Genomic DNA, 57671 nt, shown 5'->3' with positions numbered 1-57671 from the left:
ACGCTTTCATGATACGCAGCGTATTACCGGGATCAAGGAATGACTTCATGTATTGACCATAGGTCCACGAGTTAATCATTCGGGTTTCGTCAGGTGCAAAGCGATCGATTGTACTCTGAAAGACTTCCTGATCATCGACCGTGAGAACTACCGAATGAACTCCGTAATGATTACTCACTCCGTCCATATAATCATAAGCTTTGATGCCTACACCGATAACTCCCCATGCCTCTACGCAACGCGTCGAATTCGGAAGAATCGTTACCGGTTTTTGCCCTCCGGATACTACGCCTTTACCTGCTTGTGGAAAGAACATAATCCCATCTGCCTTGGGAGGACGGGTATCTTTCATCTTATTTTTGAAAAACGGCATCGGATCTATATAATCCCCCGTTTCCGTCTCGAACACATCTAAATGTAAATGGGGACCATAAGAATATCCGGTATTTCCACTCAAGGCTATTGGTTGCCCGGCTTTCACCGGATACTCCTCCGGTTCAGGAACAATATCAACTTCCCAGTTCTCCTTTTCATATTGCAGATTTTCCACTCGCTCGGCTATCGGAGATAAGAAACCGTTTAAATGCCTGTTAATCGTACTATACCCGTTGTGATAACATACATCGAGCACATAGCCGGAACCGTTGGTAACACGAATACGCGAAATGTATCCATCGGACAAAGCGCGTACCGGCTTACCGATAGTGCCTCCTGTTTTAAAATCGAGTCCGCCATGAAAGTGATTGGAACGTATTTCACCGAAATTACCACTCAATGTGAGCGGAAAATCGAAAGGCGATACAAATGTCGCTTGCTTTTGTTCTTGGGCATATCCCTGAATGCCGCAAGAGAGCATCAGAGCCAGAATATATCGTTTCATGTGAGTTTAGAATTTTAGCACTACAAAAGTACTGTATTCTCAGTAGATTACGAAATGTCCGAAGAGAATGATGACGCTACAACTTGTTAATAAATCTTTCGCCATCACTACCCTTTTGCAAAAGCAACAGACAGGTATAGTGAATAAATATTCGTCTTTCTGTTCTTAAACATTAGATTATACGTAACAACCTAACCTTTTTCTCGCTAATTTCGAAGATGTTTAACCCTCAATACGTTACATTATGATAATCGGAGTACCTAAAGAAATTAAAAACAATGAGAATCGAGTGGGCATGACTCCTTTTGGAGTTGCCGAACTTGTTAAGCGTGGCCATGAAGTGTATATTCAGCACATGGCAGGAATAAATAGCGGATTCGGAGACGAAGCCTATCAAGCTGCCGGTGCTCGTATTCTACCCGGAATAGAGGATGTATATGCAACCGCTGAAATGATTATTAAGGTAAAAGAACCTATCGCTACGGAGTATCACCTTATCCGAAAAGGACAGCTTGTATTCACCTATTTTCATTTCGCCTCCGATAAAGCCTTAACCAAGCTATGATTGAGAATCAATCCATTTGCCTGGCATATGAAACTGTTGAGAAAGCCGATCACTCTCTCCCACTACTCACGCCAATGAGCGAAGTTGCCGGACGAATGTCGGTACAAGAAGGTGCTCGCTTTCTAGAGAAATCGCAAGGAGGTAAAGGTGTATTGTTAGGAGGTGTTCCGGGAGTCAGGCCGGCCAAAGTATTAATATTAGGTGGCGGTATCGCGGGAGAAAATGCGGCACAGGTCGCAGCAGGCATGGGTGCTGATGTAATTGTAGCCGATATAAACCTTGCCCGTCTTCGTTATTTAAGCGAAACACTACCGAAAAACGTGAAAACGCTATGTGCTTCGGAATTGAGAATAAAGAAAGAACTTTCGGATGTAGACCTGGTGATTGGCTCTGTCTTAATACCTGGAGATAAAGCTCCTCACCTTATTACCAGAGATATGCTTCAAATAATGGAACCGGGAACGGTATTGGTAGATGTTGCCATCGATCAGGGAGGTTGCTTTGAGACGTCTCATCCAACCACGCATAGTGACCCTATTTTCGTTGTAGACGGCATTGTGCATTACGCAGTAGCTAATATCCCCGGTGCCGTTCCATATACTTCGACGTTGGCACTCACAAATGCGACTCTTCCTTATATCATTGCATTAGCTACTAAAGGATGGCAAAAAGCTTGTAAAGCCGATCCGGCCTTAGCGCTTGGCCTAAACATTGTTGAGGGTAAAGTTACTTATCAAGCCGTAGCCGAGGTATTTGATCTGGCATACGAACCGGTAGAACTCTAAAAGAAGAAGACAGATTAACATTTAAGAAACGGCGTACTCTTTTATATACCTTTCCTTTAGCTGTATATAAAAAGAGTGCGCCGTTCACATTTACTTTTATATTATAACCAATCAAATCTTTTGTTTACTGTATGCTGATAGGACTCAATTAATTCTTGCATAATCTCAGCGACAGGCTGTTGACGGGAAATGATGGAGGAAATCTGCCCGATCTCTAATTCGCCTTCATCGAGGTCTCCTTCAAAAATTCCTTTTTTAGCACGTCCCTTGCCCAACAATAGGCGAAGTTCTTCTACCGATGCGCCGCGGTCTTCCGCAACTTCCACTGCATCACGAAACTTATTCTTTACCATTCGGGTTGGAGCCAGCTTCTTCAGAAGTAATTTAGTATCTCCCTCGCCTAAAGACAAGCAATAATTCTTAAACGCATCGCTGGCCGAACTTTCACTACTCAAAGCAAAACGTGTACCGATCTGTACACCTTCAGCTCCTAAAGCCATAGCTGCCAGAATACCTTCACCGGTAGCAATACCCCCTGCTGCAATCAGAGGAAGCTTGGTAGCCTGACGCACAGCTGGAATCAAACAGAAAGTAGAAGTTTCTTCTCTCCCATTATGACCACCGGCTTCAAAACCTTCAGCAACTATGGCATCTACTCCTGCTTCTTCACACTTCACGGCAAAACGAGAGGAGGATACCACATGGGCTACCGTAATTCCACGTTCTTTCAACCAACCGGTCCATGCTTTCGGATTGCCGGCGGAAGTAAAAACAATCTTAACTCCTTCTTCGGCCACAATAGTCATGATTTCATCTATTTGAGGATATAATAAAGGGATATTTACCCCAAACGGGCGAGTGGTAGCAGCTTTACATTTAATGATATGCTCGCGCAAAGTCTCGGGATGCATCGATCCTGCGCCCAACAGGCCTAATCCTCCTGCATTACTCACAGCGGAAGCAAGTCTCCAGCCGCTGCACCATACCATACCACCTTGGATAATAGGATATTGAATACCAAAAAGGGAATTGATTTTATTCATGATTATCGTGTTATAAGATTATAGCTTTATAACGTTCTCAAGGGGTAATCTGTTCAAGAGGTACATTTATCATCACCGAGGTAGAATCGCCATAGGCCCGCAACACCTCTAAGGTACGTTCTCGCTGTCTTCTTCCTGCCTTATCCCAAAAGTTTTTCGTAAAAACAGCCATTAGGTCGAGCCCACCAATGTTCCCTCCGCTAATGGTGACTTTCGTACTTCCCTTGGTGTACAACGGAAGTGCTTTTCCGGTAGTCATTGTACTAACCATACTCCCGTTAGCCCGCTCACCAAACAGCTGAGTACGCGCTCCACCTTGCCAACGCATATCCATGGCCACATCTTGCTCCTTTGAGTCCGAATTTGTATACGAACGCTGACGACGAAGGGCATAAAACGGATCTCCCCGCCATGTGTCCTTATCTACTCTTATCTTTTTCTGATAAACGGGGTCCCAATTATAGGCCGTATTGGCTTTATAAGGCATCAGAGAAAGCACTACTTTCGGCTTAGGCAATGCCTGAGGAAGCGTTTCATCCGGCAACATCCAGTTCTTCTCACCAGATACTCTGGGAGAACCTGCGCCACTGCCAAAATCAATCATCTTCGCTGCCTCCGGATTGAGTTTTACCTCTCTAGTATCTTCGAGCAATCTCTTCACTTTCAGCGAGTCCGAAACTGTATGTTGAGCGTAAGAAACCCCTGTCAACAGTAGCATAACTGCCGATAATAAGTAATACTTCCTCATTTAATTATTTATTTTATCCGAAGCCCCCTCTATTTCGTATTTAAGAAAGCGAAATGCTTACCACCAACGATAACCGGTTCCACAAAGCGGTTCATCGTAACAGGGATCAATAGTCCAATATGTTTTAGGATATTTGCGGCCTTCCCACCAACGCCGATAGCAAGTGGCTGCATCAAGAACTTCTTCGTCCGTCAAAAAGTAGATGGCCTCATAGTTCTCAGCATTAGCTTTCACCATTTTACACCCCTGCGACGGCGGAGTTCCCTGACGGATATATTCTACAATCCAAAGCATACACTCGCCCAAACGAATCTTCCATTATTCGTATTATAAACCGATGGGAATGAAGATGATAGTCAAATCTTCCGCATATTTTAGTAAGCTAGGAATATCCTTGTCCATAAAATGAGGGATTTCCACTAATCCTTTCTCATTCTTCATATTGTAAGTACCCGCTTTCAATTGTTTCACAAAAAGGGTAACATCCGGATCGTTGTAATTTAATTCTTCATTGCTGCATCCTGTAAAGGATAGGGTCAGGCTAATAACCATGCACAGCATAAATAGTGTTTTTTTCATTTTCTTCATACGGTTAATACGTCATGCGAAGTCCGCAAAGTAGATTAAAATTAGTCGGTCGTTCAGTACGTACCGTTGCTAATTGCGAATCGGTCTTGAAATGATGCGAAATTCCGGGTTCCGCAAATACCGCAAGACGATCGTTTATTTTATACCGCACACCTACACCAGCCGTTACAGCTAACTGAATAGGCTCATTCTTAAAGTCATTATCCGGCGCACCGGCAATGCACTTATCAGCTACACCACCTACGGTAGCATACACATCCCACTTCTTTGTTTCGGCCAATGTAACATTCATTTTAACCGGAATGCCCAAATAGTGTAATTTCTGTCCTTCGGAGCGCAGATTAGAATAAACGATTCCGGTCTCCACACCCAAATACTTATTTAGCTTCCGTTCTACAGTCGCACCAACGGAGATAGGCATTTTATAGGTCCCATTATCTGCCGGAAGTGTTGTACCTACCTGAGCTTTCACAGCCCAAAGATGTTTTTTCAGATTACTATTCTTGGTATTTTGAGATATACTCGTCTCCTCTTTCACACCGGAAGCCTCTCCCTCACCTTCTACTTTTGCTTGCCAAACTCCTTCCCGATTATGTCTCGGTTCAGACTCATTCCGAATAGTTGCCGAAAACGAGAAAGACATTGATACTGTCATTGACTCTTCTTCTTCAGCCTCCGTATACTGTTTAAGCATGCCATACGATTTAGGAGTCGGCTTCGATAAAACTGGTTTGAGAGGTTGTGCCAATGGGCGTGCTAATACGCCATCGCCATCTAATGTCCCTCCATTAGCAGCCACTATTTGAGTAAAAGCTTCTTCTATTTCTTGGTTGGGAGAAAAATACCAGAACGTAGCCGACGAAACAGCTAAGACTAACAATACTGAGGCAGCAGCAGCTACTCGGAGAAAAATCATTCGCCGACGATGCTGATAAGCCACAGGTATCTCCTGCGCCAATTCATCCAAAAGCCATCTCTTACAGTCATCTCTGTATTCACAAGATGCGAATGGAACAGTTCGATTATTTCATCTTTTTCTTTCCTCATGATTTCTATACTCTTTAATTTTCCTTGCTAATAAAAACTTAGCGCGGTGTAATTGCGAGGTTGACGAATGCTCTTTAATATGAAGAAGCTTAGCTATCTCTTTATGCGACTTCTCTTCAAACACATAAAGGTTGAATACTGTTCGACAACCATCCGGTAATTCAGCAACAAAAGCTAATAATTGTTCTTCCGCAATTCCAACGCCTCCTCCTGATGCGTTCACATCCGGAATGTCGGGAAGCTGTTCTTCATTCACCACCAATAGACTAAACCGTTTCTTTCGCCTCAAATAATCAAGTGCCTGAGTTATCATGACCCGGGTAACCCAAGTACTAAGAGACGACTCGCCACGGAATGTAAAATTGGTAAAGATCTTGATAAAACCATCATGCAATACATCGTGCGCCGCATCCATATCACCCGTATAACGGTAACATACCGCCAACATCTTCTTGGAGTAGAGAGTGTAAAGTTCCTTCCGGGCTGAATCCATTCCTGCCCGACAGCCCTTTATCAGTTCTATCTCGTTTTCCAAAGCCAATTGTCTTTTTTTATATCGAACGTATGCCTGCGTCGTTTGTACCTTAGACGCAGAAAATTAAAGAATGCTGCAATGAGTATAGTTAAAGAATATAAAAAAAGAAGCCTACTCCAATCCTCATCTAAAAAGAGAGGGTAATGGAGATGGCTTCAATTAATTATCTTTGATTAATACGGTTTCTCTAGCAAGCCTTGAAACTCATATCCAGTCCTTTCACAGAGTGGGTAAGAGCACCTACTGAGATAAAGTCTACCCCGCATTCAGCGTAATCCCGAAGTGTATCAAAAGTTATGCCGCCTGAAGACTCGGTCTCATATTTACCAGCTACCATTTCAACGGCTTTCTTCGTCATATCGGGCGTAAAGTTATCAAACATAATACGATCAACGCCTCCTAAGTCAAGTACCTGCTGTAATTCATTGAAGTTACGCACCTCTATTTCAATCTTCAAATCTTTCCCTTTCTCTTTGCAATACTCCTTAGCGCGGGTAATCGCCTTATCAATTCCTCCGGCAAAATCAACGTGATTATCTTTCAGAAGAATCATATCGAACAAACCGATGCGATGATTCACACCTCCACCGATCTTTACTGCCATTTTTTCAAGAATACGCATACCGGGAGTAGTCTTACGGGTATCAAGCACGTGGGTGTGAGTACCTTCCAGTTGTTTGGCATACTTACGAGTCATGGTTGCAATACCACTCATACGTTGCATGACATTCAGCATCAAGCGCTCTGTTTGCAAAAGAGACTGCACCTTGCCTTCTACTACCATTGCGACGTCGCCCGGCTTCACTTCGGTGCCGTCGGTAATAAAGACTTCTACTTTCATCTCCGGGTCGAAGCGGTTAAATATTTCTTTGGCCACTTCAACGCCTGCAAGTACTCCGGGTTCTTTAATAAGTAATTTCGATTTCCCCATTGCCGCAGCAGGAATACATGAAAGGGTCGTATGATCACCATCACCTATATCCTCGGCAAAAGCGAGATCGATCAATTTATCGATCAATTCTTTTTCTTTATTCATTAGTCTTATCAATCCTTATTTGATGTATTAAATATTGATTATCTACTCTTTTCAAGAAACAATTCACCCGAAAGTTCCCTTTTGTAGTCATCAGCGTACCGATAATAAAACTCGAGTCATCGCGTTTACCCTGATGGTTCACATTAAATCCGCTAACCTTGTTTTCAGCAAAGAATTCCTGCATCATAGCTGTCGCTTTCTGTTTGTCAACGTTCGTCGAGGATCCCAGGAGTATCAAGTTTACCTTGTCTCCCATGTACTTGTTGAGCTCTTGTGAGCTTCCTTTTTTAAAAGCCGGTACTACTCCTGCCGGAATTTCTTGCGCTACCGCCAGAAAAACAGAAAGGAATAATGCAGCCATTCCTAAAAGTACTCGTTTCTTCATAAATTCAAGTTTTTGGGTTGAAATTTAAGCCATAAACTTTCAACGAATGATGGGCAAAGGTAAACATTAATAGCAGAATACCATAAAAAATGCCTATTTTTGTGCGACAATCAGAACAACATCAGCATGAAAACAACCTTGCTCGTAATAGGACGAACAGTAGAACAACATTATATAACAGCTATCAACGATTATGTTCAGCGCACCAAGCGCTACACGACATTCGACATGGAAGTGATTCCCGAACTCAAGAACACCAAGAGTTTGTCGATGGAACAACAAAAAGAAAAAGAAGGCGAGTTGATCCTCAAGGCTTTGCAAGCCGGTGATGTTATTGTATTGCTCGATGAGCATGGAAAAGAGATGCGTTCTATCGAGTTTGCCGATTACATGAAACGGAAAATGAATACGGTAAATAAACGCTTAGTCTTCATTATTGGCGGACCTTATGGCTTCTCTGATAAAGTGTACCAAGCAGCTCACGAAAAGATATCAATGTCCAAAATGACTTTTTCACACCAGATGATCCGACTCATCTTTGTAGAACAGATCTATCGAGCTATGACTATATTAAGCGGTGGACCGTATCACCATGAATGATGAACGGGGTAAACTTCAAGCTCCCGCTGTCTCTCTCCTATATAATTCCTCAAACACAACTTTCAACTGTGGCTCATCGGCAATTAACCGACGGAGTTGCAACAGTTGTTGAGCGTTAGCAGACTGAGGGATCCATAGTTTCAGATAACCTCCTTCAGCATATTTTTCATGGAGATGTTCCCGGAACCGAATATACTGTTGCTCGTAGTTCATCTCCGGATAGTTGGCCAGTCCATATTGAACGGTGCGCCTCAGCGTAAGTTCGGGATCGATGATGCGATCGGCTTCAGCAACGACTCTTCCAAAAAGACTTCGCGGAGAGTGTGCATTAGATGCCCGATGATCTTCTACAGCCTCTTTCATCTGCACGATTTGTTCTTTCGTGAACCATTGCCGTAAAGTTTCATCGGCTTGCAGTATGCTACCCGAAACCAAGTGATGAAACTCTCGCCCCTCACTCAATCCCAAATCATGATAAGCGGCAATGACATAAACCATGGCTGGATTCAGCTTATAAAGTAAAGCCAAATCCAAACTTTCTTCTATCACCCTTTCTACGTGATCGATCTGATGTGCTTTATCAAAATGAGCATATTGAGGAATGATCTGTTGCCGGATATACGCTATTAATTCGACAGGTAACTCTATTCGATCTTTTTTCATTCCCGATTCATCAAACGGTTTTCTGCCATCTGCTCAAACTTTGTACCCGGACGTCCGTAATTAGCATACGGATAAATAGAGATCCCTCCTCGTGGGGTAAAGATCCCGGTTACTTCTATATATTTCGGATTCATCAGTTGAATGAGATCTTTCATGATCACATTGACACAGTCTTCATGAAATGCTCCGTGATTACGGAAGCTAAACAGATATAACTTCAAGCTTTTGCTCTCTACCATTTTGATATCCGGGATATAACTGATACGTATCTCAGCAAAGTCCGGCTGCCCAGTTATCGGACACAAGCTCGTAAACTCCGGACAATTGAAACGCACCCAATAATCATTGTCCGGATGCTTGTTATCAAAAGCTTCCAAAACTTCAGGAGCGTAATCTTGCTTATATTCGGTCTTTCTCCCTAACAGAGATAATTGTTCTTTCAATTCAGTCATGACTCATTTCATTATTTATATAATTAAGAATAGGTGCGTACACCATTCTTCATCACTCTTCTTGTTTAGTCTGCAAATATTTCTCTAATCCCTCCCGACGCAATACACAAGCGGGACAGTGACCGCAACCGTCTCCGGGTATGCCGTTATAGCAGGTAAGCGTTTCGTTCCGAACCAAATCTAGTACACCTAGCTTATCAGCCAACGCCCATGTTTCAGTTTTATCAATCCACATCAAAGGCGTATGAAGCACAAATTGTTCTTCCATAGCGAGGTTCAACGTAACATTCAGTGATTTTATAAAAGCATCCCGCAATCGGGATATCCGCTAAAATCAGTTTGTGAAACTCCGGTAACGATATGATTAATCCCGCGTTCACGCGCATAGACCGCTGCGATACTTAAGAAGAACAGATTACGCCCCGGAACAAAGGTGTTGGGAAAGCTATCGGCTGGTTTCTCCTGATCCATCACCAGCGAAGCATCAGTTAATGAATTGCGCCCCAACTTCCCGATAAACGATACGTCCATTACTTCAAAATCCACAGCAGATTTTCGAGCTATTTCACGCGCTAAATCTACTTCTTTCTGATGTTTCTGCCCATAAAGGAAACTCAGGGCATATACCTTTTTGAAGTTCTCCTTGGCCCAAAATAGACAAGTTGTTGAGTCCTGCCCTCCGCTGAACACAACCAACGCTGCATCTTTATTCATTTCAGAGATCTTTTATTTTCAATACGTTATAAGAAATATCGGTATCGTAAACGTCGCTACCATCGATTCGTTTGATGACTTTCACTACGCGGATGGTCACGGGCAGAATGATCACTTCATACATTGACTTCAATACGATTTGAAGCCCCATCATAATCATCAGCTCTCTCCATGCAATAACTCCACCAAAAGCTATCGGAAAGAAGATCAACGAATCGGCTGTTTCACCAACAACGGTTGACCAAATTGCACGAACCGAAAAATTACGTCCTCCGCTAGCAACTTTCATTCGACTCATTACATAAGCATTGAGAAAAGATCCTACCAGGAAAGCAATCATACTGGCACAAACTATGCGTGGAGCCATGCCGAACACAAAGTTAAAATGCTCTTCTCCCTCCCAGAAAGGAGCGGCAGGAATAGCGACTGCGATCAAGCCAAGAGCTACGACGAAGAAATTCATCGCAAAACCGCTCCAGATTATAAGACGGGCTTTTTTAAAACCCCAAACCTCGGCAATACAGTCATTAATTATATAAGAGATAGGGAAAACCAGTAAACCGGCAGTAACGGATAAGCCTCCGACTTGGATTACTTTGGTTTCAAGAAGATTAGCTGCAATGAGGCATACATTGAAAAGAATGCCAAGCAGCATAAAGGGTACAGATACTTTTTCTTTCATTATTCCTGTTTTTTACGTGGTGTTCTAGAATACACGACCGCTATTCACGGCATCATATGTTTTTTATTAATTTTCAGGATGCAAATATAGGACTTCTTCGGGAAAAGCCCAAAAGAAATCCTATACCAATTTATATCTAAAAAGTAAAAATCAAGAGAAGTCCTTCAATTCTTCTTTCAAGCGTTTGCGGATAAAGAACAACCGGCTTTTTACCGTACCGATAGGTAAATCCAATTTTTCAGCTATCTCACGATATTTAAATCCAGCAACAAACATTTGAAATGGAATCTTCATATCATCCGGAATTGAATGTATTACTTGGTATAATTGTTTCATATCATAAGCATATTCAAAGCGATCGCTGTCTTCGTCTCTCACCAAGCTCTGTTGCTGAAGCGAGTAATTATCGTCAATCAAATTTGTTTCACGCATCATACGGCGATAGTTGTTGATAAAGATATTGCGCATGATGGTATACATCCATCCTTTGAGATTAGTAGAGTGTTTAAATTTCTCCTTATTATCTAATGCTTGTAATAAAGAGTCCTGAACCAGATCATTCGCCGAGTCACGGTTTGAAGTTAGTTTGTATGCAAAACGATGAAGGTCTTGTTCCATTGCCAAAATTCCCTGAGTAAAATCTTTTGCTTCCATATTCGTATTTTATTTATCTTATTTTCCTATACGATGCAAAGTACGGCTATTTTAGACCCATTATAAATAGCAATTCTTCCAGATTACTTGGCAATTTTTCCCTTATACTATTTTTTACGCTAATTATCCATATATATTAGACTCACGCCTAGCAAGGGGCATAGCCTGTTTAGGCCTAATCCTTGCTAGACATGAGTCCCATATTAAAGCTATAAATAGCTTGTTTAAAACTTATAATCTACTCCTAAACCAAAGACTTTATTGGTACGGCTATAGGTAGTACTAACGATAGCAGGTGCTGTTCCCGCCACTTTATTGTAGTCGCTATATGTTGTCCAGAAGTACGCTATATTCATCGTCAAATGCTTGGTCATCTTAACTGCAGCACCAAAGCCTAGCGAATAGGAATCACATGAGAAGCTAATATCACTTTGGAAATTATCTGCCAAACCATAGTCTGTACGTTGATATCCACCACTGATACTCAATTGCTTCGTTACATCCCACTCTGCACCAACCAAAAACTCATGCGTACCATGTCGCAAAGCTTTCTGCTTATCGTTGGCCATACCGGCAGATTTATCGAAAAAGTGGTGATATTCTACAGATGCACGAAGTGTAGGAAGAATTTCATAACCAACAGCAGCAGTCAACAGAGCCGGAATATCATTAGGGGTGTTTACGCCATCCTTATAATCAGCCAACGGGTTTCCTTCATCTCCCATGGCAGTTCCCCCCTGACGCACTTCAGCTTTCTTTGTCTTATTCTCAAGATTCAGACTTGTCATAAACTCGTATTTCAAACCGAGATTCCATTTACCCAATTTCACGTCGGCTCCCAAGATAGGAGTTATCCCCCAGCCTGTCTGGTCACAATCCAATTCGATCCCTGCTAGTTCTGTGCCACCGATATTTGGAACATTACTCTTACCTGTAGCATTTAAAAAACCTTCATAACCACCACTGAAATAGTTCATACGACCTCCGGCAAAAACGCCCAACCAATCGTTCACTTTATAAGATAGGCCTAGCTGCACACCGTAAATAAACTGACGTCCATCCATCGCACTATTGAGCGTATAAAGATCAGATACAGCATTAGCGCCTGTTGCAGTTTGTAATGCTTGAAGGTTTTTATTAGCTGCCAAGCTACCCATTATCATAGAGTCGAACATTCCCAAGCCATCATCGAAAGAGGCTTTTCCGCCACCACCCACAACAGCAAAACTTCCGGAAATTGTCCAGTCTCCTTTTTTATACGCACCTTGAAAACTCGGAATAAAAGGGGCCGAAGCTTTACCTTTATAATGCCGACTATTACCGTCTTCAGGAAACAAAAAGAATTTTGTGTCAATGTTACGCGTTTGGTATGCGCTCTGACCATTCAAAGAAAGATAAAACCCATCATTGGGTAAGAAGGCTAAACCAGCGGGATTGGAATAAACACCATCTATATCGATGGAAGCACCACGTGCCAACATACGAAGAAAAGAAACATGCTGATTTGTATTTGTCAGGATCCCTCCCGCAAAAGTTGGAATTGAAACGATTAGCATCACAAAACCAATCAAGGATAATTTTCTCATCTAAATCTTTTTTAATTATTTCGGGCGCAAAGGTATAATAAAACTGCACACAACAATCAACTTTGTGCATTTATTTTCGCAATACGATTAATTTAATTGATTATCTGAACTGTTTCTACTGAAACGATATAAAAAGTAAGAAAGAGACTTAAACATTTTGTTCCGCCGGAGTGTTTATTAATAACACTACAAATATTGTAACTTATGGCCTATACAATTGCCTTCTTCGACACAAAGCCTTACGACGAAGCCTCTTTCAACGAAAAAAACAAAGAATTCGGATATGAACTTCGTTACTACAAAGGGCATTTGAACAAAAACAATGTGATACTAACGCAAGGAGTAGATGCCGTTTGTATCTTCGTAAATGATACGGGTGACTCAGAAGTACTTCGCATGATGGCCGATAATGGAGTAAAGATACTCGCTTTACGCTGTGCCGGCTTCAATAACGTCGATTTGGATGCAGCCGCAGCCGTTGGAATCACTGTGGTACGTGTTCCCGCCTATTCTCCCTATGCTGTAGCTGAATATACAGTAGCTCTTATGTTATCGCTAAATAGAAAAATCCCACGTGCTTCCTGGCGGACGAAAGATGGTAACTTCTCGCTTCACGGCTTGATGGGGTTCGATATGCACGGAAAAACAGCCGGTATTATCGGAACCGGGAAAATTGCTAAAATCTTGATACGCATACTAAAAGGGTTCGGCATGAATATACTGGCCTATGACCTATATCCCGATTATAACTTCGCCCGTGAAGAACAGATTGTTTATACTTCGCTGGATGAATTATATCACAGTTCGGATATCATTTCTCTACATTGTCCACTTACCGAACAAACTAAATATCTCATTAATGACTACTCCATCAGCAAAATGAAAGATGGCGTAATGATTATCAATACCGGTCGCGGACAATTGATACACACCAATGCGCTGATTGAAGGATTAAAAAATAAAAGAATCGGTTCCGCCGGATTGGATGTATACGAAGAAGAGGGAGAGTATTTCTACGAAGACAAATCCGATCGCATCATCGATGATGATGTGTTAGCACGCTTACTTTCCTTCAACAATGTAATCGTGACTTCCCACCAGGCCTTCTTCACGCATGAGGCTATGAGTAATATTGCGGTAACAACCTTACAAAATATTAAAGATTTTTTAAGTCAAAAGCCCCTGCTAAATGAAGTGAAAAGATAGAACCTTTCCGCCTATACGCTTGTTACATATATAAAGCAGTAATAATGTGTAATAAGAAAGGAAAGATAAATGAAAAAGATCATACATAAAGCAGCAACTAGAGGACATTCGCGACACAGTTGGTTGGATAGTTACCATACTTTTAGCTTTGATGAGTATTATAACGCCGACCGAATTAGCTTCGGAGCACTTCGGGTGCTTAACGATGACAAAGTAGCAGCTGGCGAAGGCTTTCAAACCCACCCTCACAAGAACATGGAGATTATTTCCATTCCATTGAAAGGGGAGTTACGCCACGGTGATAACAAGAAAAACAGCCGTGTAGTTAGTGTTGGCGATATTCAAACGATGAGTGCCGGCACAGGAATCTTTCACAGCGAAGTAAATGCGAGCGATACGGTTCCGGTTGAATTTCTGCAAATATGGATCATGCCGAAAGAGCGCAATACGACGCCGGCTTATCAGGATTTCAGCATTCGCGAATTGGAACGCCCGAATGAACTGTCACTCATAGTAGCGCCTGACGGTAGCACACCTGCCTCTTTATTACAGGATACTTGGTTTTCTATCGGGAAAATAGAAGCAGGCAAGACATTAACCTACCAGCTACATCAAAAGCATGGAGGTGTATACATCTTCCTGATTGAAGGAGAAATCGTAGTCGGTGGAGAATCAATGCAACGTCGTGATGGTATGGGGGTATATGACACTTCCGCATTTGAGTTACAAACAATCAAAGATTCGCATATCTTACTGATAGAAGTACCCATGTAGAAATATGAAAACAAACCTAGCCGATATCCGGCAAGAATATACAAAAGGTGGATTGAGGGAAGCGGATCTTCCTGACGATCCACTTTTGCTTTTTAGCCGCTGGCTCCAGGATGCAATCGATGCCCAAGTGGAGGAGCCAACAGCAGTTATTGTAGCTACTGTCTCACCGGAAGGATACCCTTCAAGTCGTACGGTCTTACTCAAAGGCGTGGATGATGGCCGCTTCATATTCTATACCAATTATGAAAGTCGGAAAGGCGGACAGCTGGCCGGCAATCCGCACATTTCTTTATCCTTTGTATGGCATACGCTGCAAAGGCAAGTGCATGTGGAAGGTACGGCCGTAAAAGTTCCACCGGAAACATCGAATGCTTATTTCAAAAAGCGTCCTTACAAAAGTCGGATCGGTGCACGAATCTCTCCTCAAAGCCAACCGATTGCCAGTCGGATGCAATTAATGCGCGCCTTCGTTCAAGAAGCTGCCCGGTGGTTCGGAAAGGAAGTAGAAAGACCGGACAATTGGGGAGGATATGCCGTCACGCCCACCAGAATTGAGTTTTGGCAAGGCAGGCCCAGCCGCTTACACGATCGCTTCTTATATACTTTACATCCGGATAAGAAGTGGGCTATCTGTCGACTTGCTCCCTGATTTAATCTATTTTTCTTGCTTACTCCGGCAAGTTTATGTAATATTGCAACAATAAAATAATCAGCTTATGACACTGAATTATATTTATCATAGTGGTTTTGCCATTCAGGCAGAAGACGTAACCATTATTATCGATTACTATAAAGATTCTTCGGAAACAGAGTTTAACCGGGGAATCGTACATGATTACCTTCTGCAAAGACCCGGTAAGCTATATGTATTGGCCACACACTTTCATCCCGACCACTTCAACCCAGAAATATTCAATTGGAAAGAACAACATCCGGACATTCAATATATACTCTCTAAAGATATTCTGAAACATCGACGAGCAAAAGTCGGTGACGGCGTATTTATACAAAAAGGAGAAACTTATGAAGATGAAACTCTTCATATAGAAGCATATGGTTCTACCGATGTGGGTAGTTCATTCCTGATTCAGCTACACGATTGGCACATCTTCCATGCGGGCGACTTAAATAATTGGCATTGGAGCGAAGAATCGACCGAAGAAGAAATAAAAAAAGCCAACGGTGACTTTCTTGCAGAAGTTAAATATCTAAAAGAAAAATCTCCGATCATTGATTTAACCCTATTCCCAGTGGATCGGAGAATGGGAAAGGACTATATGAAAGGCGCCAAACAGTTCATTGAACAAATAAAAACGACTATATTTGCACCCATGCACTTCAGTGAAGACTATGAAGGCGGCAATGCCTTTGGCCCGTTTGCCGAAAGTAAAGGATGCCGATTCATTAGCATTACACACCGAGGTGAGAGTTTTGAAATTACTAAATAAACACATACTGATATGAATAAGTTAACGATCCTACTTCTTACCATGTTTCTGGCATGCTTACCAATAGCGATGCAAGCAGATAGTCAGAAAGAAAAAAGAGATGATACCAGATATCTTGCCGGTGCTGTTCCGGAAGTAGATGGTAAAGTAGTATTCTCTAAAGAAATTCAAATTCCCGGAATGAGTCAGACGCAAGTATTCAATACTGCCTTAAAATGGATGAATGAACGTTTGCAAGAGAATAAAAACCAAGAAAGCCGCGTTGTTTTTTCTGATGAAGAGAAAGGAACCATAGCCGGTATAGGCGAAGAGTGGATCATATTCACCTCTAGCGCCTTATCGTTAGACCGTACTTTAACCAATTATCAAATTACGGTAACTTGTAAAACTGGTAGTTGTCTGGTAGAATTGGAAAAACTCCGCTTCACCTATCGGGATACAGAGAAATACAGAGCTGAAGAGTGGATAACAGACAAGTATGCCCTGAATAAAACCAAAACAAAGTTGGTACGTGGACTAGCCAAATGGCGTAGAAAAACCGTTGACTTTGCCGACGATGTATTTATGGATGCAGCTGTTGCATTCGGAGCACCCGACACGCGCGTAAAAGCACAAAAGAAAGAAGAACAGAAACCATCTATTGTAACTTCCGCAGGACCAGTTGTAATTCAATCTTCAGGAGTTAAAGTAGCCACTGTAGAACCAGTTCAGACAGTGATTCCCGCAGCAACTATCGTTCCGAGCACACCGGCCGCAACAATAACCGGTACTCCTAACTATAAAGAAGCCGACCTGAAACAAATACCGGGTGATGTCTATGCACTGATGGGCAACAGTAAACTTGTTATCTCCATCGGCACTGACGAATTCAATATGACGAATATGACAGCCAACGCAGGCGGTGCACTCGGCTATCAATCGGGGAAAGCGGTTGCTTACTGCACGCTTTCGGCAGATCAATCATACGAAGCCATTGAGAAAGCCGACAAGTATACAATTAAGCTATACGCACCCAACCAAACAATTCCGTCGGCAATTATCGAATGTAAGAAGCTGCCGGCACAAGTTTCTCCACAAGCAGGACAACCTCGTACCTACGTCGGAGAGATTACAAAACTTTTGATCAAGCAATAAAACTGTAGTTATGGAAATAAAAAGCAAATTCGATCATTTCAATATCAATGTTACCGACCTTGAACGCAGCATCGCTTTTTACGATAAAGCACTTGGTCTTAAAGAACACCACCGCAAAGAGGCAGCCGACGGTTCCTTCATCTTGGTCTACCTGACAGATAACGAAACCGGCTTTCTACTGGAATTAACCTGGTTGAAAGATCATACGAATCCTTATGAGTTGGGTGAGAACGAAAGCCATCTATGCTTTCGTGTTGCCGGCGATTATGATGCCGTGCGCCAATATCATAAAGAAATGGATTGCGTTTGCTTCGAGAACACAGCGATGGGGCTATACTTCATCAATGATCCGGACGATTACTGGATTGAAGTTCTGCCAATAAAGAAATAGTCTCATTCAGAGATTTAGTATATATAAAGGTCGTTTCCTCTTGCATGGGGAAAGGACCTTTATGGTTTACCTAAACAGTATTCCCTTATTTCATTGCATGCAACAAGTAAGTGAGACGCAACAAAATAAGGGAATACCAACTATATAAAGTGAATCTGTATGCGAGCTTCCGCACCAGATTCTTCCTTATTATTCTACAACAATAAGTTCCTCAGCCAAAGGCCGAATTACTTTTTATGTCTACCAGCTCTTTTTTTCCGAATGTCTGCTTTCATTTTGGCAGCTCCGGAACCATGTTGGCCACGAATATACGTAGCCTTTTTCGCCTTCGTTTTCACTTTTTCCTCTTCTTTTGGCTTGTCTTTCTTTCCTTTAAAGACCAGACCTTCCATGATTACGTCTTCTATACTCATAATTTATTCATATTTTCGGGCTACAAAGATAATCCTTTTCCCCGAATTCCCTATCTTTGTGTTTATTAACAAAATACAATCACCCGAATGAACACTACGATTCTTTCTGCAGAAAAGGACCCGATGGGTGCTGCTATTGCTGATTACTTCCACCATCATAAAGCCGATCGGCTACGTGTATTCTCTTCTCAATTCGATGAAGACCAGATTCCTGTCAAGCAATTGTTCCGTCAATTCCAGACAATGCCTCTGTTAGAGCGAACTGCTTTGCAACTGGCCGAGGGTAAGATACTCGATGCAGGCGCCGGCAGTGGATGTCATGCATTGGCGTTACAGGAGATGAATAAAGAGGTTTGCGCCATTGACATCTCTCCCCTATCCATTGAAACAATGCGGCAACGAGGTGTACAAGACGTACGGCTAGTCGATCTTTTCGATGAAACATTTACCGATACGTTCGATACGATTCTGATGTTGATGAATGGCTCGGGCATTATAGGCAAACTAAGCAACCTGCCTACTTTCTTTCAACGGATGAAACGTATTCTTCGTCCGGGAGGATACATACTAATGGATTCCAGCGATCTGCGTTATCTCTTTGAAGAAGAAGACGGCAGTATGCTCATCGATCTGGCAGGCGATTATTACGGAGAAGTAGATTTCCAAATGCAATACAAAGAGATCAAAGGAGATGTGTTCGACTGGCTGTATATCGACTTTCAGACATTGAGTCTATACGCTTCGGAATACGGTTTTACAGCAGAGCTGATCAAAGAGGGTAAGCATTACGATTATCTGGCAAAAATAAGCCTCTCTTAGGAATTTCCGAGAGAGGCTCTATAGCTAATGTTCCGATTTAAAAAGGGAACAATAAAGGCAAAACAAATATCATCACAATACCCATAATGACCTGTAACGGCAAACCGACTTTTATATAATCCATAAAGGTATATCGGCCGGCAGGCATCACCAAGCATTAGGCGGAGTAGAGAAAGGAGAAGCAAAACACATGCTGGCTCCCACAGTTACCGCGAATAGGAATGGATAAGGACTCAACCCCAGCTGAATTGACGCGTGCAAGGCAATAGGTGCCAATAGTACGGCAGTAGCGGTATTACTGATAAACATGGTCATCAGAGAGGTTGTGAAATAGATACCGGCTAGCAGTGCATAGGGTCCATAAGCACCCAGACTATTAACCAACGACTGCGACACGTAGTCGGATGCTCCCGTCTTTTCCAAAGCTAAAGACATCGGAAGCATGGCAGCAATCAAAACGATACTCTCCCAGTTAATTGTTTTATAAGCAGCTTCCACATTACGCAAACAACCTGTGAGCACCATCAAAAGGGCGGCTACCATGACTGCGGTAACAGGAGCTATCGGAATAAAGTCGAACATCATACTCACTACCATAGCAAGCATAATCAAGGCAGCTACCGGAGCTTTATGATTCAGTGTAACCTTAGCAGCTTCTGTCAGAGGTTGTCCCAATACAACCAAGTCGGATTGATCATCAGTCAACCGGGCTATATTCTCCCACGATCCTTGCACTAAAAGCACATCACCCGAATACATCTTCTCGTTTTTCAACTCGCTAAGTAGATATTGGCGTTTCCGTTGTACGCCCAGAATGTTGACTCCAAACTTTTGGCGAAATCCGGATTCCTTTACCTGCTGGTTTACCAAACGCGAATCCGGCATTATAAGAATCTCGGCAATGCAATATCCTGAAATTGCAATTCGTCTTCACCATTCATCTGTGATGCTCCTTCAGGCGTATGACTATCCAACAAATGAAGTTTGTTCTCTTGCACGAGCTCCTGCACAACAGTAAATTCACCCAATACATACAAGATATCTTCTTCCTGCACAAGCGTGCTTGCACCAGCCATCTCCTGACTCATGGTTGTTTTGAAGAAGCGGCGCGAATTAGGCGTCTTGCGTCTGACTTCAAGAATAGTTATGCTATACTTTGAGATTCCTGTTTCCTGAATCGTTTTCCCCACAAATGGAGAACCCGGATCGACTTGTACACGCCACAGGTTTTTAGAGATCTGGTATTCGCCGGCCAATTCGTGCAACGATTTATTCTTCTGCTTCCGAGTATTTTTATCAGTCTTCTTAGTCAGGAATATCTTACTCAAAGGAATCAGAACGGCCAAACCTACCACTATACTTACCAACGACGGGTGTAAAGGAGAAGAAAGTCAAGGGTTTGTAACCAGCTTCGACCAAAGCATTCTGAATAACAAGGTTAGGCGGTGTACCAATCAATGTCATCATCCCTCCCATGCTACTTGCAAAAGCAAGCGGCATCAACAAACGACTTACGTTGATATTGCTACTCATAGCCATACTGACTACAATTGGGAGCATCAACGCCACCGTACCGGTATTACTTACAAAAGCACCAATACCGGCAGTTACTAAAATGATTAGGATAAAAAGCTTCAATTCATTGGTTCCGGCAAACTTCAGGATGCGGCTACTGATCATCTTCGCCAAGCCGGTCTGGAAAATAGCGCCTCCCACTACAAAGAGGCCGATCATCATAATTACAACAGAGTTGGAGAAGCCTGTAAGCGCTTCTTCGGGAGTTAAGATCTGAAAAATGATTAATAAGACTAAAGCACAAAGTGCAACGAGATCGGAACGAACTTTACCGCTCATGAAAAAGACAGCGGATAGAAATAAAATTATAAGGGTTATAATCATATTATATATATTATACTAAATCGAGCCTCCAGCTTATCGCTAATGCAGAGGCCCGACGATTTATCTTTATGTTAACATTTCATTTATTTGCTTTACCAAGGAAGCAAATTCTTCTTCATTGTACAAGCGAGTCATTTTAACGATCTTCCCTTCGCGGTCGATAAGCACATTGCGTGTGATACCCGAATCGCGCAAAGCATATTTGGCAAATATATCGGCATTGGGATCAAGTCCCATCGGATAAGTCACTCCGGTAGCTTGGCAAAACTCAGGACTGTTTCCAAAGGTTCGTCACGGTCAATGCCAATCAGCGCAAAATCTTTATTATCTTTATGCTTTTGCCAGATATCTTTTTCAATAAACGGCATCTCTTTACGACACACTCCACACCAACTTGCCGTAAACTGCAGCATGACAACCTTTCCCCGGAGAGAAGATAGAGAGACGGTTTGACCATCAGTAAGCACCACTTTGAAATCGGGTGCTACATCACCCACACGTACTATATATCCGGTACTATCGGCCTGTGTAGAAAGCTCATTACTTACACTATCTATCACATTTTCAGCATTTACTGTTCCTTTTTTCGCCCCAGAACAAGCGCCTATACTTATTGCTAGAAAAAACATAGCAAACGCATTCAAATAAATATTCTTCATCTTTTGTCAATTATCTAGTTAAAACGCAAAGATAAAAAAAGTACGCATAGTATTTGCAAGATTAAAAGAAATTCCTACCTTTGCACCCGCAAAAAGCGTTAAAAAAGCCTCTTTAGCTCAGTTGGCCAGAGCACGTGATTTGTAATCTCGGGGTCGTTGGTTCGAATCCGACAAGAGGCTCACAAAAAGAACAGCATTCGGAAGTATTTTCCGGATGCTGTTCTTTTTTGCGTCGGATGACTGCCACTTTCGTATTACAGTGAAGCTATGAAGAATATCAACTTACACAGATTATATTCGATCTAAATATTCCGTAATATTTTCTCCTCTTAGCATAAAGTATAGACTCTTAGACTTTTCCCTATCGCTAATTATAGTATTCACCTATTTAGTACGGTTTTCCTGTCCTATTTTTGTAATAAACCAAAATCAAACGACATGAAACATTATTTATTTATCCTACTTACAGCACAATTCATATTGTCTCCTTTTGCTACAAAGGGATACGCTGCAAACTTAACCGAAGATAGTCACGAATATATAATGAGTGATCAGGGCAAAGTAACTGTCGAGAAAGACATATTTGGAAACACAATCATCAAGGATGAGAAAGGTAATAAGAAAACAATCAAAAAAGATATATTCGGGAATAAAGTGATAGAGAATTACTAAAGCGAATGACGGAATTTCATTCGGGCACGGCACTGTCCACCATTGGGTATCAATAGAATACTTTAGATTCGGGACTATCCACTATTTTGGATAATCCCAATAGTCTAAAAACGAGAGGTTTATCTCCATATAAATGTTCCCGTTTACGCTGTAGCCCCTACCCTACGAGAAAGAAAACACGTCATCTATTATGCTCTCACTATTTGGCATTCAACAAACACATAATCAATACAATAAGAGATATTCTTAAAGAGCAGTGTTTCCCATCCATTCTAGATGCATTTCTCGCATGTATTGCTTCGTTTTGATAAGTCGTAGAAAAGAAGAACAACACACTGAGGAAAGGTATGTAAATCGCCGATATGTGATTGGTTCGCCTGCCTGAATCGGTAAAAGACATCGGTTGTTTCAAGCTGTTTCATGCTGATGAAACTTTTTTCTCACAGGCAAGAAACAAAAGTTTCATCAGCATGAGAAAAAAGTTTCTTAGGTATAAGACAGACAATCCGGTGTAGACTTTTGTCCAATCACCTATAACCTTTCGTTTTAAGCTGTCCTGTGTTCGCCTTATCCCTCCTCTATGGGATTGAATCCCATTTACCTTATCCCGGTATTTAATTGACTTTATCCGAATGCAGTTCGGTTGACTGATAAGAGACAAGCTCTCCATTCCCGTCATAGGTATCCACGCTCATTCTGCACACCTGGGCAGCGTTACTATCCGAATTAGCTGTCCTCGTACGGCTATCGGAAGGAGACTCATAAACTTCCAATAGGATATCGTATAAGTAATTCCGGAAAGGAACCGGCAGATCAACCGAGTATTCCCGCTTATCTGTGCTACTGTCGGCATGAGTATAAAAATATAACCGGGGAATCCGACTGGCTTCATACACATAAGCGGAGTAGGTATACGCCTGCGAACCATTGTCAACCAACGGAATAGCAGAAGCGTAGGTGAAATAATCATTATCAGTCAGCACAGCCTTCTCGTTCCTTATAATATAGGTATAGGTTGCCGCATTGGCTATCAAAAAGCGATTATCACTACTTAGCTGTGGATTATCCGGGAAGGTCAGCTTCAACCGATACTTGGCACAGGTCCTGACCACGGTAACCACGGCTTCTTTTCTGCTTCCGATGTTAAAGTCGAACGCGGGCGTAGTACCGTACATCGCTATTCCATTCAAAGGAAGTAGCAGATTGTTCTTGTTCACCTTTGCAGCAGTTAATAACTTCAGGTCATCTATCGTTTGAACAGCATTTAACGCCACTTCATTATCACAATTAGCCACCACATAAATATCTTTGGTGCCCAAAGTAGCCGGGTCTAAAGGCAGAGTTACAAGCTTATAATCACTTACCTCCGAAAAACCAGAATACACAAACTTATGGGTTACCGCATCCGAAGAAGGATCTGTAAAAAACACACTGAGGTTATTGATAGTCTGCTCTTCGGCTGTATTATCCGAATCAATAACGCGCGACGTGATGTTACCCTCAGCAAATAGTTTGAGCACGACTTGCTTCTCGGGCAGTTGCCACACAAGTTCCTGTTCGCCCGTGCAACTGGTAAGCCAAAGCACTAACAGAACTAGTATTATATATCCGTATATTTTTCTCATAAGCTCGGTTTATTGCACAACTCGCACACAACGAGATACTGTGCTGTAATAGTCGTATCGCTGAAATTCTCCATACAACACTTTCTCCTTATTGCCGGGAACGCTCAAATCATAATATCCGGGATACCAAAAACCTCTCACTTGAATAACGACCTCACTATAAAACCACTTCTCTCCATTATTCATTGGCGGTGCGTCGTAAGGCCATCCACCTGAGAAATCTTCTTCCTTGATCATAATATCACCCGGAGTAAAGTACTTGTCGATTATATCCAGTTTATCATCATTCATTGGATCGACTCCATTATCGGTCAGCACGTACTGCGACAGGTCCACACCGGAGAGTTTCTCCAACAAGGCCTGTGCATCCTGCCGAAGTCGCAAAGGATATAAAGGCAGCTTATCATTAATTCCTTCATTCGTATTCGATGCCCAAATACGATACGTCTTATCGAAAAGAGCCAGGAACGACATCAACTCACACGAGTTAATCAGTCGCCATCCTTTTCCGTACTTCTTTTCGCAATAATACGGTGGGTTCCCTTTATAGATAATAGGTCCGCCCACTTGTGGATCGTAATAGTTGACTTCATCATTATACGCTCCTTGCAGACCTTTAGGTAAAACCTCATTGTAATTAAGCATTTCGATTTTCCCACATTCGGTAGGAATAATCAAACTCGAATCGGTAGGTGTTACCGGAGGAATAACAATCTCTTTATCATCCTGAAAGATATACTTGTATTCGTCTTTGTGCCAAGGTTGGATGTTAACCTTCAACTGTATACCCCCTTCGGAGTTGATATACGCATTAATGATATAGTGATAATTTCGGATAACACTATAGTGTGAAATAGAAGGTACAATTCGGCGTTGCAACAAGATACCCGTATGCGACATATCAGACTCTACCGGATATTCCTTATTATTAATACTCAACAATGTATGCACCGCAGCATCATCTTGAGTTAAGAACTCAGGAATATAGAATTGAACCGCTCCAAGACTGTCGCGATCATAACTCAGTCGTGTCAACCCGGCGGTTTTTGAATCCCGACGACTACCTGTGTAGTAATTGTCGACAGGCGGAACCGAATAGTCGGATGCTACATTTTTAAGTTTCACAGAAGTAATTGTATTGGCCGGAATTTCGCTTCCCGGTACTTTCTTCCTAAAGATTACCTGCACCTTAGCCAGTGCTCTGATCAATTCTACCTTGCTTGTCGGTATATTCAGCGGCAACGGACTGGCTTCTGTCCCACCGCTCGCAATCGTCACCTGATTATAGATGGCGGACATTAGAAAGCGTCCACTGGAGGTGGAACCGTCGGGCAAGAAGTCGGGATTATAGCTAAGCGAACTAAATCGTTTGTCAGTCTTAAAGTCCGAAACGTTCGTCAACGACGTCAAAGCTGTGCCAAACGTTTGATCGTAAGCCGTCTCATTAGCGAAAAAGTAGAAATCGAATGTACCGGTTGGCAAGCTGACACCTTTACTCTTGTTCTTAAACCCATTGGGAAAATAGAGTCGCTGATTAAATACCACATTTCCGCTATTCGCGTCGAATACGATCATTCGCAGCTCGTCCACACGATCTTCCCACGAAGATTGATCGTCATTGATACTGGAAGATGCAGCCTGTAAAGATAAGGAGATGATTGCCCGTTCGTTCGTCTCTGGGTTCGTAGGCTGTTCGTCATCGACACAACCTACGAACAGAGAGAGAATCAGACAGAGTGACATCCGACTCAGCATCTTTGCTATATTATTCAATAATCTCATAATTTGCTGCTTAATAGTTTGACCCGTACTTACATTTCTGTCTCATAACTATGCACCAACCAGTTGTTTACCCACACTTCCATGATAGTATAAGTGCCGCAACTGCATTGATCCTTGGTTGTGAATTTAATTGTAAAGTCATGATCGCAATCCAAATTAACCGAAGGGTTCTTCAGTAAAAGAGTCCCCAACAAACTACCTCTATACAATTCTGTTCCATGCGGTTTATCTCGTACCACAATTGTATGGGTATATCCGGTGGCAAGTTTCAGAAGTGTAAAACGAGCATGTAGCACACCCGACTCATCGGTTGACTCCGAAGTATGCGTAATCAGTTCATCGGTAGCGATCGTTCCGTTTATATTCATCGCTCCATTGTTCGATTCAATCACAACTTCATAGTCCTGCACGTTCGGCAAACCTTCAATTGAGACTTCAAGCCGGTTGGTCACCTCCTGCATATTAACCGAAACATCTTCGTAGATGGTCCCCTTCTCTCCTGCATTGGGAACATACGCCAGTGTGCTTTCGCCGAAATAAAGCCGCGTATCGGTTATACTCGAAGCTATTTCGGAAGCTCGTTTGAGTCGAAAGAGAAGTGTCTGCTTTTGAGTCGTTCCAACTTGGGGACCAACCATTTCATAAAGATCCGGTGCCAATCCTGCCCAAGCTAAAACGGAATACATACCGCTTTCGGTCTCGATAAGCTGCGAAAAGTCCTTTTGCAATTCAACAGCATTCACCTGCTTATACGACACCAACACCTCATTTTTATCGAAAACAAAAAGTGTCAGATCTTTTATTTGTTCAGGATAACTACGCTCAGCCTGACAAGGGTTCTGGGAGTAAAACGAGACTCTGATTCCTTGCGTACAATCGGCATAATCGTCTTTAATACATCCCCAAAACAGGAATAAGACAATCAACGTCATGACTAAAATGAAGCTATATCGGAAGTTCATATGGTTAATTTATTCGTGTTCCCCGAGAGTTATCGGTCTGCCGACTTGCAGACCAATAACTCTCCGAAAAACAGGTTCCTACTTATTGCTCGAATCAGAAATCTACATCATAAGAGTGTACAGTCCAATTCAGCACACTGACATCAACAGTCATATACGTATGCTCCACAGTCAATGGGTCGATCGGGCTGATAGGGTTCTCCGGCTCCTCAGGATTCAACGGTTTCGGGTCCGGATTGGCCGGATTAGTAGTATTCGGATCTTCCGGATAAAGCGGATTCCAAGTCATACCCAATCGAGCAAAACTGTTTATATTCACGTGATAAATGTTATTTCTCAATACCGGTGAATTATAAGGAGATTGGATATTGTCCGGGTTCAGCCAAGCAAAATATAACATCTTACCCTTCTCGTAAGCAGAAACTTTTTGGTTTTGAACAGCCGTCTGAGCAGCAGATTTGCTGGAATAGATTTTACCATCAGTCTGCCCCACATAGAATGTTCCGTTAACCAATGCCCCACCATCTGCAATAGCTGCTGCAATAGGTGTAAACTTACCTCGAACCAAGATATAAGCAGTATTTCCTTTTTTGTAATGGCTGGCCCTATTTTCCCCCAAAGTATGGGTGTTTTCAAATAAGAATTTTCCCGGAAGCTCTTTATAACCGTCGGCTGCTACCGGTTTGGCAGGTATTGCACTCGGCGTACTCAGATCGGAATAATCATAATAAGTTGAAGCAGTTGTAGCATAATCGGAAGCAATAGGCACATAATCGAATCCCCATGTTACGTAATTGGCTTGAGACATAAAATAGATTTTGTTTGTTCCCTGCACCACAGAATAGGTAAGATTGGAAAGTGTACCCAAAGTAACTCCATTCGCATCCTTTATATCCGGTGAAGCAGAAGTAGTAACAATCGCTCTAGATGCTGTACGAGTCATCATAACCGACACACGATTGGCACCATTAGACACCTCTTGCACCGTTATGTCCGGTTCGATAGTGGCTACACCACTACCGGTCATCATGATGACATCATAATTTTTCCCCGATACGGTCTTCATTCGGGCTAACCCCGCGGTAGCCATAAGTTCATTATCCGTAGGTGCCGCTACAGTAAGCGGACTAGGACTATTCAATACAATATGAACTTGTTTTCTTCCGGAAGTTGTTTTAAACGGCTGACTGGTTGATACAACACTACCTGTAGATGTTATCTGAGATCCGGTAAACCGATGGGTTTCTACCGTTCTGTCGGCAATCGACATCATGTACACATCAAGAGTTTCAACCGCATCATGCCCTTCATAATCTCCATCCGGATTATAATCTTCAGGAAGTGCTCTTGTATCTGTTCCCGAAATTGATGCCAGTCTCTGGGCACCCATAGAAGGTAAAGATACCGACAACGTAATATACGTAGGATCTCCTTCTCCATTTCCCTGATCTCCTGTCAGATCACTGTCGTTGGTACAGGCATTAAGCCCGAGTGCAACCATTCCCAATAAAAAAGAACTCTTTAAATTCATAACTTGCATTGTTAAATAAATAATTACTCTGAGCCAATACTAACAAGCGAATTCCATGATCCTTAAACATTTCCTTAGTATAAGGCAAGTTTAGTATTGAACAAATCTAGTCCCTCAATCAAAGAACTAACATTTGATTTTCAATATATTAGAATTAGCCTTTGAAAAAGGTCATACTACAACATATCCATAAAATAAAATGTTCAGAACGAAATCATAAAAAAGATTTTATAAGGTACTTATTTGCAAAATGGAAATTCATTAACATTTATTCTTGAACTTTTCCGACAGATTTGTGTTCTATATTCCATAGAAGAAAACGTGGAAAACAAAAATGTAATCCGGTGTTCTTTCCCTACTAACCATAAACATATAGGATAATGAGCAAAAAGGTTCTTTCAATCTGCATGAGTCTCTTACTCGCAAGTATCGTACAAGCGCAGAATGAGCAACAAGATTCCTACCTTCCCACTTTGGGAATAAAGACCAATCTCTTATATGGGGCAACCACTACCCCAAACCTTGGAGTCGAATTCGGCCTGTCTCCCAAGTTGACCTTGGATATCTCGGCCAATTACAATCCTTGGGAGTTTTCCGATAATAAGAAAATAAAACATTGGTTAGTACAACCGGAACTGCGTTACTGGTTCTGCGAACGTTTCAACGGAGCCTTTATGGGCCTACATGCACACTATGCCGAATACAATGTAGGAGGTATCAAAATTCTTGGTCTAAAAGGTATTCGCTATGAAGGCAATCTATATGGAGGAGGCATTTCGGTAGGGTATCACTGGATTTTAAGCAAGAGGTGGAGCATCGAAACGACTATTGGTGCCGGATATGCCCATTTGGATTATAGTAAATATAAATGTGGAACATGCGGAAATAAAGTAAAAGAGAGCAATCGCAATTACTGGGGACCTACGAAAGCCGGTATTAATCTCATTTACATGATCAAATAAAGACATCGAAATAAAAGAAGCCTGATAGCCTCTTCCGAAATCGGATTGGCTATCAGGCTTTTTCTTATATAAGGAATATCAACTAACTTAGTATTCGGGAGGGAGATCGTTCAATTCGGCTTTGGTAAATACAGGACCATCTTTGCAGACATACAGTTTGCCTACATTGCAACGTCCGCACTTACCTACTCCGCACTTCATACGGTTTTCAAGCGTTGTATAAATATTCTCATCTTTAAAGCCCAGCTTCTCCAACACGGGGAAAGTAAACTTAATCATCACCGGAGGGCCGCATACAATGGCTATCGTATCTTCGCTATTAGGAGAGGCAGCTTCCAGAACGGAAGGTACAAAGCCTACTTCTCCTTTCCAATCGGGAGTTTCTCCACCCGGGTCTACGGTTGTTACTAGCTTTACATCCGGACGGCTTCCCCATTCCTTCAACTCTTCTTTATAGACCAAATCATTCACAGACTTAGCTCCATAAACAATTGTTATGTCTTTGAAATTCTCACGCGTATCGAGTGCATTCCAGATGACACAACGCATGGGAGGAAGCGCAATACCTCCGGCTACAAACAAGAGGTTCTTTCCTTTCCACTCATCGAGCGGGAATGTATTTCCAAAAGGGCCACGAAATCCCATCGTGTCTCCTTCTTCGAGTTTAGATAATCCGGTCGTAACTCGCCCGGCTTGGCGGAATGTACATTCAATGTATCCTTTGCGAGTGGGTGAGGAAGCGATACAAAATGTTGACTCGCCTTCACCAAAAGCGGAATACTCACCGAACTGGCCGGCTATAAATTGGAAATCTTCACCTTCTTTTTCATCTTTAAACCGTAAACGGAAAGTTTTGACGCCGGGGGCTTCCTTCGTTATTTTCTCTATCACCATCAGGTGAGGAAGATATATATTTTCAGACTTTTCATCCATGATTAGCTATCGATGTTAAATGTTCATATATGTTCATATCTACGGGACAAGCACGCGAGCAACGCCCGCATCCCGTACAGCCGGTTTCTTTTATTCTGTCGGGCATATAAGAGAATTTGTGCAGAATACGCTGGCGCCAACGGGTACTTTGAGTCGAACGGGGATTATGTCCGGAAGTATGCAGCGTAAACAAAGAGAAACCACAAGAGTCCCAACAACGCACACGTTGCCCGGAAGTTCCCTTCGCGTTTTCCTGCATATCAAAACAAGCACAAGTAGGACAAACAAAAGCACAAGCACCACAGCCTAGACAACGCTCAGATTGCTCTTTCCAAATGGGGCTGTCGAATGCGTTTTCCAGTTTTTCCCGGATAGCTTCCGGTGTAAAACGAACGGGAACAGTTGCCAAGTACTTCTCTTTTTCCACGTCTGTTGCCGGACTAGCATCTGCTAAATACTGTTTCGCCAACGCTTCTCCTTTCTCAGTCAGAACTTCAACTAAAGCACTTCCGTCAGGTAGTTCCGTAACTTGCACGTCACTTCCTTGTGTATTGCCCGGGCCACCATTCACTGACGTACAGAAGCAGGATTGATCCGAATGGATACAGCTAAAGCTGATCAGTGTCAGTTTTTTCCGACGTGCATTATAGAACTTATCTTCGTAGTCCCAATTGAATATTCCGGTCAGCGGACTAAAACCTGCCACGTCACAAGGGCGTATCTTCCAAAGAATAGCTTCCGGAATCGCTCCCAGATCGGGCTCCTGCAAGTTTGTCTCTTTTCCTTCCTTGCGGTAAGAAAATAAAACTTCCGCTTTCGGAAAAGCAAACCGTTTAGCCGATTGCACTGTCTGCACATAGTCAGTCGCAACTTTATCTCCCACAGCAACACGCTTGAAATCAACTTTTCCACCTGATTCTACGGGAGCAAATACACGCTTACCGGACTCCACCATCTGATGAAGCCATTGCTCAAGGCTTTCTTTACTAATATGTAGATTTTCCATCGCTTCTATTTTATAAAGTTCTCTTTATCTTCTACCTTAAAAGTAGAGAGTACATTACCCGTTTTGCTGACACTTCCGGGTGCCAATCCAAACTCTTTATGAATGTCTCCCATTATACTCTGCGTCATCAGGTGTATAGGTATACCCACGGGACAAGCCTCTTTACAAGCTCCACAGCCGGCACAACGTCCTGCCATATGCATCACGCGGTTAATCTGCCATTCCATATTACTCAACGGAGTCGACCAAGGTTGAATCCATTGCGGACAGTTCACCTCTACAATGCAACGGGTGCAGTAGCATAACGGACAAGCCGCCCGGCAAGCGTAACACTTAATGCACTTGCCCATCTCGTTAATCCAGAAGTTCCAACGATTTTCACGAGGCATCGCTTTCAGCTCTTCGAGCAGTTTACGATCTTCTTCACGAACATTTAAAGGGAAATTGGCTAAATAAGTTTCAATTTCGGCAAATCCACCGAAACGAACCACTTCTCCCTGCGAATCAGCGGTCAGGACTACAAACCGATCTTCTTGCAATTGGTTTTCAGCTGAGAGCTGCAATACCGAGCGCAAAGAAGAGAGATTAGCAATCAGCGCGACTTTACCACTTCCCAACAATGCGGGTTTAGTTAAATATACAGCCAGATTGTTCAGACAACGCTCATCAAGCAATAATCTGGAGGCGTCTTCCGCTTTCTTGCAAAAGAACGGACGAGGCCCATGGCTGCCTTCTTCATACCCGATAACCAAGGCTACCTCATTTTCTTGCAGCAACTTAGCTGCTATTTCTGTCAACTTACTCATAAGCTTCCTCCTTTTCAAGATAGTTAAGGACCTTGTTATATTCCTCGTAAGGGCCAAGTTCGCGTATTTCGGCAACGGTTTCGTTGACCAGATCCGCCCATTTGGCACCTTCGGCAGCCGACACCCACGAGTAGCGTATGCGGCGTACATCTATTCCCAAGAAATCAAGTAATCCACGGAATACAATCCAACGACGGCGTGCGTGGAAATTACCTGAAGTGTAATGACAGTCGTTCGGATGACATCCGGAAACAATAATACCGTCTGCGCCTCCTGCAAATGTCTTCAACAAAAGCATAAAATCGATTCTACCCGTACAAGGGAAACGAACGATTTCTACATTCGTCGCATATTTCAACCGGCTTGTTCCTGTCAGGTCGGCACCGGCATACGTACACCAGTTGCAGACGAAAGCTATAATTTTCGGTTCAAATTCTGTTTTATTTTCGTTCATACATTTGCTTTTAAGAGTTCAACAATGCCATTACTTCAGCATAAACCTGCTCATTGGAATAGCCCTGGATATCAATAGATTTCGAGCGACAGAATGAAACACAGGTTCCACATCCCTGACAAAGTCCCGGATTTACTCGGGCTACCTGTTTGATAACATTTCCACTCCGGTCTTTTATATCTTCACGCTCAATAGCCTGATACGGACAAGCCGTCTGACACATGAAACATCCCACGCAAGTACTGAACATAGGAGGAGCGGTCCGATTGACCACAGCTACCAACGGTTCACGAACCAGATTAGCTTGTGAGAACAAACCGGCAACTTTTACGGCTGCTCCGGAAGCAGTTCCTACGGTTTCCGGAATATCCTTCGGTGCCTGACAAGCTCCTGCCAGATAAATACCCGCAGTATTTGTCTCTACCGGCTTCAATTTAGGATGCGCTTCCGCAAAGAAGTGATACGGGTCATACGAAATATGCATTTTCTGTGCAAGTTCTTCCGCTCCCTTATTGGATACGCCTGCCGTAGCAAGCACCACCATATCGGCTTCTATCTCTACCGGAGTAGCTCCGAGCAAAGTATCGACCCCTTTGACAATCAGTTTTCCATTCTTTTCGTATACACGTGCCACACGTCCACGCAGATAATTCACGCCATCTTCTTCAATGGCACGCCGTACAAACTCTTCATAGTTCTTTCCAGCAGCCCGAATATCCATATAGAACACGTAAGACTCGCCATCATGTACTTTATGCTGATAAAGCATCGCATGCTTGGCGGTATACATACAACATATCTTAGAACAGTATGGTATGCCTTTCGCCGGATCTCTCGAACCTGCACAGGCTATAAATACAATCTTCTTCGGTATCTGCCCGTCCGACGGACGACGTATAGCACCTAAAGTAGGTCCGGAAGCCGAAGCCAAACGTTCGAACTGCAAACCGGTGATTACATCCTTATATTTTCCATAGCCATATTCCGGGAAGAAGTCTGTGTCGAGCACGTTAAATCCGGTAGTAACCACTACTGCTCCTACATCTTCTGTAATAATACGATCTTCTTGTTCGAAGCGAATAGCCCCAGTTGGGCATACTTTTGCACAAACTCCACATTTTCCGGTACGATAATGCGTACAGTTTACTCTATCAATAACCGGTTTATTGGGAACAGCCTGAGGAAAAGGTACATAAATAGCCGTACGCAATCCTAAACCTGCATTAAACTCACTAGGTATCTTTTTCGTTGGACATTTGGTTGTACAAAGTCCGCAACCTGTACACAACTTTTCGTCTATGCTCTTCGCTTTCAGTCGAATGCTAGCCTTAAAGTTACCAATAAATCCTTCTAGTTTCTCTAATTCCGCATACGTATAAAGCGTAATGTTCGGATGCTGGGCAACTTCCACCATACGGGGAGTCAAAATACACTGAGAACAGTCCAACGTAGGGAAAGTCTCGGATAACTGTGACATATGTCCACCGATAGAAGGATCTTTTTCGACCAAAATGACTTGATGACCGCAGTTGGCAATATCCAAACTAGCTTGAATACCGGCAATACCTCCTCCGATTACCAATGCCTTTTTCGTGATAGGCACCCGTATCGGATCTAACGGCTGGTTACGCTTTACTTTCTCTACCAGGCTCTTAACGATATCGATAGCCTTGCGAGTAGTCGGTTCTCCTTTTTCATGTACCCATGAACAATGCTCACGCAGATTGGCCATTTCGCACAAATACGGATTCATTCCTGCCTCCGAACAAGCCCGACGGAAAGTCGGTTCGTGCATACGAGGCGAGCAAGCCCCTACCACAACCCCATCCAAGCCATGTTCTTTAATCGCATTCTTAATTAACGTCTGTCCCGGATCGGAACACATATATTTATAGTCGATTGCGCATGCAACTCCTTCAATCTTTGCTACTTCTTCAGCTACTTTCTCACAATCGACAGTCGCTCCGATATTTTCACCGCAATGACAAATAAAAACTCCTATTTTTGACATGCTTCAGCCTCCTTTAAGTTTACCTTTACAAAATGGCGTTGAAGTCCCAACTCTTTCGGAGACAATCCGATCGCCAATCCTATGGCCTGCGTTATATACAATACAGGTGTTGTTATCGTTTGGTTCAAGTATTGGTTAGCAGCCGGACGACGCATATCCAGATTAGAATGACACATGGGACAAGCGACAATCACCGCTTCGGCTCCCCGGTCGTCCGCATCCTTCAAGATATTACCCGACAGTTTTCCAACCAGTTCCGTACGGGATACCGAAAGGCCCGCACCGCAACACTCGGTTTTAAATGCCCAGTCAAGCGGCTTAGCACCAATCAGCGCCATGATCTTATCCATGCTCTGCGGGTCTTCCAACCGGTCGAACTTTAAGATCTTATGTGGGCGCACCAACAGACAACCGTAATAGCAGGCTACCTGATGAGCAAAAGGCTCCACTACTTTATCCGAAAGTGTATCCAGCATATATTTTTCAATAAGCTGCAACACATTCAATATTTTCACTTTACCATAATAGGGCATTCCGCTGGCAGTTAGCACACTTTCTTTCAACGCTTCATCATGCGTCAACTCATAATGAGTGACCGTGAGACGGTTGTAACACGAAGCGCAAGGAACTACTACTTCATCAAGCCCTTGCTGTTCGGCTAATGCAAGTACACGAGCCGGCAGCGCCAAGGACAAAGCCTTACTCATGGAATGGGCCGCTGTAGCTCCACAACAATTCCAGTCTTTGATCTCGACTAATTCAATATTCATTGCTTTAGCCAGAACTTTGACTGATTCGTTATATTCACGGGATGTTCCGTTTAAAGAGCATCCGGGGTAGAATCCAATCTTCATACTTTATTTTTTATTCGTGTTGTCTATGGTACGCTTAAAGATCGCTTTAATCTTAGACGGATCTTTGACACGTTCAGGAAGTAAATTCAGCTTTCCTTTCAGATACATACCGGGAGCTACGTTCAGGTCCTGTACCACACGGAACGTACGCGCTTTGAAACCGGCAACCAGTCCCACCTCGTAGAGACGACCGGTATACTTTACCGAATCAAGAAAAGCAGAATGGAAGGCAACCACAGGGCGAGCTTGTTTATTCACACACTTTTGCACACGTGATTGTTCACGCAAATAGTCCATGGCCTTAGGAATATCGATCTCTTTAGGGCACCTGGCAATGCAATTTTCACAATTCAAACAAATCCAAATAGCATTGGAATGAAGTACACGTTGGTCGTTTGCCGTATTTTTAGTCTGCAACAACCGCATGATATAGCTTGGAGGATATTCCATCTCTGTCGCTAATACACATCCGGCAGTACATTTACCGCACTGATAACAGTCAAATACATTAACCCCGGTTTCTTGTTCCAAACATCTGGAAAGACTTACATTGTTTTCCATGTTAATTAAGAATATAAAAAGGTTCTAATTTAAAATACAAGTGTATCAAGTGAATTGCTCATTCACTATTACGTATAGCCACTAAGTTAAAATATGAGTTCGATTATAAAGATAATGCCGACTGGAATATTTTACGTAGTTTGCTTTAAGTAAAGTGTCTTCTCCCCTATTGACCGGTAGGCCAACATTTCGTACCTCCAACACCTGCATAATTGCAGTAACAGGATTAAAGTTGAAGAGGCCGGAAAAAGACGTTTTTTTAGATAGAAAAGAGGATACTAAGATACCCTCATCAGCTGTTCGGTTCATAGTCATTAGTCTTCCATGTAGTAGGTTACAAAAGCCGTGTTCGATAACGGAAGACAGAACAAAAACACTTGATTTTGCAGAAATAGCAAAGAGAGAGAGACCGTCGTTAATACGGGCTTTCTTCCATCCTTCAAGAGTTGTGTTAATCCTCAATATCAGAAGAGTAAAAATGAATATACAGCAAATTAATTTCGTCATAGCCGCCACAAACATAAGAATTATTTTTTAACGAGCACGGTTTAAGAAGATTTATTAACTATTATTTCACTCCCCTTTTTGCACGTAACTCATAAGAAACCAGCGTAAAAAGGGCAATTCAGAAGCATTGATTTACAGCTTGCTTAACCAAGTGCAAATTTACGGCAACACATTATTATATAACAAAAAGCCTTGATAGGCATCCCGACTTCTTGCTACACAAAACGAGTTCTTTACTTGGGATAACCTACGGAATGGTTCAGTATAGGCAACTGCCCCTCGGATAATCCGAGTATTTTTTTAATGCCATCCCGATCCATGCTTGCACGTGGTTTAGTTCCTATCCCGGTAGCCGAACAGAACAATGCTATATTTTGTGAAACAAGCCCTACATCAATAGCACCCCACTCTTTCCGAATCTCCGCTGTTCCCACTTCACCAAACTTGGTTATATCTGTAACCAGCAAAATGATAAGCGGAGACATTCCGCGTTCTCCAAACAGTTTTCGATGATCGCCTTTAGCTACCGGAATCAACTCATGCCCCTCCGCATTATATAAGTGCACTCCTTCCGGTGTGAATGTATAGACGCTAACATCTTGCCTATTCATAGCAGATGCCGCTGTTCTTTTCCCATTCTCAGGGCGATTTATACCGTTAGCTGCCCAAAGCAAGTCGGACAGATCTCCCAGGCTTAACTGTTTATCGGAATACTCACCGGTAGATTTACGATCGGCCAATGCTTTCATCACAGAAGTGCCACGGGTTGTATCCGGATTCTTAAGCTTAACAACTCCATTTTGTGCATTCAAAAAGGTAGTAAGCAACAAAGTTGCCGCAACGAACATTATTTTCTTCATCTCTCTCTATTTTTATACAGTTCGATAAATTAGTACGCCAAAGTAGAAAGAATATATTTAAAAAACAATCTCATAAATAAAAGATAACACTTCCGACTGGAAATAAGTAAGAAAAGCCCTCATTTAGATGCTGTTTAGCATAAAATACTGATATACGGATTAAAATAGTTTTAAGTTAGTTTAGAAAAGGGCTATTAAAACCAGGCTTTTCTTATCTTTGCATACAGCTCATTGTAGCATAGATATGAACGATAAAATACATAACCCCTCATGAAAACAACCGGAGTAATAACCAAAATGCAAGCAGCGTACAGCTCTCCAATTCAATATACCCTCAATTTGAACGACGAAACAATTTCCGTCAATCAACTGCTGGAGCAAAAAATAGCAATCAGTTTTAACCACTACCAATGTCTGGAGTGTGGCAAAGAAAAAGAAATCTTCGCCATGGGATGTTGCAAGAATTGTTATTTCACATCACCACATACAGGCAGATGGGTAGTCAATCCGGAACTCTCCACCGCTCACTTGGGGCAAGCAGACCGGAACCTGGAGATAGAGGCAGAGGCCCAACTGCAACCGCACATCGTGTATCTGGCAAACTCAGGAGGCATTAAGGTTGGAGTAACTCGGAAATCGCAAGTTCCCACCCGCTGGATAGATCAGGGAGCTGAATACGCGATAAAACTGGCTGAAACAACAAACCGATTTGAAGCCGGATTGATTGAGGTAGCCCTCAAACAACACCTGTCCGACAAAACCAATTACCGAAAGATGTTGATCGACAATGCCGTGTTTGAGGACCTTGCGGGCAAAAAAGAAGAAATACGAACATTTATCCCGGAGGAACTTAAACAGTACATTTTGGAAGATGAACAGATCTTTCACTTGGAATACCCGGTAGAAAGATTTCCCTTAAAGATAAACTCCGTCAATCTGAAGAAAGTCCCGAGAGTTGAAGGAACGCTGATCGGAATAAAGGGACAATATTTAATGTTCGACAATAACAATGTATTTAACATCAGAAGCCACGAAGGTTTTGTAATCGACCTGGAGTTTTAACGCAAAAAAAACGATAGCCAATCTTTACCTGAAAATCAGGCAATGATTGGCTATCTTCTTTCATAAAAGGGCTGTTTATCTTACTAAATCCATCACATCGGTTTCTAACAGATATTTGCCTTTGGCATGAGCAGGATGTAAGTTACGAGCTTTGAACACGTATTCTCTTCCCACTTTAGGGTCGACTTTGGGAGTTGCAATCAATTCACAATAGATAGTCTCTCCTTCTTTAATATCACTATTAGTTGAACTTGTCACTTGCAGTTGAACGACTTTCACTTCAAACTTCCCAGCAGCTGCACCCCGTCCGATATTCTCCGATTCGATAGACAACACTTTACCTGTGCATTGATACGGAGTACCTGAGCTTTTTGCTGTACGGCAGGGGGAAGATTATCTGATTCTTTTTGTTCTTTAGAAATCTGCTTCACCAGCACATATTTAATAGAAGAGGCGTCTGCCGGCACATTCTCCAGTTTCTCCTCTTTCACCTTCAACACAAATTCATATCCCGGTTCATACTGAAAGCCTTCTATATTGCTATAAAAATATTCCCATTCAGTTGCATTTCCTTTTTTGACTAGCAAGCATTTCTGAGGTCCAACACCTACACAGTCAGCGTTTTGAGAAGCGACTGTGTACCTAACTGAGGAGGTTGTGGAACAAGAAGTAGCCAACAACATCACAAAAGACAATAAAAGATAAATGTTCTTTTTCATTTTTCATTCAATTTTAGTTAGAACAACCAAGGTGACAAAAAGGTTTACCGACTCATCTGATTCTTTCGAAGAAGTAAAGACGCCAATCCCGTTTTTTACGTATTATGCAGCCTTTCCGGCTCAACTCTTTCTATCGAAATCGACCGCGCGCTTGAAGATATGCCGAATCGTTTTCAACTTAGGGAAGAAGAGATTCAATCGCTTCATCTCTTTTTCTAAAAGAATAATAATGAGAATAAGAATACCTGCCATAGCCATGTATCCATATATCTCTTTCATACTCACCATCATAACCTGCCTGCTCAATTCTTGAGTTACTTGACTTAGTCCGCTTGCTTGAAAGACGGTATTGACTGAATCTAATTCCGGACTCAGCAACAGACTATTCTTCTCTGTTAAATAATGCATCCAATTGTCGATCAGGGATGAACCGAGCACCGTTCCCAGTGACATTCGGATGAATCCCATGATACACAACGCCTGAAAGTTGTGTTTGAACGGTACGATATTGGCAATGTAGAGTGTCAGCACAATGTAGAGCAATAAGAGGCCTATCCCACGCAAAACAGCCGGCACATAGAACGATTCTATATTTGTCTGCGGATCAATCTGACAGTAAATCAGCAGCAGATAAAGCACCACACAAGCATAACCGACAAAGATCATCGGCTTAATCCGGTATTTATTACGGACAAACCATACATAACACAAACCAACGCTCAGCAACATTCCCCCCAAAACAAACCAGTTTAAGAGTACTATATGTATGGAATCAAATTTAAGAATGCCTGCCATGTAGCTATTTTGCAGGGTCATGGGAGTTGCCAAAGAGATGTATAAAGCCAGAAATAGCAGGACGAGCTTCCCCATATTGGGATATCGCCACGTTTCCAGACTGATATAGGGCCGCTTCACATGAAACATATGATAAAGATTCAACACCAATGTACCTATCAGGCCAACTGTAGCCCAACAGATATGCGGTGAATGAAACCACTCGTAATGTTTCCCATAAATGGCAATAAAGAGAATCAAAGATAACGAGATGCACCACAGGGCATAACCTGCCCAATCAATACCGTAAAGTGGTATCTTCTTCATCGATCGATACTGCCGAAACAAGAAATAGACCATCAAAAGCGTCCAGATCAACAATAAGATAATAACGATATGCAAATGATACCAACTAAGATAATGCAGTATATATGCCACCTGAGCACTGAAGAAGATGGCACTCCCCTGCACAATGAAAAAGATAACCGCGTAAAACACTGCGTAACTTCGCGTAGGGGTAATAAGAAGTTGGATGCATACCATGGTTTCAAAAGCCCCTAACATCCGAAATGTACCGGCTATAAAATTGATGAAGCACAGCAAGGGGACATTCACCGTATACAATGTCAACAAATGACAGATGATCAGGATTATCGTCACAGCGGTTAGGATCGTTTTGGTAGAGAAACGAAAACGAAGTCTAAACAACATCGGAAAAATCATATTCATCCCAACGAAAGCCGAGAACCCAATCATCTGTGTATCTTTCTGCAAGAAAGATAGTCCACCCACCTGCTGTCCGGCAGAAGCCAGTTGGATAGCTCCTGAGAATAAATATACCAAGGTTATTAAAATGATAGACCAAAACCGTAACCAATCGGGTACGAAGTCTCGACATGCTAATATCCGGGCGGGATCATGTGTACCTTTTACCATTTAATAGTTTACCAAACATTCAACATTCATTCCGGCACGCAGACGCTGCATATCGACCGGATTGTTTTCTTCTATAAATTCAATACGTACGGGTATACGTTGTTGCACTTTCACAAAATTGCCGGTAGAATTATCTTGCGGAATTAGCGAAAAGCTGGCTCCGGTAGCATCTGATATCGATTTCACTTTTCCTTTAAATACAACTCCCGGACAAGCGTCGACTTTGACATCTACAGTCTGCCCGTCATTGATGCGGGTTATTTGTGATTCTTTGTAGTAGGCAGTTACCCAAATATCATGCTTATCCACCAGATCGACCAAGATATCTCCGGCTTGCATAAATTGTCCGGTTTGAACATTCTTCCTTCCGGTAACGCCATCACAAGGGGCTTTTATAACGGTATACGAAAGGTTCAGCTTGGCCATTTCCAAATGAGCTTCCGATAGTTCCAACAAAGCCTCGGACTGACTTACCTGATGTCCGTGTTCGTCTTTTACCAACACCACCGAACGTTTCTGATGCACCAGCATATCGTAATGTGCTTGGGCGACATCTCGATTGGTTTTTATCGCCTCGTACTGTTCGCGGGTTACAGCGCCTTTGGCAAATAAAGCGTGGTACCTATTATATTCCGTCACTGCATTTTCCATTTTCACGCGTACTTCTTCGACGGAAGCATCGGACACGGAAATATTGTTTCTCGCAGTCTGCAATGACGTATACACTGCCGACTTATCGGCCCGAACTTGTTGAAAGTTAGCTTCTGCCTGTGCAACTTCCAACCGATATTCCATATCTTCGATAATGGCTAAAGTATCTCCCTTGGAAACGGGCTGATACTCGTCAAAACAGATTTCCCGAACATAGCCTTTCACTCGACAATGTACCGGCACTATCAATCTTTTCACCTGGGCATTATCCGTGTACTCTACTCTTCCCAAGTGAAGGGAGTAAATGCTCACATAAACACTGATCGCAATCACAATCAATACAACAATTCCGTTGATGATATATTTTCGATGTTTCTTTCTTTGGCTCATAGTTTTTATAAAAGTCCTGCTAGTTTTTTAAGTCTACTGTAATTATAATATATTTCGATTCGTTTGTTTGCTAGTTTCAATTCGGCGGAAAGCTGTTCGGTGCTGGCATCTAACATTTCGGTAACAATAGCCAGCCCATTGAGGTAACGTTCCGACACCACCTCATAGTTCTCATCAGCCAATTCCTTATATTCTTCCCTCACTTTGAGCTGGTTTACTGATTCAGTCCATTTCAGATAGGCCTCGTTGACCTCCATCTGCTCTCTATCGATGGTCAGCTGCAGGTTTTCTTTAGATTGTCGCCATGCACTTTCATGCAGCCGCACTTTCTTGTTGGCGGTGTAGAAAGAGGAAATAGTAAAGCGCAGTCCGACACCAAGCTGCCAATTATTCAAATTTTTATTAATTGGAGGCATGGCTGAAACAATAGGACCTTGCAAACTCTCGGAGGCCCATAGGTAAATGGAGGGACGCTTTGCCGACCGGGCATTCTCGATCTGCTGAAAGAAGATGGCTTCCTCTTTCCGAGCCGTCTTAATCCGGAATGAATTTAAGTTCACTTCTTGTTGCCATTCGGTATCACCGGTAACTTTCGCTTCGGCGTGCGGGTAAGATTCATCAGGTTGAATTTTAATGTGTGAGGGGAGCCCTGTGACTGTCAGTAGATAGTAATTCAAAGTCGTTTGCTGATTTTGAATTTTCTCCAATTCAATTTCGATATCTTTCAAATATAAACGATACCGAGTCACATCACTCTTTAGCACAGTACCTTGTTCGAAGCAAGCCCGCATCTGCTCCAGCAATTGTTCTGCCTGATGCTTGCTACTCAGGTAAATCTTCTCTTCATTGCATAGTCTGCATAAAGAAAGATACCAAGATGAAAGTGTGAAGCGTACTTCCTGCTTATTTTGTTCATGCTGTAAACGTGCTAACTGGCTCTCTAATTCACCCAGCGTAATTGCCCCCGTTATACTCCCACCCTCGTAGATCGATTGTTTGATTTCTAAAGTCATCGCATTGCCCCAATGAGGAGTAGCAACCGAAGATGCATCCGCGAAGCCGCGCGACATCAAGGTTTGATTGCCAATATAGCTACCGCCCAAAAAACTTTCAATAACCGGAAGCTTTCCGTCTTTGGCTACTCTTACCGCGCGGTCAGCCTTCTCGATCCCCACTTGTGAGACCTTTAACTGATGGCTATTTTGATCGGCTAGGGCAAAAATATCGGATAAAGAATAATGCACCTTTTCCTTATCTTTTGGAAAAACTCCTAGTGAAAAGAGAAGAAGACAGCTTATTATGACCAGATTCCTATTAACCATTTTTTTTAGAAGACAAAGGTACCGCGCTCGAGCAGACAGACAAAGTTCTGTTTAGTAACAAAATGGTTTTGTTTGAATCTATTTCTTTTTTATCTTTGCTAAGTAATTAACAGTCAATAGGTATGGGAAAGAATCTTTTTTTTACCGATTTCAAGGATATTTTATATGCCAAACATCGGAAAGAACTATCAAATCATGAAGTAACTTGCCAGGATATCGACATAGCTTGTTTCAAACCGGAACATTTCGCAACATTGTATCTGGATGCTTACGTCTATTTACTGCTAAGTGAGGGCGAGGTCTCGATTTCGGTTAATTATGAAACTCAAACGCTCAAGTCTCCCGGAATATTAGTTTTAACTCCACTGCATATTGTGCAATTTATCGAAGTAACCCCTCAAATAGCAGGCAAGCTTCTGGCGGTTAACAAGCCCTTTCTGGATATTGTTCCTTCTATGGAAAAGGTATTCAAACACCTGAACCGTAGTCTGAAGTTATACAGCAATCCGGCATTCGGGCTCCTGCCTGCCGACTATGTGACGCTAAATAACTGCATGCAAAGTATGCAAAACCGCCTCAAACAGACGAAACACATCTTTTTAAAAGAAATACTCCAAAATCAATTTGTGACTTTCCTTTTAGAATGGATTAATATCTACGAAAGTTACGCAAGCTTAAATCCATCGGAAGTAAACCTGAACCGCTCGGAACAGATACTCCAATCGTTCATCAGCTTATTAAAAGATCATTTTAAATCGGAGCACTTAGTCTCGTTCTATGCCGACAAGTTACATATTACCCCGCAATACCTTACGCTTATTGTCAAAAAGCTGACGGGACAGACCATCACTGACTTTGTTTACGAGATGCTATACAGCGAAGCTCGTATCTTACTCAGCCAATCCGACCGTACCATTCAACAGATAGCGGACGAGCTTCACTTTTCGGACTCTTCTTCTTTCTGCAAGTTTTTCAAACGCAGATCGGGAACATCTCCACTGAAATATCGATTTAATTAACTCGAGGCATATCAAGTGGTCAATTGGCTGCGCTTCTATCACAAGCACCTATTAATTACCGGCTTATCTAAATGAACGCCGGAGATCAATAGTCGTTCATTATCGTTCTCTGATTCAGTTTCTGGGAGATTAATTCTATAATTAGTCATAATTTACAAAATAAAAAAATGCTGATTCAGTATTATTGCCATATCTTTGTCGAAAATAAAGTTTAAGTAATCTCAGTTATAATACATAGTAAACCGAAAGATGGAATATAGGCTTAACAAATATATCAGTGGTTCAGGTTATTGCTCTCGACGCAAAGCTGACCAACTTATTGAAGACGGACATGTAACCATTGACGGCAAACGTGCAAGCATTGGAATGCGCGTGTTGCCCGGACAAGAAGTCAAAGTATGCGGGGAAGTCATTCAAAACGAAATCGAACCTATATATATTGCTTTTAATAAACCTGTTGGGATCGTTTCCACAACAGATACCCAGGAAGCTCATAATATCGTTGATTACATCAGCCATGAGCAACGTATATTTCCCATCGGTCGCTTAGATAAAGATTCACAGGGCTTAATTCTCCTGACAAACGATGGAGATATTGTAAACAAGATACTTCGCGTAGGAAATAATCATAAAAAGGAGTATTTGGTAAAAGTAGACAGACCGATTACCAAAGAGTTTCTGACCAAGATGGCACAGGGTGTTCCAATCCTCGACCGGGTAACTCGTCGTTGTGAGATTACCGAAATCAATCCTTATACCTTCCAAATCTCTTTGGTTCAAGGGCTTAATCGCCAGATTCGTCGTATGTGCGAGTATTTCGACTATGAGGTAGTCAAGTTGGAGCGCATCCAGATTATGAATATTAAATTGGGTAGTCTAGGGCAAGGTAGTTCGAGGAATCTAACCGCTAGCGAACTGGAAGGCTTATTCGACCTATTGGACAAATCAGAATCAGTTGCTCAATCCAAGAAGCCAACGAATAGCAATAAGGCTATGAACAAAGCTTTGGAAATGTATGATATACAACATGATCACCGCAAAGCAAATAGCGTTTACAACTTTAGCAAAACATCCAAACAAGATAAGTCTCCTGCCAAATTTACGGAAGAAGCACCCAAAGAAAAACATTCAAAAAAGAAAGCAGGAAGCGGACTACGGGTGGGAAAATCAAGAGTATCTCCCAAAAAGGCGCAAGCCAACCAACGCTCGCAACCGAAAAGAGGTAAATAGAATCGTTGCCTAACACTCGGATTAAACTACCATCTAATCCGAGAGAATGCAGAAAGTTAGGCATATAGATTAGCCTATCTGCAAGTTGCTATTTCTAGAAAAACTAGTTTTCTTCTCTCTTGTGTCTGTTTTCACTCAAATTGGTTATATGCCAGTTAGGCTGAAAAGAATGAGATACTGAGAGAGGAATTTATTTTCTAACTCGCCGTCACTTTCAAGCTTTTTTTAGAGTTTCTCGAACATAGATAAGGAAACAAAGCTATTCGTTTCGTCCTATATTTTCCTAAACCCACTCACCTCCGGAAAGCGGCATACCAACCTCTTTAAACTAGCTTGCGAAGCCTGCCGAAGACAGTATTCCGAAAAGGTCATTTTACGTGAACTTTGCACCTATTTGGAGGGTACCGATTTCCCCTTGGCAGAGCTAAGAGCGGTTTTATCATCTGGTTATAAACAAGTTATCTCTCAAAACAGTCCATCATTGACTCAGCATCCATCTGCTTCTCAAATGGACAAATGGACAAATGGACACTATGACCATATTGAAAAAGAAACAGATGCCGAAGAAAGCTATTGGCAAGGCGAAGAATTGCGTAAATCAACGCCCATATTCCCGGATGATTTGTATATAAATCTGCCCGATTTGCTCAACGACTGTATGCTCGAAGAATGCACCTCTCGCGAACGGGATATATCATTTCTATCCAACCTAACCGCACTAAGTGCCGTGCTCCCCTACACTTTCGGCATCTACAATCACAAGAAGTATTCACCTCACCTCTACTGCGTGGTCATCGCTCCGGCAGGCAGTGGCAAAAGCATCGCACAAACCGGACGTTACCTGATCGAAGATATTCATAGCCAGATTTTGGCAAATAGCGATCTACAGCAACAAAACTATAAAAGTGCACACAATGCCTGGCAAAGTCAGGCATCACACAAAAACAAAACAGAAGAAGATCAGCCTGAAGAACCTCAGACTCCTCCCTTCAAAATGCTGATTATCCCCGCCACTACCAGTTACACCCGTATGCAAATACAGATGCAGGATAACGGTTCGCAAGGAAGCATTATCTTCGATACCGAAGCACAGACTCTATCGAATGCCAATCACCTCGATTGCGGCAACTTCGACAACATCATCTGCAAATGCTTCGAACACGAAAATATCGACTCCTCCTATAAAACAAACGGCATGCGCCCCATCTACATTCGGCATCCCATGCTGGCACTCTTCCTCACCGGCACGCCGGGGCAATTGAACGGATTGCTCGAAAACACCGAGAACGGTATGGCGAGCCGCATCATCTATTATACATTTCGGGAGATGCCTTTCTGGAAAGAAATGGGCGACAACCTCATCTCCTTCGAGGAGCATTTCAAACTCCTGGCACAGCGTGTCACTCAACTATATAACTTCTGCCTGAACCATCCGGCTATGTTCCATTTCAGCAATAAGCAATGGAACCGATTAAATAAGCTGTTTGCTAAATTGCTAACCGATGTGTCGCTCGAGAACAACGATGACTTGCAGGCGGTAATCAAACGCTATGCGTTTCTGGTGATGCGTATCAGCATGATTCAAACGCGCATTCGCCAATTCGAGAACAACGATATATCACCCGATATTTATTGTTCCGACGTTGACTTCGAACGTTCTCTGCAATTGGTTCTTTGCTGTTATGAGCATAGCCGGCTACTACTTTCCTCCATGCCTTCCGGCACAACCAAACCATTAATTAATCCGGACATAAACAGGAACTTTTTCAATGAGTTACCGGAGTGCTTTACCCGGGAAGATGCTAACCAAATTGGCGCAAAATACAACTTCAATCCGCGCAAGATAAGCAGGCTACTAAACACATATACCGGACTAAAAATCAAAAAGTTAACCCATGGAGTTTATCAAAAGCTCGCAGATTAAATGGACATAGTGTCCATTTGTCCATTTGTCCATTTCAAAGCCGAAAAAAAAGATCAGGTTCTTTTTGAAAATCAACCTGATCTTTTCCCTAAAAGAGCCTGATCTTTTTGGACAAACAACCCTATCTTTTTTCGAGTTCATTCCCGTTTTTTTGTTTTCCGCTGTGCGTCAATGAGCGTCAATGTGCATACCCTCCGTCAAGCGGCATCGTATCTTTGTCAGGTAATCGATTACAAGAGTTAGTTAACACGAATAGTAATTTAAAGAAAACAGATTATGCAAAGTTATGTTATCGTTGCACGCAAAAACGGATTATATCGAATGGATTCATGAACCAACCATCCCCCTTTATAACGAGAAAAAGGAAACAGCCGTTAGAGTAAACGCATGTAAATATGATAAAAACAGCAATAAAAAAAGTATACAGATAAAACAGCGCATGTACACAAAACAAGAAGTGTGTTCAGGATGAACGAACTATGGCGTTCTATAAGACAAATCAAATAATATACAATTTATAACAGACAGCCAGACAAATAATATTCTCATCAGAATAATACAGTGATATGCCTCCATTCTTGAGAAATATGTTATTTCTCAAGAACCCTGAAATGATACCAATAATTATTGATCAAGAGGGCTCACCTTAAACCTTCAGGAATTCGATATGATCCACTTCTGGCGGGATTGTTAGACGTGAGTGCATTCCGTGTTTATCAGAAAAAAACAGAGTGTATTTTTGGATCAAGTCGAAAAGTATGTGGACGACAAACGTTAAATACAAAGCTTCGAAGTATTCTATATATCAATAAACGACAGATGTTAATTGAAATATAACGCTTTACGAAAAGATATTAGCACATTACAAAGATGCAAACGACCGGATAGTTTAACATACCCACAGAGTTTTCGGATTGCCCCTTTTAAATTCTGTAGTAGCATTTTCGATTCAGGGAAAAGAAAAACCCTCTCAGATTAATTCTAAAAGGGTTTATTGAGGTTCCTGGCGGATTCGAACCGCCGTACACGGTTTTGCAGACCGCTGACTAAGCCACTCATCCAAGGAACCTTATTTTCCGGATTGCGGTTGCAAAGGTAGTACAAAATTTGTAATTACCAACTATCCACAGCATTTTTTCTTCTTGTTTTTTTGCCCGTCACCACACTCGTGGCGCTTCTTATCCATCATATCCTTTAGTTCACAACCACTTACACAACTATCACAAGGATTCTTACTTTTTCGTGCTCGCCGAAAAAACAGTAAGAATCCATAAAGTATTCGTAGCACACAAAGTGCTACAAGTACTAATACTACCCATTCTTGCCAATTACTCATAAAAACAGACCTCCTATCTGATAAACGGTAAATGAAACAATCCATGCCAACCCGGTAGTGTATACCGCGGCGAAAAGCGCCCATTTCCAACTACCTGATTCTTGCTTTATAGCAACTAACGAAGCCACACATGGAAAATAAATAAGTACAAAAAGCATATAGCAGAATGCAACCAACGGAGTTATGGGAATACGCTCACCCAAGCTTACCGAATCAGCATCCGGACTATTAGCATATAATACTCCCATTGTACTAACCACCAACTCTTTTGCTCCTAAGCCGGATATCAACCCGATACTTAACTTCCAATCAAACCCCAATGGCTCCAACACAGGCTCTACAGCTTGCCCCAGCTGTCCAATATAGGAATTTTCTTGCTGCTCTGCTACTGTTTCATAGCCATCATGGTTCGGATAATAACCTAAAAACCAAATTATAATGGAAGCAATCATGATGATACCTCCCATTTTCTTCAAATATTGAGAACCTTTCTCCCATGTATGCCGAAAAATAGACTTGGCTGTTGGCATGCGATATGGAGGTAACTCCATTACGAAAGGAGTATCATCACCCTTAACCAGGAAACGGCTAAATAACCTCGCTAACCCAACAGCAAGCAGAATGCCGATAGCATATAAGCTAAAGAGTACCAAGCCTCCGTTTTTCGGAAAGAAAGCACCGACTAATAACAGATAAATAGGCAGACGGGCACTACACGACATCAAAGGATTGATCAGCATGGTAATAAGCCGACTCTTACGGTTCTCAATCGTACGGGAAGCCATAATAGCCGGTACATTACATCCAAATCCCATAATTAACGGTATAAATGATTTGCCATGCAGTCCCATTTTATGCATGATTTTATCCATGATAAAAGCCGCACGCGCCATATAACCGGAATCCTCCATCAAAGAAATGCAGAAATACAAGATTAAAATGTTTGGTAAGAATACGATTACTCCACCTACACCGCCCAGTATTCCATCAACCAAAAGGTCTTTAAGCGGGCCATCGGCCATGTAACTACGAATCAGGTTTCCCAATTGCTCTACAGTCCATTCGATCCCCATCATTGGATATTCTCCAAGTACAAATGTACTTTCGAACATCAAATACATAAATAAAAAGAAAATGGGATATCCCCAGATCCGATGAGTCACAATCGCATCCAACGCTTTAGTTGTTTGCTTCTGCTCCAAATGGTTATCCGTAAATGTTTCTTTCAAAGCGCCGCTAATGAAACCATATTTAGCATCGGTTATTGCCGATTCACAATCTTCGTTCACTGAAACCTGCACACGCTTTGCCATCTTATCGCGTACATGAAGTATCTCTTCTCCATTGGGTAATACGCGGACAAGATGCTCTATATCCGGATCATTTTCCAATAATTTGATAGCGAGGAAGCGAGTAGAATATCGATATCGGATAGACTCATTTTTTGCGACCTCTTCTTTAACAGCATCAATCGCCTTTTCCAAATCGGGTCCGTGATTTATATGAATATGCCGGAATACACGTTCAGGAGACTCTTTCACATAATCTTCCAGGTGTCCTTCTTCATGGTGCTTATGACCCTCCAACGAGTCATGCCATTCGGTTAGATCTTTCAGCACTTCCGCATCCATCTTTCCTCGTTTATCAAAGAAATCAACTCCTTCGTAAAGGTTGATCACTACATGAAAAAGAGTATCAACTCCCCGATTCTTTTTGCAGACAGTCGGGACCATCGGAACGCCAAACAGCTTACTCAGAAGCTTATAATCCAACGTATTCCCACTAGATTCTAATTCATCATAAATATTGAGCGCTACTACCATGCGAACATTCATATCGATCAGCTGAGTGGTAAGATATAAATTTCGCTCCAAATTAGAAGAATCTACTACATTGATTATAACGTCCGGCGTTTCGTCGATAATATGGCGACGAACATAAATCTCTTCAGGCGTATAAGCCGAAAGCGAATAAGTTCCCGGCAGGTCGACAAGCCGAAAGTGGTAACCTTCAAATTCAAAGTAACCTTCTTTGGCATCCACTGTCACCCCGCTATAGTTTCCTACATGCTCGTGAGCACCGGAAGCTAGATTAAACAGGGAAGTTTTCCCGCAATTAGGATTTCCTACCAAAGCAACATTAATCGTGCGGCGCTTTCCCAAAGCCAATCGTTTTAGATCTTCATCTTTCACTGAAAGGTCTTCGGGCAATCCCTCATGATATATTGTTTGTTCTACCTGCTTTTTAGCTTCTTCTTCACTGATGACCTCGATCATCTCAGCTTCTTGCCGACGAAGCGATATTTCATAACCAAGAACTTTATACTTTATAGGGTCTTTCAATGGAGCATTCAATAGTACTTCCACGGTCTTTCCTTTAATAAAGCCCATTTCAACGATACGTTTGCGGAAACCACCATGTCCCAACACCTTCACTATAACACCCTTCTCACCGGTTTTTAATTCGGATAAACGCATATTTATATAAATTTTGTGCAAAGATAATTCATAACTTTGGAGAGAACAAATTATTTAGACTGTTTTTAAATAGGAAGCATTTTTCTCTCTAACACCCTCCCCTACCCCCAGTATCCTTGAATAAAAGGGACAACCATACAAGTGCAATTTAAACTTTACATATCCAGCTAATTACAACGCATTTAAGAAACAGATTCACATTCAATATTAATAAACTTTTCAGTTCGATTCACCTCTTACAAAATGATAAATGATTACCTTTGCTGTTATGATAGCCAAACGCGTAATACAATTCATCGAAAAAGAAAATTTGTTCTCACCGAAAGACAAAATTCTTGTAGCACTTAGCGGTGGAGCCGATTCAGTTGCCCTCCTTCGCCTTCTTCATAATGCCGGATATCATTGCGAAGCTGCCCACTGTAATTTCCACTTGCGAGGTGCGGAATCCAACCGGGATGAGTTATTTGTAGAGAGGCTCTGCAAAGAGATAGGCGTACAACTACACACAGTTCATTTCGATACTGTGCAGTATGCATCCGAGAAGCAAATTTCCATAGAAATGGCTGCCCGGGAATTGCGTTATGAGTGGTTTGAGACAATGAGAATAACCCGTCATGCCGACGTGGTTGCCGTAGCCCACCATAAAGATGATAGTATAGAAACCATGCTGCTCAACCTGATTCGCGGTACAGGTATTGCCGGTTTGCTAGGCATTCGACCACACAATCAGGCAATTGTACGCCCGTTATTGTGTGTGAATCGGGAAGAAATCATCCAATACCTAACCAGCATTGGACAAGCATACGTTACCGATAGTACAAATTTGCAAAATGAATATACCCGCAATAAAATCCGACTGGACTTGATTCCTCTCATGCAGGAAATAAATCCGTCAATCATTGAAAGCTTATTAGAAACCGGAAACAATCTCAATGAAGTTTCTTCTATATATAATAAGGAGATTGCGGAAGGAAAAAAACGGGTGCAAACTCCTGAGGGAATTCACATTCAGCAATTATTAAATGAAGTCAGCCCACAGGCGATTCTATTTGAGATACTGCATCCGTTAGGCTTCAATCCTAGTCAGATAAAAGACATACTGGCTGCGGCAATAGGTGGACAGGCGGGCAAACAGTTCATGAGTAAAAGCCATCGAGTAATCCGGGACAGAGAGTTTCTATTGCTCGAACCTATAGGAAAAGTCACCAACCTCCCCTCTTTCGAATTAACGAAAGAAGAACAAGCCTATTCATCCGATTTCCTCATCCCTCGGGATAAGAACACCGCCTGCTTCGATGCTGATAAGCTAAATCAGGCAATTAGTATGCGAAAGTGGGAACTGGGAGATACATTCGTCCCTTTCGGAATGCAAGGCCGGAAGAAAGTAAGCGACTACATGACCGATTGCAAATTCTCAATTAGCCAAAAAGAGAATCAATGGGTACTCTGTTGTGGAGAACAAATTGCCTGGTTGATAGGTGAGCGAACAGACAATCGCTTCCGGATAGATAAAACTACCCGGCGCGTCGTCATCTATAAGCTTACACGATAGTCTGCGGAGCCTTTTGCTTTTTAAAGCAGTCGGCAAGCACAGCTGCAAAGGGAGTCTCATACACCCTTGCTCCCTGAGCGCAAACTTTCACGCAAGCACAACATCTGATACACTTCTCAGCATCGGTATGCAATTCATCTCCTTTCGCTATCGCTCCGGTGGGACAACGCTGCACACACAGCCCACAATGCGTACATTTACTCTCCTGAGATACCCAAGGGGTTCGAGGCACTGCGACTCTACTTCTCTGTAATTTTAATGCGCGACGAATAAAACGCAGCAAAGGGAAAAGCGGTTGATTAGGCTTACGGATTGAAGATACATTTATTGCACGAAGCTTATTCGGAGAATCTACTGTGCGCAACTTCTCCATCACCGTTTCAGCCCACTTACCGGCAAAAGCCAAATCATCCGAATCAGGACGCCCGGCAGCTATGGAGTGCTTATCCGTACTAAATGAATGTTCGCCGATAAAAGTAGCTCCGGCAACTACCTTAAATCCATGACTCGACGCAAAAAGATCCAGATCTTTTAAAGCCTTATCATAAGCCCGATTTCCATACACCACCACCAAGACCGCGGGAGTGTTCGTTCCTTGAATATTCTGTAAGCGTTTCATCGCCAACGGAGCGACATGTCCTCCATATACAGGAACAACAATTATAGCAAGTGAGGATGCGGGAAGTGCTATCGCATCGACAGAATGCGTAGTAAGGTCCGTTATAATAACTTGTTTTATACCGGTGCCTCGAGCAAAAGCTTCAGCTATTTTCTTCGAAGTTTGAGTTGGGGAAAAATAGATTAAATGAGCCTCGTTTAGTATCATACTATAGCAGTTTTGGATTCATAATTATAACAAAGATAGCTTTTTAGAATGAAAAAAATACTTAATTAGTAACTAAACCAAAAAAAATGCTTATCTTTGTCCCGTTGAAACATTCTACGATTCAACTTTTATATCCCTAATTCATTATAACAACAAATTATATGTTCGCTTCTCTGTGGCTACCTATCGTAGTTGTGCGCCCATATTTCAGCAAAAATATATTTAAACTCACTATACTGTTATGTATAACATTATCCAATTAAACGACAAAAGCTTGTCGGAACTCCAAGTTATAGCCCAAGAGCTAGGTCTTAAAAAAGCAGACTCCCTAAAAAAAGAAGAACTCGTTTATCGAATATTAGATGAACAAGCGATAGTTGGGGCAACTAAAAAGGTTGCTGCCGACAAACTAAAAGAGGAACGCAAAGAAGATAAGAAAAAACGCTCACGGGTCGCTACTAAAAAAGAAGACAAAGTAATATCTGCAACTAAGAATGGAGAAGTTACCAAAGAAGCCAATAAGCCAACACCTAAAGTAGCTCCCCAAGAAGTAGCCGGAAACACAACTAAAGAAGTTGCAAAAGCGGTAGTTAACACTGCCCCCAAAGCAGACAACACAAGTAAAGAAGCCGGCGCAAAAGATACAGTAGTTGCTAAAGACAGCAAACCTGCAGAAGTAGCTGCTGCCAAACAACCGGCTAAAGAGTCGGCAGATGATAAAGCCGCTAAGCGCAAAGCTCCCGGACGTCCACGCAAAAAGACAGTAGAGCCTGAAAAGAAAGTCGAGAATAAGACAGAACCTAAAAAAGAGGTAGCCAAAGTTAGCACTGAAGCCGCTACTTCGGAAGTTTTGAAACCCGAAGCTAAGCCTATTCTTAAAACCAATAAGCCTGCTGAGAGCAAAGTAGAAGAAGTGAAACCCAAGAAACCAACTCCGGTTGTTGACGAGGAGAGTAACATTTTATCGAATATTGATAACAATGACTTCATTCCAATTGAAGACCTTCCTTCTGAAAAGATAGAACTTCCTACTGAACTTTTCGGAAAATTCGAAGCTACAAAAGCCGAATTGGCACCGACTACTCCCGAACAGGCACCGCAACCGCAACAACAGCAGGCATCACAGCCTTCTCAGCAAGCACAACAACCGCTACGTCCGCGCATTGCACGCCCACACGAAAATAACAATACAAATAATAATAACCCCGCACGCAATAATCCACGCCCTTCGGCACCGCGTCCTGCACAACAAAACAATGCAAATACAGGAGACACTCCTGCACCTCAGGAACGGAAATCGCAAGAACGTGAAAAAGCATACGAATTCGACGATATCCTAACAGGAATTGGCGTATTGGAAATTATGCAGGATGGCTACGGATTCCTTCGTTCTTCTGATTACAACTACCTTTCTTCGCCGGATGATATATATGTATCTCAGTCGCAAATCAAATTGTTCGGACTAAAAACCGGAGACGTGGTAGAAGGAGTTATTCGTCCGCCGAAAGAAGGAGAAAAGTACTTTCCGCTAGTCAAGGTTTCGAGAATAAACGGACGTGACGCGGCTTTTGTACGCGACCGTGTCCCCTTCGAACACTTAACACCTCTCTTCCCGAACGAGAAATTCCAACTTTGCAAAAGAGGCTATTCTGACTCTATGTCAGCGCGAGTAGTCGATCTTTTCGCACCAATCGGAAAAGGACAGCGTGCCCTAATTGTAGCGCAACCTAAAACAGGTAAAACCATCTTGATGAAGGACATTGCTAACGCAATTGCCGCTAATCACCCCGAGGTTTACATGATTATGTTGCTGATTGACGAACGTCCTGAAGAAGTTACGGACATGGCTCGCAGCGTCAATGCAGAAGTTATCGCTTCTACTTTCGACGAACCGGCAGAACGCCATGTGAAAATCGCGGGTATCGTATTGGAAAAAGCGAAACGATTGGTAGAATGTGGACATGATGTAGTTATCTTCCTTGATTCGATCACACGCCTTGCTCGTGCCTACAATACCGTATCTCCTGCTTCCGGTAAAGTTCTTTCCGGTGGTGTGGATGCTAACGCATTGCATAAACCGAAACGTTTCTTTGGAGCAGCTCGTAATATCGAGAACGGAGGTTCATTGACCATCATTGCAACCGCTCTGATCGATACCGGTTCTAAAATGGACGAAGTGATCTTTGAAGAATTCAAGGGTACCGGTAACATGGAGCTTCAACTCGACCGCAACCTGTCAAACAAGCGTATCTTCCCAGCTGTAAACATCGTAGCTTCCAGCACCCGCCGCGACGATTTGTTGCTTGACAAAACAACACTCGACCGTATGTGGATCTTACGCAAATACCTAGCTGACATGAATCCGATAGAAGCTATGGATTTCGTAAAAGACCGTTTGGAAAAGACTAGAGACAATGACGAATTCCTTATGAGCATGAATAGCTAATCAACGACTTTTAGTTGTAAGTAATAAAAAGAGGGGCAAAGTAATCACCAATTTACTTTGCTCCTCTTTCACTTTCGTACATATTCCTACCACTTGCGTTCAAAACTACTTTACCGATCCTCCGCACCTGTTTTTTTTCCGTACTTTTGCTAAGAACCAATTATTATTTAAATCGAAACCGGAATGAAAACAATCTACATTCATGGGATTAGCTCTTTGCAGCCTAGCTGCTCAAGCACAAGAAAAACCGAATTTCCTGATTATCCAATGCGACCATTTGACGCAACGTGTTGTCGGTGCTTATGGACAGACCCAAGGATATACCCAGTCGATTGATGAAGTAGCCTCTAAAGGAGTCGTTTTCTCGAATGCCTATGTAGGTTGCCCACTCAGTCAACCATCTCGCGCAGCTCTATGGAGTGGCATGATGCCTCACCAAACCAATGTACGTTCCAATTCAGCCGAACACATCAACCCTCGTTTACCGGAAAGCACCGCTACACTGGGAAGTCTCTTCAGCCAAAGTGGCTATGAAGCAGTCCATTTCGGCAAATGTCATGATATGGGTTCATTGAGAGGATTCAAACATAAAGACCCGGTAGCCAAGCCCTTTACCGACCCGAACTTCCCGGTCAACAATGATAGTTTTCTGGATGTAGGAACTTGTGAGGATGCCGTTGCCTATCTAAGTAATCCTCCTGAAGAACCATTCATCTGCATTGCCGATTTTCTCAACCCGCACAACATTTGTGGATTCGTCGGCGAAAATGAAGGAGTCCATACGGATCACCCCATTCCCGGTGAACTTCCTCCTTTGCCCGACAACTTTGAGATTGAGAACTGGAACGATCTACCATCCCCATACAATATATATGCTGCAGTCATCGACGCATGACCCAAGCGGCTCACTGGAGCGAAACAAATTATCGTCACTATATCGCAGCATTCCAATACTATACCCAAATGGTTTCCAAACAAATCAATGAAGTTTTGGAAGCACTTTACTCCACCCCAGCCGGCAAAAATACGATAGTCGTTATTTTATCCGATCATGGCGACGGGATGGCCTCGCACCGTATGGTAACCAAACACATCAGTTTCTATGATGAGATGACCAACGTCCCGTTTATTTTTGCAGGGCCGGGCATCAAGAAACAGAAAAAGCCTATAAACCATTTGCTAACGCAACCAACAATCGACCTACTGCCGACGCTTTGTGATTTGGCTGGTATCGAAGTTCCCGCTGATAAAATAGGTATCAGCCTGGCACCTACTCTCAAAGGAGAAAAACAAGTTCAAACTCACCCGTACGCCGTATCAGAATGGCATAGCGAATATGAGCGAATTGTTACCCCGGGACGTATGGTAAGAGGTTCCAGGTATAAATACATCCACTACCTGGAAGGAAATGGTGAGGAACTATATGACATGAAGAAAGATCCGGGCGAACGCAGCAACCTGGCTACAAAATCGGCCTATCAACAGGTTTTGAAAGAGCATCGCGCAATGTTGGACGATTATATTGTTCGCACGCAAGATGACTATCGTACGCTCAAGGTGGATGCCGATCCCAGATGTCGGAATCATGCTCCGGGTTATCCCAATCATTCCGGACCGGGAGCTGCTGACATGTTGAAAAGGCCCTAACTGGCTTCTTATCCATACGTAAACAACTTGATACTGCATAAACAATAAGCATTTCCTAGTAAACGTGAATAAAACGGTTGCCTACACACAATCCGAGGAGATACCAAGTTTCAGCCCAGCGGGTTGCT

At 42.4% G+C, this 57671-nt stretch carries 46 protein-coding genes, 2 tRNA genes and 9 pseudogenes (1 of these 57 running past the window's edge); 19 read left to right on the top strand and 38 right to left on the bottom strand.

Features of this window, described 5'->3' with window-relative positions; all coding sequences use genetic code 11:
- A pseudogene (locus JCM10512_RS07880) lies at positions 1-880 on the bottom strand (M23 family metallopeptidase) (it extends 772 nt beyond the left edge of the window).
- A 244-nt stretch (positions 881-1124) separates the two neighbouring features.
- Between JCM10512_RS07880 and ald the strand changes: the two are divergent.
- Positions 1125-2230: pseudogene (ald, locus tag JCM10512_RS07875) on the top strand (alanine dehydrogenase).
- A 101-nt stretch (positions 2231-2331) separates the two neighbouring features.
- Here ald and JCM10512_RS07870 read toward each other — a convergent pair.
- The 7 genes and pseudogenes from JCM10512_RS07870 to JCM10512_RS07840 all read right to left on the bottom strand — a co-directional run bounded on the left by JCM10512_RS07870 (position 2332) and on the right by JCM10512_RS07840 (position 7612).
- Entirely contained in the window at positions 2332-3273 is a 942-nt protein-coding gene (locus JCM10512_RS07870) for an NAD(P)H-dependent flavin oxidoreductase (protein ID WP_044161971.1), read from the bottom strand.
- 37 nt (positions 3274-3310) lie between these two features.
- Complete coding sequence (locus tag JCM10512_RS07865) at positions 3311-4021, bottom strand: DUF4858 domain-containing protein (protein ID WP_044161969.1); 711 nt, start codon at positions 4019-4021, stop codon at positions 3311-3313.
- 57 nt (positions 4022-4078) lie between these two features.
- Positions 4079-4573, bottom strand: a pseudogene (locus JCM10512_RS07860) (DUF4943 family protein).
- 40 nt (positions 4574-4613) lie between these two features.
- A pseudogene (locus tag JCM10512_RS07855) lies at positions 4614-5656 on the bottom strand (putative outer membrane beta-barrel protein).
- Positions 5637-6191 (bottom strand): RNA polymerase sigma factor, encoded by a 555-nt coding sequence (locus JCM10512_RS07850; protein ID WP_044162075.1) that lies wholly within the window; start codon positions 6189-6191, stop codon positions 5637-5639. Before JCM10512_RS07850 ends, JCM10512_RS07855 begins: the two are co-directional and overlap by 20 nt.
- A 187-nt stretch (positions 6192-6378) precedes the next feature.
- A complete protein-coding gene (gene nadC, locus JCM10512_RS07845) occupies positions 6379-7227 on the bottom strand; it encodes a carboxylating nicotinate-nucleotide diphosphorylase (protein ID WP_044161968.1) in 849 nt (282 codons plus the stop codon).
- On the bottom strand, positions 7220-7612 hold the full coding sequence (locus tag JCM10512_RS07840; RefSeq protein ID WP_044161966.1) for a DUF4783 domain-containing protein: 393 nt from the start codon (positions 7610-7612) through the stop codon (positions 7220-7222). The genes nadC and JCM10512_RS07840 overlap by 8 nt, the downstream gene beginning before the upstream one ends.
- A 126-nt stretch (positions 7613-7738) precedes the next feature.
- Here JCM10512_RS07840 and rlmH point away from each other — a divergent pair, with 126 nt between their 5' ends.
- Positions 7739-8212, top strand: coding sequence for a 23S rRNA (pseudouridine(1915)-N(3))-methyltransferase RlmH (rlmH, locus tag JCM10512_RS07835; RefSeq protein ID WP_044162067.1), 474 nt, complete (start codon positions 7739-7741; stop codon positions 8210-8212).
- A gap of 15 nt (positions 8213-8227) precedes the next feature.
- On the opposite strand, the gene JCM10512_RS07830 is transcribed toward rlmH, so the two are convergent.
- From JCM10512_RS07830 to JCM10512_RS07805, 6 genes and pseudogenes are all read right to left on the bottom strand, one after another.
- On the bottom strand, positions 8228-8875 hold the full coding sequence (locus JCM10512_RS07830; protein WP_044161964.1) for an HD domain-containing protein: 648 nt from the start codon (positions 8873-8875) through the stop codon (positions 8228-8230).
- The gene (gene queF, locus JCM10512_RS07825) at positions 8872-9327 is read right to left on the bottom strand and encodes a preQ(1) synthase (RefSeq protein WP_044161963.1); all 456 of its coding nucleotides are present in this window, start codon (positions 9325-9327) and stop codon (positions 8872-8874) included. Before queF ends, JCM10512_RS07830 begins: the two co-directional genes overlap by 4 nt.
- Positions 9328-9379: 52 nt before the next feature.
- Positions 9380-10041: pseudogene (queC, locus tag JCM10512_RS07820) on the bottom strand (7-cyano-7-deazaguanine synthase QueC).
- Position 10042: 1 nt separating this feature from the next.
- Positions 10043-10723, bottom strand: coding sequence for a queuosine precursor transporter (locus JCM10512_RS07815; protein ID WP_044161961.1), 681 nt, complete (start codon positions 10721-10723; stop codon positions 10043-10045).
- Between the two features lie 150 nt (positions 10724-10873).
- Positions 10874-11377 (bottom strand): RNA polymerase sigma factor, encoded by a 504-nt coding sequence (locus tag JCM10512_RS07810; protein WP_044161959.1) that lies wholly within the window; start codon positions 11375-11377, stop codon positions 10874-10876.
- Positions 11378-11601: 224 nt separating this feature from the next.
- A complete protein-coding gene (locus tag JCM10512_RS07805) occupies positions 11602-12963 on the bottom strand; it encodes an OmpP1/FadL family transporter (protein WP_044161957.1) in 1362 nt (453 codons plus the stop codon).
- A 204-nt stretch (positions 12964-13167) separates the two neighbouring features.
- Here JCM10512_RS07805 and JCM10512_RS07800 point away from each other — a divergent pair, with 204 nt between their 5' ends.
- The 6 genes from JCM10512_RS07800 (at position 13168) to JCM10512_RS07775 (ending at position 17916) form a co-directional block, all read left to right on the top strand.
- Positions 13168-14169 (top strand): 2-hydroxyacid dehydrogenase, encoded by a 1002-nt coding sequence (locus JCM10512_RS07800; protein ID WP_044161955.1) that lies wholly within the window; start codon positions 13168-13170, stop codon positions 14167-14169.
- Between the two features lie 69 nt (positions 14170-14238).
- Positions 14239-14943: a pirin family protein gene (locus JCM10512_RS07795; RefSeq protein ID WP_044161953.1), complete on the top strand. Its 705-nt coding sequence runs from the start codon at positions 14239-14241 to the stop codon at positions 14941-14943.
- 4 nt (positions 14944-14947) lie between these two features.
- Positions 14948-15592: a pyridoxamine 5'-phosphate oxidase gene (gene pdxH / locus JCM10512_RS07790; protein ID WP_044161951.1), complete on the top strand. Its 645-nt coding sequence runs from the start codon at positions 14948-14950 to the stop codon at positions 15590-15592.
- A 67-nt stretch (positions 15593-15659) separates the two neighbouring features.
- Positions 15660-16391, top strand: coding sequence for an MBL fold metallo-hydrolase (locus JCM10512_RS07785; protein WP_044161949.1), 732 nt, complete (start codon positions 15660-15662; stop codon positions 16389-16391).
- Between the two features lie 12 nt (positions 16392-16403).
- Complete coding sequence (locus JCM10512_RS07780; RefSeq protein ID WP_044161948.1) at positions 16404-17525, top strand: DUF4468 domain-containing protein; 1122 nt, start codon at positions 16404-16406, stop codon at positions 17523-17525.
- Between the two features lie 10 nt (positions 17526-17535).
- The gene (locus JCM10512_RS07775; protein ID WP_044161946.1) at positions 17536-17916 is read left to right on the top strand and encodes a VOC family protein; all 381 of its coding nucleotides are present in this window, start codon (positions 17536-17538) and stop codon (positions 17914-17916) included.
- Between the two features lie 227 nt (positions 17917-18143).
- Here JCM10512_RS07775 and JCM10512_RS07770 read toward each other — a convergent pair whose 3' ends face one another.
- Complete coding sequence (locus JCM10512_RS07770; protein ID WP_044161945.1) at positions 18144-18329, bottom strand: hypothetical protein; 186 nt, start codon at positions 18327-18329, stop codon at positions 18144-18146.
- Between the two features lie 87 nt (positions 18330-18416).
- Between JCM10512_RS07770 and JCM10512_RS07765 the strand changes: the two genes are divergently transcribed.
- The gene (locus JCM10512_RS07765; protein ID WP_044161943.1) at positions 18417-19148 is read left to right on the top strand and encodes a class I SAM-dependent methyltransferase; all 732 of its coding nucleotides are present in this window, start codon (positions 18417-18419) and stop codon (positions 19146-19148) included.
- A 37-nt stretch (positions 19149-19185) separates the two neighbouring features.
- Here the strand turns inward: JCM10512_RS07765 and JCM10512_RS07760 are convergent.
- Both JCM10512_RS07760 and JCM10512_RS07755 read right to left on the bottom strand, forming a co-directional pair.
- Positions 19186-21047, bottom strand: a pseudogene (locus JCM10512_RS07760) (SLC13 family permease).
- 66 nt (positions 21048-21113) lie between these two features.
- Positions 21114-21706: pseudogene (locus JCM10512_RS07755) on the bottom strand (TlpA family protein disulfide reductase).
- A 106-nt stretch (positions 21707-21812) separates the two neighbouring features.
- Here JCM10512_RS07755 and JCM10512_RS07750 point away from each other — a divergent pair.
- Positions 21813-21886 (top strand) — tRNA-Thr (locus JCM10512_RS07750).
- Positions 21887-22144: 258 nt separating this feature from the next.
- Positions 22145-22378 carry a hypothetical protein gene (locus JCM10512_RS07745; RefSeq protein WP_148298318.1) on the top strand — a complete coding sequence of 78 codons (234 nt, stop codon included), beginning with the start codon at positions 22145-22147 and terminating at the stop codon, positions 22376-22378.
- Between the two features lie 614 nt (positions 22379-22992).
- Here the strand turns inward: JCM10512_RS07745 and JCM10512_RS07740 are convergent.
- The 4 genes from JCM10512_RS07740 to JCM10512_RS07725 form a co-directional block, all read right to left on the bottom strand.
- The gene (locus JCM10512_RS07740; RefSeq protein ID WP_148298317.1) at positions 22993-24003 is read right to left on the bottom strand and encodes a fimbrial protein; all 1011 of its coding nucleotides are present in this window, start codon (positions 24001-24003) and stop codon (positions 22993-22995) included.
- Between the two features lie 9 nt (positions 24004-24012).
- On the bottom strand, positions 24013-25785 hold the full coding sequence (locus JCM10512_RS07735) for a FimB/Mfa2 family fimbrial subunit (RefSeq protein ID WP_044161939.1): 1773 nt from the start codon (positions 25783-25785) through the stop codon (positions 24013-24015).
- 29 nt (positions 25786-25814) lie between these two features.
- Complete coding sequence (locus JCM10512_RS07730; protein WP_044161936.1) at positions 25815-26747, bottom strand: FimB/Mfa2 family fimbrial subunit; 933 nt, start codon at positions 26745-26747, stop codon at positions 25815-25817.
- Positions 26748-26841: 94 nt separating this feature from the next.
- Positions 26842-28278 (bottom strand): Mfa1 family fimbria major subunit, encoded by a 1437-nt coding sequence (locus JCM10512_RS07725; protein ID WP_044162062.1) that lies wholly within the window; start codon positions 28276-28278, stop codon positions 26842-26844.
- Positions 28279-28685: 407 nt separating this feature from the next.
- On the opposite strand from JCM10512_RS07725, the gene JCM10512_RS07720 reads away from it, so the two are divergent.
- Positions 28686-29240, top strand: coding sequence for a DUF3575 domain-containing protein (locus JCM10512_RS07720; protein WP_244437012.1), 555 nt, complete (start codon positions 28686-28688; stop codon positions 29238-29240).
- Positions 29241-29327: 87 nt separating this feature from the next.
- Here the strand turns inward: JCM10512_RS07720 and JCM10512_RS07715 are convergent, their stop codons facing one another.
- The 8 genes from JCM10512_RS07715 to JCM10512_RS07675 form a co-directional block, all read right to left on the bottom strand.
- Complete coding sequence (locus JCM10512_RS07715; RefSeq protein ID WP_044161932.1) at positions 29328-30173, bottom strand: FAD/NAD(P)-binding protein; 846 nt, start codon at positions 30171-30173, stop codon at positions 29328-29330.
- Positions 30166-31179 (bottom strand): 4Fe-4S dicluster domain-containing protein, encoded by a 1014-nt coding sequence (locus JCM10512_RS07710; RefSeq protein WP_044161930.1) that lies wholly within the window; start codon positions 31177-31179, stop codon positions 30166-30168. Before JCM10512_RS07710 ends, JCM10512_RS07715 begins: the two co-directional genes overlap by 8 nt.
- 5 nt (positions 31180-31184) lie before the next feature.
- The gene (locus tag JCM10512_RS07705) at positions 31185-31985 is read right to left on the bottom strand and encodes a ferredoxin family protein (RefSeq protein WP_044161929.1); all 801 of its coding nucleotides are present in this window, start codon (positions 31983-31985) and stop codon (positions 31185-31187) included.
- Positions 31978-32439, bottom strand: coding sequence for a hydrogenase iron-sulfur subunit (locus JCM10512_RS07700; protein WP_044161925.1), 462 nt, complete (start codon positions 32437-32439; stop codon positions 31978-31980). Before JCM10512_RS07700 ends, JCM10512_RS07705 begins: the two co-directional genes overlap by 8 nt.
- Positions 32440-32449: 10 nt before the next feature.
- A complete protein-coding gene (locus JCM10512_RS07695; RefSeq protein WP_044161923.1) occupies positions 32450-34450 on the bottom strand; it encodes a CoB--CoM heterodisulfide reductase iron-sulfur subunit A family protein in 2001 nt (666 codons plus the stop codon).
- Positions 34438-35304, bottom strand: coding sequence for a CoB--CoM heterodisulfide reductase iron-sulfur subunit B family protein (locus JCM10512_RS07690; RefSeq protein WP_044161921.1), 867 nt, complete (start codon positions 35302-35304; stop codon positions 34438-34440). The genes JCM10512_RS07695 and JCM10512_RS07690 overlap by 13 nt, the downstream gene beginning before the upstream one ends.
- A gap of 3 nt (positions 35305-35307) precedes the next feature.
- Positions 35308-35865, bottom strand: coding sequence for a 4Fe-4S dicluster domain-containing protein (locus tag JCM10512_RS07685; protein WP_044161918.1), 558 nt, complete (start codon positions 35863-35865; stop codon positions 35308-35310).
- 740 nt (positions 35866-36605) lie between these two features.
- Positions 36606-37232: a nitroreductase family protein gene (locus tag JCM10512_RS07675; protein WP_044161914.1), complete on the bottom strand. Its 627-nt coding sequence runs from the start codon at positions 37230-37232 to the stop codon at positions 36606-36608.
- 270 nt (positions 37233-37502) lie between these two features.
- Here JCM10512_RS07675 and JCM10512_RS07670 point away from each other — a divergent pair, with 270 nt between their 5' ends.
- Positions 37503-38294, top strand: coding sequence for a DUF2797 domain-containing protein (locus JCM10512_RS07670; RefSeq protein ID WP_044161912.1), 792 nt, complete (start codon positions 37503-37505; stop codon positions 38292-38294).
- A gap of 75 nt (positions 38295-38369) precedes the next feature.
- On the opposite strand, the gene JCM10512_RS07665 is transcribed toward JCM10512_RS07670, so the two are convergent.
- The 5 genes from JCM10512_RS07665 to JCM10512_RS07645 form a co-directional block, all read right to left on the bottom strand.
- Positions 38370-38552 (bottom strand): hypothetical protein, encoded by a 183-nt coding sequence (locus JCM10512_RS07665; protein ID WP_148298316.1) that lies wholly within the window; start codon positions 38550-38552, stop codon positions 38370-38372.
- A 17-nt stretch (positions 38553-38569) separates the two neighbouring features.
- Positions 38570-39013 (bottom strand): DUF4377 domain-containing protein, encoded by a 444-nt coding sequence (locus JCM10512_RS07660; RefSeq protein ID WP_081741254.1) that lies wholly within the window; start codon positions 39011-39013, stop codon positions 38570-38572.
- Positions 39014-39133: 120 nt separating this feature from the next.
- Positions 39134-40630, bottom strand: a complete 1497-nt coding sequence (locus JCM10512_RS07655) for a hypothetical protein (RefSeq protein ID WP_148298315.1) — start codon at positions 40628-40630, stop codon at positions 39134-39136.
- Positions 40631-40723: 93 nt separating this feature from the next.
- Positions 40724-41764: an HlyD family secretion protein gene (locus JCM10512_RS07650; RefSeq protein ID WP_044161906.1), complete on the bottom strand. Its 1041-nt coding sequence runs from the start codon at positions 41762-41764 to the stop codon at positions 40724-40726.
- A 5-nt stretch (positions 41765-41769) separates the two neighbouring features.
- Entirely contained in the window at positions 41770-43086 is a 1317-nt protein-coding gene (locus tag JCM10512_RS07645; RefSeq protein ID WP_081741253.1) for a TolC family protein, read from the bottom strand.
- 122 nt (positions 43087-43208) lie between these two features.
- On the opposite strand from JCM10512_RS07645, the gene JCM10512_RS07640 reads away from it, so the two are divergent.
- From JCM10512_RS07640 to JCM10512_RS07630, 3 genes and pseudogenes are all read left to right on the top strand, one after another.
- Positions 43209-44105, top strand: a complete 897-nt coding sequence (locus JCM10512_RS07640; RefSeq protein ID WP_044161895.1) for a helix-turn-helix domain-containing protein — start codon at positions 43209-43211, stop codon at positions 44103-44105.
- Between the two features lie 249 nt (positions 44106-44354).
- The gene (rluF, locus tag JCM10512_RS07635) at positions 44355-45335 is read left to right on the top strand and encodes a 23S rRNA pseudouridine(2604) synthase RluF (protein ID WP_044161893.1); all 981 of its coding nucleotides are present in this window, start codon (positions 44355-44357) and stop codon (positions 45333-45335) included.
- 244 nt (positions 45336-45579) lie between these two features.
- Positions 45580-47259, top strand: a pseudogene (locus JCM10512_RS07630) (DUF3987 domain-containing protein); the annotation flags it as partial.
- A 997-nt stretch (positions 47260-48256) separates the two neighbouring features.
- On the opposite strand, the gene JCM10512_RS07620 reads toward JCM10512_RS07630, so the two are convergent.
- From JCM10512_RS07620 to feoB, 3 genes are all read right to left on the bottom strand, one after another.
- Positions 48257-48328: transfer RNA gene (locus tag JCM10512_RS07620), tRNA-Cys, on the bottom strand.
- A gap of 51 nt (positions 48329-48379) precedes the next feature.
- A complete protein-coding gene (locus tag JCM10512_RS23595) occupies positions 48380-48595 on the bottom strand; it encodes a hypothetical protein (protein WP_081741251.1) in 216 nt (71 codons plus the stop codon).
- Entirely contained in the window at positions 48592-51072 is a 2481-nt protein-coding gene (gene feoB, locus JCM10512_RS07615) for a ferrous iron transport protein B (RefSeq protein WP_044161890.1), read from the bottom strand. Before feoB ends, JCM10512_RS23595 begins: the two co-directional genes overlap by 4 nt.
- A 268-nt stretch (positions 51073-51340) precedes the next feature.
- Here feoB and tilS point away from each other — a divergent pair, with 268 nt between their 5' ends.
- The gene (tilS, locus tag JCM10512_RS07610; RefSeq protein WP_044162056.1) at positions 51341-52624 is read left to right on the top strand and encodes a tRNA lysidine(34) synthetase TilS; all 1284 of its coding nucleotides are present in this window, start codon (positions 51341-51343) and stop codon (positions 52622-52624) included.
- Here tilS and JCM10512_RS07605 read toward each other — a convergent pair.
- Positions 52614-53450 carry a 4Fe-4S binding protein gene (locus JCM10512_RS07605; protein ID WP_044161888.1) on the bottom strand — a complete coding sequence of 279 codons (837 nt, stop codon included), beginning with the start codon at positions 53448-53450 and terminating at the stop codon, positions 52614-52616. The two genes, tilS and JCM10512_RS07605, sit on opposite strands and share 11 nt — an antisense overlap.
- A 241-nt stretch (positions 53451-53691) precedes the next feature.
- Between JCM10512_RS07605 and rho the strand changes: the two genes are divergently transcribed.
- Both rho and JCM10512_RS07595 read left to right on the top strand, forming a co-directional pair.
- Positions 53692-55896, top strand: a complete 2205-nt coding sequence (rho, locus tag JCM10512_RS07600) for a transcription termination factor Rho (protein WP_044161886.1) — start codon at positions 53692-53694, stop codon at positions 55894-55896.
- 183 nt (positions 55897-56079) lie between these two features.
- A pseudogene (locus JCM10512_RS07595) lies at positions 56080-57543 on the top strand (sulfatase family protein).
- Positions 57544-57671 lie beyond the last annotated feature (128 nt).

It is taken from the genome of Bacteroides reticulotermitis JCM 10512, from assembly GCF_000517545.1.
GTDB classification, from domain to species: Bacteria; Bacteroidota; Bacteroidia; order Bacteroidales; family Bacteroidaceae; genus Bacteroides; species Bacteroides reticulotermitis.
Note: the sequence above shows the minus strand (reverse complement) of the source record. Positions and strands in the feature narration are given on the sequence as shown.

What these genes read in the sequence shown, in the direction of transcription:
- JCM10512_RS07650 (WP_044161906.1), bottom strand. Translation starts at nt 41,764, where the DNA reads ATGAGCCAAAGAAAGAAACATCGAAAATATATCATCAACGGAATTGTT.
- JCM10512_RS07870 (WP_044161971.1), bottom strand. Translation starts at nt 3,273, where the DNA reads ATGAATAAAATCAATTCCCTTTTTGGTATTCAATATCCTATTATCCAA.
- JCM10512_RS07780 (WP_044161948.1), top strand. Translation starts at nt 16,404, where the DNA reads ATGAATAAGTTAACGATCCTACTTCTTACCATGTTTCTGGCATGCTTA.
- JCM10512_RS07660 (WP_081741254.1), bottom strand. Translation starts at nt 39,013, where the DNA reads ATGAAAAAGAACATTTATCTTTTATTGTCTTTTGTGATGTTGTTGGCT.
- JCM10512_RS07745 (WP_148298318.1), top strand. Translation starts at nt 22,145, where the DNA reads ATGAAACATTATTTATTTATCCTACTTACAGCACAATTCATATTGTCT.
- JCM10512_RS07685 (WP_044161918.1), bottom strand. Translation starts at nt 35,865, where the DNA reads ATGGAAAACAATGTAAGTCTTTCCAGATGTTTGGAACAAGAAACCGGG.
- JCM10512_RS07605 (WP_044161888.1), bottom strand. Translation starts at nt 53,450, where the DNA reads ATGATACTAAACGAGGCTCATTTAATCTATTTTTCCCCAACTCAAACT.
- JCM10512_RS07720 (WP_244437012.1), top strand. Translation starts at nt 28,686, where the DNA reads ATGAGTCTCTTACTCGCAAGTATCGTACAAGCGCAGAATGAGCAACAA.
- queF (WP_044161963.1), bottom strand. Translation starts at nt 9,327, where the DNA reads ATGACTGAATTGAAAGAACAATTATCTCTGTTAGGGAGAAAGACCGAA.
- JCM10512_RS07795 (WP_044161953.1), top strand. Translation starts at nt 14,239, where the DNA reads ATGAAAAAGATCATACATAAAGCAGCAACTAGAGGACATTCGCGACAC.
- JCM10512_RS07785 (WP_044161949.1), top strand. Translation starts at nt 15,660, where the DNA reads ATGACACTGAATTATATTTATCATAGTGGTTTTGCCATTCAGGCAGAA.
- JCM10512_RS07670 (WP_044161912.1), top strand. Translation starts at nt 37,503, where the DNA reads ATGAAAACAACCGGAGTAATAACCAAAATGCAAGCAGCGTACAGCTCT.
- JCM10512_RS07805 (WP_044161957.1), bottom strand. Translation starts at nt 12,963, where the DNA reads ATGAGAAAATTATCCTTGATTGGTTTTGTGATGCTAATCGTTTCAATT.
- JCM10512_RS07730 (WP_044161936.1), bottom strand. Translation starts at nt 26,747, where the DNA reads ATGAACTTCCGATATAGCTTCATTTTAGTCATGACGTTGATTGTCTTA.
- nadC (WP_044161968.1), bottom strand. Translation starts at nt 7,227, where the DNA reads ATGAATAAAGAAAAAGAATTGATCGATAAATTGATCGATCTCGCTTTT.
- rho (WP_044161886.1), top strand. Translation starts at nt 53,692, where the DNA reads ATGTATAACATTATCCAATTAAACGACAAAAGCTTGTCGGAACTCCAA.
- JCM10512_RS07705 (WP_044161929.1), bottom strand. Translation starts at nt 31,985, where the DNA reads ATGAGTAAGTTGACAGAAATAGCAGCTAAGTTGCTGCAAGAAAATGAG.
- tilS (WP_044162056.1), top strand. Translation starts at nt 51,341, where the DNA reads ATGATAGCCAAACGCGTAATACAATTCATCGAAAAAGAAAATTTGTTC.
- JCM10512_RS07765 (WP_044161943.1), top strand. Translation starts at nt 18,417, where the DNA reads ATGAACACTACGATTCTTTCTGCAGAAAAGGACCCGATGGGTGCTGCT.
- JCM10512_RS07830 (WP_044161964.1), bottom strand. Translation starts at nt 8,875, where the DNA reads ATGAAAAAAGATCGAATAGAGTTACCTGTCGAATTAATAGCGTATATC.
- JCM10512_RS07840 (WP_044161966.1), bottom strand. Translation starts at nt 7,612, where the DNA reads ATGAAGAAACGAGTACTTTTAGGAATGGCTGCATTATTCCTTTCTGTT.
- JCM10512_RS07800 (WP_044161955.1), top strand. Translation starts at nt 13,168, where the DNA reads ATGGCCTATACAATTGCCTTCTTCGACACAAAGCCTTACGACGAAGCC.
- pdxH (WP_044161951.1), top strand. Translation starts at nt 14,948, where the DNA reads ATGAAAACAAACCTAGCCGATATCCGGCAAGAATATACAAAAGGTGGA.
- JCM10512_RS07740 (WP_148298317.1), bottom strand. Translation starts at nt 24,003, where the DNA reads ATGAGAAAAATATACGGATATATAATACTAGTTCTGTTAGTGCTTTGG.
- JCM10512_RS07715 (WP_044161932.1), bottom strand. Translation starts at nt 30,173, where the DNA reads ATGGATGAAAAGTCTGAAAATATATATCTTCCTCACCTGATGGTGATA.
- JCM10512_RS07710 (WP_044161930.1), bottom strand. Translation starts at nt 31,179, where the DNA reads ATGGAAAATCTACATATTAGTAAAGAAAGCCTTGAGCAATGGCTTCAT.
- JCM10512_RS07775 (WP_044161946.1), top strand. Translation starts at nt 17,536, where the DNA reads ATGGAAATAAAAAGCAAATTCGATCATTTCAATATCAATGTTACCGAC.
- feoB (WP_044161890.1), bottom strand. Translation starts at nt 51,072, where the DNA reads ATGCGTTTATCCGAATTAAAAACCGGTGAGAAGGGTGTTATAGTGAAG.
- JCM10512_RS07865 (WP_044161969.1), bottom strand. Translation starts at nt 4,021, where the DNA reads ATGAGGAAGTATTACTTATTATCGGCAGTTATGCTACTGTTGACAGGG.
- JCM10512_RS07640 (WP_044161895.1), top strand. Translation starts at nt 43,209, where the DNA reads ATGGGAAAGAATCTTTTTTTTACCGATTTCAAGGATATTTTATATGCC.
- JCM10512_RS07735 (WP_044161939.1), bottom strand. Translation starts at nt 25,785, where the DNA reads ATGAGATTATTGAATAATATAGCAAAGATGCTGAGTCGGATGTCACTC.
- JCM10512_RS07645 (WP_081741253.1), bottom strand. Translation starts at nt 43,086, where the DNA reads ATGGTTAATAGGAATCTGGTCATAATAAGCTGTCTTCTTCTCTTTTCA.
- JCM10512_RS07725 (WP_044162062.1), bottom strand. Translation starts at nt 28,278, where the DNA reads ATGAATTTAAAGAGTTCTTTTTTATTGGGAATGGTTGCACTCGGGCTT.
- JCM10512_RS23595 (WP_081741251.1), bottom strand. Translation starts at nt 48,595, where the DNA reads ATGAGTAATTGGCAAGAATGGGTAGTATTAGTACTTGTAGCACTTTGT.
- JCM10512_RS07700 (WP_044161925.1), bottom strand. Translation starts at nt 32,439, where the DNA reads ATGAACGAAAATAAAACAGAATTTGAACCGAAAATTATAGCTTTCGTC.
- JCM10512_RS07690 (WP_044161921.1), bottom strand. Translation starts at nt 35,304, where the DNA reads ATGAAGATTGGATTCTACCCCGGATGCTCTTTAAACGGAACATCCCGT.
- JCM10512_RS07815 (WP_044161961.1), bottom strand. Translation starts at nt 10,723, where the DNA reads ATGAAAGAAAAAGTATCTGTACCCTTTATGCTGCTTGGCATTCTTTTC.
- JCM10512_RS07770 (WP_044161945.1), bottom strand. Translation starts at nt 18,329, where the DNA reads ATGAGTATAGAAGACGTAATCATGGAAGGTCTGGTCTTTAAAGGAAAG.
- rluF (WP_044161893.1), top strand. Translation starts at nt 44,355, where the DNA reads ATGGAATATAGGCTTAACAAATATATCAGTGGTTCAGGTTATTGCTCT.
- rlmH (WP_044162067.1), top strand. Translation starts at nt 7,739, where the DNA reads ATGAAAACAACCTTGCTCGTAATAGGACGAACAGTAGAACAACATTAT.
- JCM10512_RS07810 (WP_044161959.1), bottom strand. Translation starts at nt 11,377, where the DNA reads ATGGAAGCAAAAGATTTTACTCAGGGAATTTTGGCAATGGAACAAGAC.
- JCM10512_RS07675 (WP_044161914.1), bottom strand. Translation starts at nt 37,232, where the DNA reads ATGAAGAAAATAATGTTCGTTGCGGCAACTTTGTTGCTTACTACCTTT.
- JCM10512_RS07695 (WP_044161923.1), bottom strand. Translation starts at nt 34,450, where the DNA reads ATGTCAAAAATAGGAGTTTTTATTTGTCATTGCGGTGAAAATATCGGA.